The sequence below is a fragment of the Bacillus sp. 95MFCvi2.1 genome (genome assembly GCF_000374965.1).
Classification (GTDB): domain Bacteria; phylum Bacillota; class Bacilli; order Bacillales; family Bacillaceae_G; genus Bacillus_A; species Bacillus_A pseudomycoides.
The window spans coordinates 1-43,477 of the sequence record NZ_KB895719.1 but is presented as its reverse complement, the minus strand read 5'-3'; the positions used below and the strand labels follow the sequence as shown (position 1 = coordinate 43,477).

Below are 43,477 nucleotides of genomic sequence, written 5' to 3'. Positions count from 1 at the left end.
TCCTTAGAAGATGTAAAAGTAGGATAATCACCAAAATTCACGTCTCGAACTGCTTCTTGAAAAGTCATACCATAGTACATTCTAGCAAAGCTAATCGCTCCATATCCCTTCTCTCCCCGGCTATTCCATGCATACATATTGTCACGAATTAACAAGCTATCGTGCTCCGTATGTCGATAATAGTTTCCCTCTTTTTGAAATTTCTCCCCTTTAGCTTCTAAATATGACAACAAATCCACATCTTTTGCTTTCATGACTTCCTCCTCTGCCAGTCGATATGTCATGTTGGCACCTCCCCTTGTTGTGAATGGTTTCAGGAATAAAAAAAGAGAACTGTTTGTATCAGTTCTCAACATCTGTTATTTTCCAAATAAGAATTTTAATCGTTTTTCTTGCGTGCTATAAGATAACCGGGCATCAAATTTCTTCCCATTATTTTTAGATTCAAATCCTTTGATTTGATCGGTCATATTCTTTTCTAATATTTTGATCACATTGTTACTACTAATTTTCTTTCCAGACACGACCCCTGGAATAATGAATTCACAAGTCTTCTTATACTGCTCACATAAGTAATTTGATTTCCCTACAATCACTCGGCTCTTACAAAGCGGACATTTCCCTAATGTACGATCCTCAATTGTTGGAAAACGGAACTTTAGTCCTTCCTTATCCAAATAGAGTGCCGCCGTAAATTCACCCTTTTCTCCTTTAAATCCTTGAATGAAGTCTGAACATTGCCCCTTCAAAATCTTTTTTAATTGAGAAGGGGGAATCGCTTTTTCTTTGATTTTTGCTGGCAGCATGAACTTACAACCATTTTTATATTCAGTGCACCCAAAAAATGTTTTTCGATGAAGAATGTCCCCTTTCTTACAGTCTGGACACTTCCCAAGAGACAGCTCCTCTGTCGTTGGAAACTGGAACTGTACTTTGCCTTCTCGGAATACTAAATACGCTGAAAACTCTTTCTCACCGGATTTAAAGCCTTTTAACAGATCCGTTTTCTTACTTTCAAACAGCTTTTTTACTTGTGCTTCAGGAATCGCTTTCTCTTTAATTTTCTTCGGTATACGGATCTCACATTCTGGATAATTACTACATCCATAGAAGTTGCCCTTATGAAGGATTTTCCCCTTTTTACATGGGCAACGGCATACTTCAATTTGTTGATTCCAATTCAAAATCATTTCATCCGCTACTTTTTCTTCTGTTTCTCCAAGTTTTGCAACTGTTTCTCTTACAAATGTATTCGTATTTTCCACAAATTCACCGTATGGCATTTCCTTCTTTTCGATCATATGAATCATCCCTTCCATTTCAGCCGTATAAGCTGGATTTTTGATTTCATCTATCGGAAATTTTTCTACAAATGCACGACCAATTTTCGTAGTACGAATTTGTCCATTGGTAACTGTGATGTAATTTCTCGTTGTGAGTTTTGGAATAAAGGTCTCCTCTGTCGCAACCGTCCCAATACGTTTTCCTTTCATTAGCTCTTTTAAATGGTCATCATCTAATTTACGACCGGCGGTCTCCATAAACGTTAGAATGGAGCTTTCAGTATGAAATGCTGGTTTCTTTGTTTTCGACTGCATTAAGTCATGTTTTACGATTTGGAACGAGTCTCCCTCATATAAAAAAGGGATTTGAAAGCTTTCCACAGAACCTTCTTCCATATCCTCATGAAATACGCTTAAAAATCCCTTCTCTTGAAGAACTTTCTCTTTTGTACTGTATATGTTTTCCTCTCGATCTATAAACTGTGCCTCACGTACCAAATAAATAGCCGGTGGCATAAAGTTCCCAATAAATCGTTTCACAATGAGGTCATATAATTGAATTTCTAATGGTTTTCTATTGGTCCCGTCATATGGTTTTGTTGTCGGGATGATGGCAAAGTGACTATCTACAAGCTCATCGTTAAATGTGGCATGTTTTTCTGTGATAGTATGTGTATCTACATGCTGTACCAAATCCGCATAATTGGTAGACTGCAAGGCTTTGAATACTTCTTGTACTCTGCCTACCTTTTCCGTTGGCAAATGCCTGGACGATGACCGAGGATACGAAATCCAACCTTCTTCATATAAACTCTGAATATGTTTTTTTGCGGTCTCTGCGCTCACTTTCAATTTTGAATGTGCCTCTTTATACAAATCCGTCAGGTTATATAACAATTTTGGTTTCTTTTTTCTGGTACTCTCCTTAAACTCCGTTACCGTTAATTCTGTACCAACTAATTTAGCACCAAGCTTTTGCAAAGGAGCTGGATCTAATAACTGATCTTCTGTCTTCATAACAGCTTCTAATCCATTCTCTGTGATGAGTTTTAGATTATAGTAGATTTGTTCCTTATAATTCTCTATAGCTACCTCACGTTGCCAAATCTCATGTAACAGGCACATTTGCACACGCCCTGTTGCCAATAAGAATTGGTTTTTAGCAAGTTTCGTTGTACATCCTCTCGTCACATTGATTCCGAGAAGATAGTCTAGGTATTGCCTTGCTTTTGCGGAATTTGCAAGTCCGTCATAGTGTTCCCCTGGCTCTAATCGGTTCAGTCCTGCCTCTAATTCTGCTGGCTCATACGAAGCAAGCCAGAGGCGAGATTGTCGTTTATTTACACTCGCATATTCATACATTTCACGATAAATCAGCTCGCCCTCACGGTCTCCATCACAAGCGTTGACCACATGATCTACATCCTGACGTTGCAATAGATCTACTAAAATATTAATTTGTTCGATATAATCTTGCTTCACTTTGTATTCCGGCTCTAACAAAAGGGGCAAGTGTTCGAATTTAAATTCTTTGTATTTCTCATCTATTTCTTCTGGATGCTTCAGCTCTAATAAATGACCGGAACACCAACTAATAATGTACTGATGGTTCTCAAAGTATCCAAAATAAGGTTTACTCCCCATATGTTTCTCTGCATTTCTAAAACGTGGTGATTTCAATAATTCGTATGCAACTTTTGGCTTTTCCGCAATAAATAATGTTTTTCCCATTACCCATTCCTCCTCATGTATGTAACATCTTTAATTTTGACGCTTGATTCTCCGCATTTTGAAGCGTTTCATCACACATTGCCCCATCCATAAACAAATGTTCAATGCCACGACTACAAGCAACATACAGCCAGCAAATAGCCATGGATTCATGACATCTTTCTCCATTCCCAATCTTTCTGCAGAAAGACATACATTTGTTTTTTCTCTGACAGTATTTCACGTACAAATTTAATTTTTTCTTTTGGTAGTGCTATAAAAATTAATTCTTCTGCATTTTTTGTCTCTGCCCATACACCTGTGTAATCGATGTCTACAATTTCGACGATATTTACCATTCTTTTCTCTCCTTTCGCTTTTAAAAAGAAGAAGAGCACTGTTTAACAGTACTCTCCTCTACCTATATCTATCTAGAATGTTCCATTTCCGCTTCTTTTGGCTGTTCGTTCTTTTTCACACCTTTAAACCGATGAAAAAGCTGAGCGAATTTATTTTGGTTTTTCGGTTCTTTCTCCTGGCTAGATTCTTTTTTACTATTTTTATCATATTCTTGTTTTTCTTGATCTAAAGCTTTTTCAATGCTGGACAACTTTTCCCGCTGGGAATCTGTTAGATTCATTCCTTTTAACTCCTGAAGAGCTTCCTTTTTCAACCGGTATACTTCAGGATATGAATGTGTCTTCTCAAACTCTTTCATTTCTTTGACACGCTCTTCCCGACTTTTCGTATACGTTTCTTCTTGTTGCCCTGGACTATTATCCTGTTTTTCTTTTGATGTGGTTTGTTTATTTGGATCTGATCCCTTTTCATTATCAACTCCTAATAACATAAGCAATTCTGCCTGATATTGTTCCTTGTAACGTATCTCATCCTGAGAAGGGGCAAGTTCTTCTAAAATTTGTTCCTTATATGACTCTTTATAAGCCTCCTTAGGCAATCCTTTAGGTATTACCACTTGATCTTTTTTATCTAATGGTTCTAGAGATGGGAAAGACTGTTCTACTTGGTTTTCCATCTTTAGATTGGCTGTTTCGTCCATTCGTTGCCGCTCAAGCGCTCTTTGTTTTATCAAATTTTTCACCACATCAGACAACAACTTCTCTCCTGTAAGTCGAAGAGAAGAATTTGACCAATTTTCACCATCTATTTCTTGTTCATATACTTTTACTTTCCCCGTATCATGATGAACATCAATTGTGATATCTCCTTGCCCCCAGTCCATTGCGCTTGTCACAGATGGAATTGCAAAGCGAGTCACACCAGGCTCAACTCCTCGTTGTTTTTCATGCATATTCCCTTCAGGGAACCTTTCTATTTGTTTTCCAGCCGTTTTCAACGCATATTTGTACAACGCCTCTTTTACCTCTTCTTGTTTGACTTGTTCTTTTATATTCATTTTTCATTCCTCCTTAAAATAAAAAATCACTTCTCGTTCTCAACGATAAGTGATGACATTGTTTCTTTATTAAATTGTGTAAACAAGCCATTTATCGTCCTAATTCCACCTCTTGTTTCTTTTTCTTTGCAACATTTTGGAATTGCGTAAAGTTCGAGAATGGTTCATATTGTTTTTCCCGATCAACCAATTTCGATGCGGTCTGCTTAGTAGCCGTAATTCCCTCTTTATTCAACTTTTCTTGTACTTTACTTTCTAATTGATTGACAGATTCTTGGGTAATGAGTTCATTATCAATTGCTACATTTTTGGTTGCAAAATAACGTTCTTCCACTTGTACACGGCTTATAATACTATCAATATCGTTCACAGTTTCATTAGATTGAGCCCTTTTAAATGCTTCATATTTTTCACTTAATTCTTTCTCCATCGAAGCTGTAACATGTTTAGCTGTATGAGAAAGTGGCTGTAATTTTTGTTCTAATGACTCAATTGGTGCATAACCTTCCTGTTTCATTTCTTTATATAACTCTACTTCTTTTTCACTAAACGTTAACTCTTTTTGATCCTCAGCTTTATCTACAAAATCCACTTCTCTTTGTACCCATTTATCATATATGGCTATTTTGACTAGATCATTTAAATCAATCTGTGCATCCTTTTGATGTACAACAAACGAACTTTCTTTCCCCTCAAAAACAGAATTATGGACTGTCTCATATAAATCTGGTTGCAAAATTTTATTTAAGTGAACATCTTTTACACTACCGTTTTTTTCCGTTAAAGATACAGATAAACCTTCTTGATTTGGTTCTTCTTCCTTCCGTATTGGTATGTCAGTAATCTCTTTAGTAAAAGCATCCATCATGTGTATTTTTCCACCATACATATCTTGCACATCTTTATACAACACTTCGATTGTAACCAAATGGGCTTTCTCATGATATGGAGATGCATATAAACCATCTGACTCTGTTTTTGCCATACTATCTACCTCTTTCCCTTTTTTATTATTGATTTCTTTATCTAAAATACTTTCAATTGTTTCAATAAATTCCACAGACGTTTCATGTACTTCTTTTAGCAATTTGGATTTATCTTTTAACTCTTTCCCTTGCGTCCAGTTTGCTAAGTACCCTAACGAATACTCGCTTGTATCAATTCCAAAATAGGAAGAAACCGTATAAGCTGCCATTTCTGCCTGAAACTCTTTTTCTGGTGCCGTGTAATTCATATGTGTTTCTGCTGTATGAAGTTTGGCATGGGCAAGTTCATGAAGAAGCGTTTTTACATTTTGCAATTCACTATTCCTTGGATTTAAAGCAACCTCTTTTGTTAGGGTATAGCTCACCCCCTTTGCGACCCCAAGCTCATGTTTCGGTTCAATAATTTTCACACCGTTCTTTTCCGCAATAGCTTCCATTCCTTTGTACAAACTCTTATAATCTTTCACAGTTCCTTCTAGCCAACGATTTGGAAAAATACGAGGTAAATCTTCCGCTTTTGCGTTCGTTTGCGACACATCGAATACATAGCCGACAGAAAAATATAGACGACCTGGTTTCACTTCTATACTTTTAGATTCAATCTGTTTTTTCTCTTCTTCATTCGCTTTTGCAACAGGTTTCCAAGTTCCCCTTTTGTCTTTAAATTTTGCTGTTGTTCGGTTCGGAACAAGGATCTGTATTCCTTTCTCACCCTTATTAACCGAAAATCCTTTTTCTTTCCAAAAAGAAAAGGAACCCACGGCTCTGGATCCCTCAAATTGACTCTGTATTAATGCAATGTTAGATGGTGAATAGCGATAGAATTTTGCCATAAATGACAAATACTCTTTTAAATCTCCTGGTGAACGAAAATAACCTTCTATACTTTTTTCCATCTTTTTCGTGAGTGCTATTACTTTTTGTTTTTTCTCTTCAAATGAAACAGGGGAACGCTTTTTACTCATTGTTTTCCGCTCCCTTTGATGAAGCTTCTATTAATTCATCCATCGTTTCTTCATTCCAAGTTTCTAAGTCTGTTGGAACACATATTTTATGAGTTTTCATGTTGATGGGAATCAGTAAATCGTTTTCTGGAAGCTCAATATAATCAAATAACTCTTGCTCTTCCTCTTCTGTTAATGGGATTGTAACTTCTTGATTTGCGACGTGAAAAGTAACTTCTCTTTCGCCAATAGATTTTATAATTCCTAGTTCAATACCTTCATGAAACAATAGCATTGTATCTTCCCCTCTTTTGTTAATTATTTATTTTCAATCCACGATTGTATTCTTTCTCATAATTCGTTAATTGCTCAAACACTTTTTCTAACTTTCTCATTGCATACATCATCCTTTCTTTATCAATTCACCTCCTCCACTGGAACATACACTTCTTTTGTTTGCCCTTTCGAAGCTTGATAATCCATCTTCTTTTGTCTTTTATGTGCAATTTTCTCCTCTACTACTTCTCTTATATGTTTTGTTGCTTCAGTTTCTGCAATATCAGTTGTACAAACTCCTTGATACTGTTCATGCTCATAGATGCCGTTCATAAACTCAATTAACATTTGTGTATTTTTATCAGCACTATTCGTACCAAGTCGGATTTTTGTAAGTTCTTCTTTCAACACCTCATGAAGGTGCTTTGTCACGACTTGTGTAATATATCGAAGCGACCATTCTTGTTGTTTCGCTTCTTTATGCTCTTTAAAGATTTGTGCTAAAGCAACCCCGTTGTATCTAATTTTATGTTCTTCTTTAAATGCCATAAGATAATCATCAGTATCTTTTTCTAACTTTAATACACGCCTTACTTTACTCATCGTTCATATCCCCTCTCATTTTGTTGTTGGATTTCTCTCTCAAGACGTTCATAATAACGTTGGTTTTTCCAACTTTCATATTCACTTTTGAACGCACCCTCCATTTTCCTAAGAGCATACTGCATCGAGACATTTTGTTGAAAGTTCTTGCTCCCTCTAGGCTTTCGGTCTAACATTTTATCAATGCGCTGTCGTTCTTTATCGTATGATTTCATCTCTTGTAAAAACGCATTTCCCATTCGCTTGTGAAGCTCTTCTATTTTATTTTCTTTATAATTTTCATATCGTTTCTTATCACCAGAACCTTCTCCATATGCTCTCTTTAATACATCTACTTCTTGATCTAACTTTTGAAGAAACTGTTTATAGTCTTCCTTATGGTGCTTCTCAATATATTTTTGCGTTAATGCATCGAGATGAGGACGGAGTGGGCTTAATGTATTGTAACTGTATTGCCATTGCCTTTTATCTTCTGGTAAGCGTTTATAAATAAACTGGAATAATGGTTTTAGCTCTCGATTGCGCCATGTGAATGTGGAATCTTCTTTCTTTTTTGCAACCATATTCTTTCGAATCAAATCGTTAATCTGTTTTTGTTCCTGACCACGATCCATAATATTTTGAACAACTTTTCCCTTCATCGCATCCAACGTTTTTTGTTTTCGCTTCCCACGATCCCTCGTTGGAAATGGTTCAACAGTTGCGACATGAATATGAAGGTTATCCGTATTATAGTGAATCGCTCCTGACCAAACTGCTGTATGTTCTAGCTTCTCTCTTTTTAACATTTCTTTCATTGCTAACCGGGTCACATCCATTAATTTTGTTTCATCTACAGTACGTGTTCTAGGATCGTACACGCCATGTTCAGCGAGCCAGTCATTATCAAAAGTGATGACATCTTGCCACATAATACTTTTATTTTTTTGAGCGAGCTGAAACATCTTTTTTAGGTCTTTCTTTTCATTTTCCTTTAAACCGTTACTATGCTCTGTGAAGAGAGAAGATGTCTTCTCTGAATCTCCCATATAATCCTGATACAGAGAAAACATTTTCTGGTGCGCTTCACCTTCTCTTTTCGCATCTTCTCGGTCGACATACTCCACATAATCCTGAAATGTTTTTCCATCTGCCGTAACAAAACGAGACACTGTCACCACACCAGGCGTCACCGTTGCTTGTGAAGGACTTGTTGTTTGGCTCATACCTCATCATCCTGCGTCATCATTTGTAAAAAGGCATTCATTTCTTTTACAGCTTCGAAACAACTTTCCATCGCATAGATATTTTTTTCTAGCAACTGTTGAAGATACAATTCACGATTTTGTTGTTCCTGGTAAAACGCCAATGTTTCAATTTGTCCTTTTAAAAATTCCTGTCTTGAAATGTTTTTCTTCTTTGCAATTTCATCTAATCTTTTGATCGCAACTGGACTCAAATTTCGGATTTTAATGTCCATCTGTTATTTCGCCTCCATTTGTTCAGAACACCACACCCAAGAGTGAGAAGAGCATAAGGGATTTTTGCCCCCACCGAGGGTGTGGGACTAGGCAAAGCCTAGTAAAATCGTGGGGTCATGAAAGTCTTTCAAAAGTACACTCAAGGTACAGTCAATATCTTCCAAAGTTCAGTCGAGGTACACTAAAAATCTATTAAAAGTGCACTCAAGGTACACCTAAAAACCTTGAAAGTACATTCAAGGTACACTACACTTTTTTCATAAACGCTCTACATCTTTTGCCTTCTCATCTAATTTTTTTATCTTTTCTTTCACTTGTCCTTGCTCCCATTTATATAGTTCAACCTTCTCTTTTGACTGGCTAATATTCGTTTCTTTTGAGTTGATTTTTGCGTCGGTTTCCATTTTTTCTGTTTCAGTTTGGTACTTAGAATCATTTTTCCATTCTGTGATTTGCTTTTGCCACTCTGTTTGTTTAGATGTTTCTTGTTTCATGACTTCATCGTACTGTTTTACTTTTTCTTTTAAGATTTTTTGTTTCATACCGATAAACACTTTCGCATAATCACCTTTACTTTTTTGTGAAATACCCTCTTCTATTTCCGTTTTCTTTTGATCGGAGAAGAATGATTTTAAGAATGTTTGTTTTTCATCTTCTTTTGAAGTTTCGTTTTCTCCTTCAGCCTTTTGCTTTGTCTCTACTGTTACATCTCGATTATTTTTTTCCAATACATCGAGAGCAACTGCTTGCCATTTTGGAGATAGTTCTTTCACTTGTACAACCATATTTTCATCATCTTGGTACACCACTTTTACTGGTAACTGAAGATTCGGATTTGCTTTTTCTTGTGCCTGGAACTGATACTTTTCTCCATCTCCTCCCTCTACATGAAGAAACATTTCTATTGTATGGGAAGCTGGATCATATGCTCTTTTCTCTATCGTCATTGTTCGATTTCCAAATAACGTAACCGGCTTTTTCATCTCTGTATGATAGACCGGTTCTTCATAGGGTAAATATAATTTCGAAGTAAAAAAACCGAAAAAACCAACAAACATAAACCCAACAATCAAACCGTATATCCATGATTTTTTACGTCTTAAATTCACACTATTATTTACAACTTCCATTTACTAAACACCTCACTTTTTTTAAGATGCAATGATCTGAACCGCTAGTTCTTCTACATTGGTTACTTGCCAACTCTCTTGATTTTTTTGCACCGTTACTTTCATCACATTTTTCGTTTTATCTGTTGTTCCATTCGCTCCAATGGTCACGGTATTTTGAAATTCTATGATCACTTCTACCTGAGAAGCACCAATTTTATAGTCTTGTAAATATAACTTCATATCAGATGGCTTAGATACGTATGTGTCCCCCATTTCGAATGTATCCGTTGGATAAAAGAGCTGAAACACTTCATCTTTCATTAATTTTTTTGCTTGTTCTCTTCGTTCCTCATATCCTTGTTTTTCTCGATGAAAGGATAACTGAATAAACTTCTCGACTGCCGAAAGATACGATTGTCGCTCTTGTTCTTGTTCCGAAGGAAGTGTTTCTTTCACTTTCTTTTTCAGTTCTTCATTTTCAGTTTGTAACACCTGGTTACGAACTTTTAATTGCTTTACATCACCCGTTTCATCGTTACGAGAATACAAAACGATGTTCAAAAAAGTAACGCCTGCAATAACAATTGCAAGCGTTACAAACCAGACTTTTCTTTTATCTTTTTCATTCGTTTCACTCACTAATGCCGCCTCCTTAACTTGTAATCCCCTATCCAGTTTTGTTATCATTTTAGTAACGTCTCACATGTCCTTTAAATACTTTAGTCCAGTATGGAGTCGATAAATTTTCGATTGAGACACCTTTATTCGTTTGACAACCAATGAAAGTATTTTGATCAATGACAATGCCAACATGACCGTCATGTTTATACGTATCAAAGAAAATAACATCACCAGCTTTCATTTCCATTGGTGAAATTTGTGTACCAATCTTATTTAAAGTTTCTGTACTTACAGCTCCCATTGGACTCACATTCATCCCAACCTGTTCAAATGCCCAACGTACAAAACTACTACAATCAAAAATCCCTCTTGCAATGTCATTTGTGTTGCGTCCACCACCAAATACATACGTAGAACGTCCAATCCATTGACGCCCTACATCGGCAACTTGTGAGCCAGAAGAACCGCCTCCTGCGCTTCCTCCACCGCCATTTACTGGTACGCCAGGTATAAAATATTTCAAAACCGCATCAACATATAAGGCGTCGCCATAACATGCCCCATAGGGTATCATCTCTGGTCTTACACAACGATACATACCCGTATGTTTTACTTTTTGATATGTTTCTGCGGAGAACTGAATTGCTAATTCTTTTGTGTATTTCCCACCATTTTTTGCAATAAAATCAAAGAATCCTGTTCCAAATAGTGATAGGTAAGGATTTGAAGTTATCTTCACCTTTTCCCCCACTTCACACCGTACGTGAGAGTTTCCCCTCATACGGCGTTCCATCTGATTCAATTGACCTAACTTTTATATTAAAGAGAAGATAGGTGCTCGATTCGCAAGTATTCTTAGCTTATCGAACATTTGCTTTTTTTCTTCTTCTATTTCATAGTTGGCTAAGATGGATTTTGCCTTCTCTGAATCATCATGATGAATTGCGACATGTATATCTTCTAGCACAATTATCAGGTTTTCATAGTCGTCTTTCCCGCCAAATTCCAACGGAATTTTATGGTGGCAGTGCCAACCAATTAGACCCAATTCCTGTTTAGTAATTGCACATCTTCCATACTGTGCTACAAATTTTGAAATACGATTGTCGTTATATTCTACGGTTCGATGATTCATATAAAATCGTTGCACATGTCTAAGTGTTTCTTTATCAATAGCTTTCAAGGTATCGTGAATTTCCGCCCTACCTTCTTCGGTATAATTTGAAATAGATTGGGTAAAATTCCTTGCTGATTTATGCTTTTGTGCGTGAATCGGGATTAGTACAATATCTTGAATTTTATAGAGTTTCGGATTATAGTTCCGATACCTTTTTCTCAAAGTGGATGACATATCGTGCTTAGTGGCTCTTTTCCAATCTCGCCTCAGTCGGTTATAGAGTGTTCTTATGAGATGGCAACTCATTTGATCTAAATCTTTATTAATATGGGTTGCAGCCGCATAATAATTTTGTATGCCCATCACAACTGTGTTGTAATGCCATACTGCCTCTGGCGTCTGCTTTTTACTTATTTTCTTGATGGCTTCCTTCAATTTTCCGTAGGCATTTTCTCTGGCTTTTTGACACATCTTGCTATGAGCAACATGCCGATTTCTCTTTTTCCGTGCCTTAATAGTGAATCCCAAGAAGTCACTAGACTTCTTCTGTAAGTTGACAATTTGGGATTTCTCAGTGCTAATTTCAAGCTGTAGCCGCGTTTTGAGAAAATCTTTTGTCGCTTCAAACATCTTAAGAGCCGTTGAGTAGTTACGACATAATATTTTGAAATCATCTGCATATCTAATGAGAAAGCATTCCTTCAAATTACTTTTCTTTAATGCTCTATACTTATCTTGTCTCGCCACATATGGATGTTTAGTCTCTATGGTCTCCCATTGGTCACTAATCCACCAATCTAACTCGTTTAAAACCACGTTAGAAAGAAGAGGACTTAAAATGCCTCCTTGCGGAGTCCCCTTATTCGGGAAACCTTCATTAATGATCTCTGCTTTTAACAAACTTGAAATGATAGAAAGTAATTTTTTATCTCTTATACCCATGTTCCATAGCTGTTTCATGAGCTTTCCGTGATTTACATTGTCAAAGAATCCTTTGATATCTATGTCCACACAGTAGTGAAAACCTCTTCCTTGACTGTTCACCAAAGATTTCACTCTTGCTAATGCATGATGTGTACTTCGGTTTGGACGGAACCCATAACTATGAGCATGAAACTTTGCTTCACATATAGGTTCAAGGATTTGTAAGATACACTGTTGAAACAGTCTATCCCATATTGTTGGTATTCCAAGAGGTCTCTTTTTACCATTAGGTTTCGGTATAAAAACTCGCCTAACCGCTTGTGGTTTGTACCAAGAGAACATTGATTTAACCTGTTCTATCACTTCATCTGTTAAAAGCAATTTTATGTCGTTGATGGTCATCCCATCGACTCCAGCTGTTACACTCCCCATATTTCTTTTAATGTTTCGATATGCCAATTTGATATTTTCATCCATCGTCATAAGCTCTATTAGCTTATAAAAGTTGTCTCCATTTCGACTTTGCTGATATAAACCGTCCAGAACGGACTGCATATCATAGTATTCAGCGTGTCTAAGCTTCGCAGTTTTCTTTATAAGTCGGTGCTCCTTTCAGAGTTAACCTTTTTTAGTCTCACAAGAACCTTATAATTCGACTGATTTGCCTCATAAAATGGTTGGTCAATCTTCTTCAGACTAATGGCCATCCCTTCATGATGTTTCCATCATTTCATAGGTACTGTGCCATCACTCTCACCACCATAAATAAAGGTTATATGTGCGCTAATCTCACGAACATTTTCCCCTTAAACACTTCACTAAAGATAAGTTCTCCATGTTGGTGGCTTTCCACGTTCCACTACTTCTATCTGTTCATGACACTTTTAGGGCTCTCCTTTAAGCCTGTTGACTGGATGCCGCCTGTAACGACATATGGGTTTTCATAACAACTATTCTTACTTACCCACACCAACGCCACGCCCGTGGCACACACATTTCTATGTGTTAAGCGTTCTAGACCCGTACATTCGGAGATTCGTCAGATTCTGCCTACCGATGGTTTTTGTGAATCCATTCTACCCATGAGTGTTTTGTAGACTCCCGACCTATAGGCTACATCATCCACCTCTGGACAACTTTCGTAGTACTTCCGTACTTTACGGTAGCTCTCGGCCGACTTTACCGAGCTTCACACACTTACAGTTCTTATCCACTGCATCATGCATGTCGGAGTATCAGAGGAAGCCCTTCCAGGCGTTACCCTTTCATTTGACTTCTCGAAATAGTAGTTCTCCTGATTTCATATCAGTGCTTAACCTTTTCAGTTAAGAACGTGTCACACAGTTGTAAGCTTGTAAAGCTGTTTTGATATGATCCGTATCACCTGGTCCCGTCACACCCGCTCGTTCGATTGCGTGTTTAAATTCCTGTACCCCAGCCCAAATACTATAGTCTGGATCTGTAATACAGTTCGGACTTTTACAGTATTTCGTATTGTATGCTCCCTCAGATGATTGCATGGGATCACTGCCACGCCCACCACTTTCTTGCATCATTTGCGCTAACATTAAGGGTACAAAAGCTTCCACTCCAAACTCCTTTGCGTATTTTCGAATTGTAGGTTCCCATTTCATAATTTCAGGTGAAACATTCATGACCTGCCCTTGGCCTGTATACGTAATCTCACCGCTTTCTGTACCACTCTCACTCCCCATCGCCACTATAAAAACACTCATGACTCCCATTACAAGAAGTGCAAAAAGACCCATCACAAGTAACCCGAAAGTGATAAGCCATTTCTTTGGTATTAAGTTTAAAACGAGATTCATGGTATTAAGCGCCTCCACCAAATAACATCAATTCTTCGTCTGTTACTTCTACATGAAAATGAATATTTTTTACAGCTCCGATACTTAGAATGACATCACCAGTTGGTAAATGTGGAATCGCTCCAATTTCACTTTCACTTAGCTGTCCTGCAAACACTCTCCGTAACATATCTAAACTATTGTTATCTTGCTGCATAATAAATTTGTATTATGTAAGCTCAAATAATACTTTGATTTCATCTACCATTTCTTGTGACGATCCATCCGGTACAAAATCACGAATACTATGACTCGCATATAAAAGACCTGCGAAATATTTTCGGTCTTCCCGGCTAAACTTGATTAAAGACCGCAATGCATGTGCACTTTCTTTTTTTGTGTTGATGATACGATGGGATTCATCAATCAAGATTAGATATCGAACCACATCTTCAAAGGCAAGTTGCTTTTTATTAAATGCTTCTAATTGCGGTGCACCATTTGAAATCATTTCATCCCAAAGTAAATTCAAGATATTAAAGATTTGAGCACCAAACACTTCATTTTTAAACTCCGAAATATTACGTAAAGAAAAAGATACAACTTGTTCTTTTTTAAAGTCTTCAATCGTAGAGTGGCCATCAAATAATTCGGCATAGGTTTCTACTAAATTAACCAGATTCTTTTAATTTATGTATAATAAATTTCTCCCCATGAATAAATCCCAATATTCTGTCAATAACATAGATAGGCTGTATGCCAAAACCCATTTAAATTTCTTTCTCCGTCCCCCTTTTGGAGATGCCTTGGAGTTGAGCAGTTAGCTTTTGCTAGCTGCTCTTTTTAATTTCGGATTTCTCCTTGCACTTCTCGCAATACACCATATCTCCAATATCAATTGTATCTTCTTTGTATTGTGGGATTCCGCATCTGTATTCCCATCACCATCCGTTATCTAAGTATGCTTGTTTCAGGATTAAGTGTTCACTTTTGTATTGATCCGCCCATTTAGTTCTTCTCACTTCTACAAAGTACGCTGTTTCTACTGGCACTATAAAGTCTTGCGCGATGCGTGTTCCTCTCTCAATTACATCCACCTTAAGTATGTAAATTATAAGTTTAAATACTGAGTTTATTTATTGAAAATAAACCGTAATAATTATTATGTAAACAAGTTAATTTTTCTTTCAATCTCTAATACACAAAATTCTTCTACTAATCGATTATATTTACACATACGATTGGAGAAAATAAATATTAATAGCTTACAAATATCTATTTTCCAAGAAACTTTCACTTCAAAAAAACACAAAGGTGTTAAGTGAGAAATAATTCACTAAATATCAATGTCTTGTAAACAAACTCACTGATTACAGCACGATAATTAGCATTAACATATCAACAGACATTAACATGTTAACGAAAACAAAGATAAAAATGTTAATTTCATATCAACAGTAACTTAATTATTAAACTAATATTGATTTAAAGTTAATGAATATATTAATAGAAGGATATTTTTCTAAACTCTTAATAAATCATAGGCCATTAGCACTGATCGAAAAAAACTATAAAACGAATAGCCCCTTGTAAAGTATATATAGTTGTAAAAAAGAAAACACCTTCACAGATACTCTATAAATAATTCACTAAATAAAAAAGTGTTAACCATTCTCTACAAATAACCTCTGGTAGATTACTGCTATTCGTTTAAATAAACTATAAAACGTACAAATCATTATCAAATACTGTTTTGAATCACTTTAAATTTTAATGAAGACTCAAGAATCAACTATATATAATTTCCACAGAACGAAAAACATCGATATTTATACATTTATAATCGATATAACATTAACAACTAAAGAGGCTTTCATCACTATAGTTAATGTCTTGTTAATATCAGCTCTATTACATATCAATTTCATATTTCATGTTAATGTCACTATCTCTAATGAACCTAAATTATATACACAAAAGTAAAATTGAATCCACCGGCTGAATAATATTTAGTACTCAATTGCGTAAAAATGCTTACCCTACACGAATATACTATTTATGAAATTTTACATCTAACTTATCTATGAAAGATTATAGAAGCACTGGATCGATTCTTTTTACTGTGATAAGACATAATTAAAGATTAATATCACCAAGGAAGAAGACTATATTAGCAGCGTAGCAATTCGTATCCAGCTTAATGTTATTACAAAGTTTTAATATCATCCATATTTTATGTATAAATCTCTATTTTTCTTTTTATAAATACTGTACAGATTGTTTTGTTAATCTCATAGTAACCTTAAGTCGTTTTACTAATACATAATTAGCTCACTATCATCAATGTTATGTCGATGTGCATGTAGTTTTAGTTGATATAACATTAACAATGATAATATATTTTGATTTTATAGTAATGTCTTGTCGATATACTCTTCATTACATGTTAATTTCATATTTCATGTTAATGTCTGTTTTCAAGGTGTTTGAGATAATAGAGTGCCCAAGCATCTAACATATCAACCTCAATCTCTCTAATTTGCTTAAATCATCCTATAAACAACAGTTAAGTTCGCGCTATAATCTAAACATTATCCATATTCAATTACATATAAACACTTATCTGTGCATGAGCATAATATTTTGTGCGCTTTATATAAGCTTACTAGTGGTAAATTAGATATATTGAACCCACTAAATTCTATATCATGACAAAATACTCTTGCAGTTTTATATAAAATAAACAATGAAATCAATACTAATCATAACAGGGAGCATACTATTCATATCACTTCTATAAGAATAACAGGGCTAGAGAAACATTAACTCTATTTAAAAGATTAAAGGATCAATAACTTACTAGTATTATTTAGCTACTAGCATCATCACGTTAGTAGTATTGCCTTTTTGTATCTTTTTATACATTGAAATTGGAATTTAATAACCTACTTTTCTCATTTTCCACAGAACGCAGTCAATATATCCTCATAATTTGTTTACAAAACACTTATATTTCCTTATCATTAATAATAAGCAATTTAATATGTTAATCTCATGGCAACTATAAGCCGCATTTCTAGCGCAAAATATACTTATTATCATTAATATAACATTGATATTTATATGTTTTTAGTTAACAAAACATTAACGTTCTAAACAAATTGTAGATTTATAGTTAATGTTTTGTTAATACACTCTTGGTTATATGTTAATCTCACATTTCATGTGAATACCTACTAACTTGGGTATTTGCATTGATATCATCGAAATAACTATTAACATGTTGATTTCAGTCCACATGTTAATTTTAATTCAAGTGTGTATTTGATGATTTTTTCAAGGAGGTAGGACAATGATTGATCAAAAAAGCGATGATGATATATTAAACGATAATGTTTTTGAAAAGGCATGGAGGATAACAGAATTCTCTAAATTAGTCGGACGTCACCATAACACAGTGTATAATTGGTTCAATATTTTAGAAGAAAAAGGGCTACATGAAACTTTAAGAACCCATAACACAAACGAAAAGCTCTATAATACTTTAGATCTTGAAATCGCTCTTTTTATAAAACAAAAAAGAGATGAGAAGTGGTCTTTAGATGCTATTATTGAACTTTTACCACATCAATTTGATTTAAGACCAGTACCACTAGAGAATCAAGCAAATGAAGTATCTACCCAATTAAACCTTCAAGCAACTGCAGAAATCATTGAAAAAATGGTAAATAAGCAAATAGAAGAAAAAATAAAAAATATTGAATCTCAGTATGAAGAGAAGATAGAAAATATATTAAAACAGCTACCACAACCTGAAGATGCAGAAGCTTTAAAGATACGTCAACGTCAAGAAAGACTAGATAATTTCATTATTGAACATAGAGCACGCCAGGAATTAAGAAAGCAAGCAGAAGGCCTCTGGAATAGCAAACCTGATGAGGAACGTATTAAAAAGGTAGGATGGTTTAAAAAAGAAGAAGATTTAGCTAAAAAGCAACTCTTCATTGAGCAGTACATACATGATAATATCATTGATTATATGAAATCTCTCATGAATACGACGGTGGAATAAGAAAAAGTCTGGAGCTCGCTCCAGACTTTTTCTTATTTTGTAGTACCAAACATCTTATCTGGATCTAAAAAGTCCGCTAATTCAGCATCTTCATTGGCTCCAGCTTCTGTATTTTCTTCGTCACTACCCATATCGATAAAATCACCAAAGGCAAAACCTAAGTCCTCATCCTCATCTATACTTTCTATCGTACTAATTTGAGACTTTGTGTACTGAATTTGACTTTGCTTCTCTTTAAATTCATTAAACTCTTCAACTAATCCCTTAGATAATCTTGATGGTAATGCATCAGTTTTATAAAACGTATATACACTTCCCAAGAAATCATTCTTACTTACTAAATATCCATTAAAAACAGTACCGTTTATAGGTAAATTATTTGAGACTTCTACTTTAGCATCATCCATGAAGGAATCATCAATGTTTTTTTGTTCATCTAGGATAGCAAGCATACCAAAATGATGCACTTTTGATGCTTCAACAGAACCATCGTTATTCTTTTTCATTAAATCAATTGGATGATGGAAAGAGCTTCCTCTTAATGATTCTTTAAACATTTCTACAATTGCATGGCTATTTTCAATCTGGTTCATATTACGTGAAACCTTATTAATTACTAAACAACCTGTTTTCTCAAGTAAAATACGTTTAAAGTCTTGAGAATCAAGTATTACAGATGTTCCTGATCCATTTGCAGCTGTATTTAATTCATGAATAATTTCACTAATGCGTTGATTTGCATAATCACGTGAATTAGCAATACCTTTTTTCTCATTTTCATTTAGCTCTTTAAATTCATCATAAAAGTGTTGATTATCAGCAAATACTACAAATGCTACACCTTTTGATTTATCATTAGCTAATTTCCAAATCTCCTGAGAAAATTTATTAACTTGTCTTAGTACATCCGGTCCATCTGCTCTTACTGGAAGTGTTACAACAATCCCCATTTTAATAAAATCTTTACGCTCAATAGCATTTTCAAAGGCGATTCTCGCAAATTTTGCTTGATTTGCTTTTATCTCTGCCATAGGATATTGTTGTGTAACTTTTTGTAATTCTTGTCTAATGACAGGCTTGTTATGAAAAGCAGAAAACTCTTCAATCGCCTTAATGATTGTAGAAGTTCCTGTTCCTCCACCTAGCCCTGCGAAGAATAGCACAAGTTCATCAGATGGTCTTACACGTTCCGTGATAAATTCTTTTAATTTTTCTTTTGCCTCATCATTTGAATCAAGTACCTTTACTGCACGCTCAGGATTTTTACCTAAACCACCTAATTTAAGTGACACTTGGTTGCTTTTTGGTACATTTTTTAGTTCTGCTAGATCTCCATCATTACTGTTTAATGCTAAGCAGTTATATACTGATGTTCCATCTGTATGTTTATATTCAGCAAATTTATCTACCATTCTAGTACCAGCCTGGCCAAAACCAACCATCGTCATCTTAACTGCTACTTCATTCTTCAAGAAATTTTTCGCCATTATTTTATCTCTCCTTATTTACTTATTTACTTTTTTTCTTTTCCCTAACTCAATAAGTACTTGTTGTCCTCTATAAGTTGAGATTAAAAATTTATACGGGTGCATAGCCTTTTCATAGATTAAAGACATTGATGATAGTGTACTAACACTTATTTCGGCTGAACGTCTTGATATATTGGTGCGTTCAACTTCTAATGAATAAGATTTTCCTTTTGTTTTCTTTACTCTCCTATCAATGACTACATTTTCAACAATTTCATTAATGGATATGCCCCTCATGTATTTGGTTTCTTGAAATTGTTTATTAACGATGTTTCCTATGTATAGAAATACACTATATAGTATCTCGTCTTGTTCAAGAATATCTGCGAACATGTTCACTACTTCATCTGTAAATTTTATTGTTTGATACTTTTCGCTTAAAACCTCGTTCAAGTTGTCCCCCCCTTAAACCATTGGTTAATTATTCCTAGAAACATAGTACATCATTATAAGGCGTATATCAAGTCATTATATATAAAACTTATATATAAAACTTATAGATCCCATTATTAAAAAACCCTTTATTTTATAAGCTTTCATTTATACGGCGTATATATACGATGTATATACACTATATTAATCTTACATTTCATGTAATTCACATTCTAAACTATAAATAGAATGGATTTCACTATCATTACTATATTAGGTAAACATATCCGCCAAAAAACAGCACTATACGTTAACATAAAACTCACATATTAAATAACAAATTTTATACACGCTGTCTATATACATTTTATTTGTACAGTGTGTAGTAAAATCTTTTTATAAAAGGAGTTTAACCTTTAACATATCAATTTTATATCAATATTAATGTAACACGGAGTTTATATAAGACTTACATATAAAGCTTATATATAAAACTTATATAAACCCCTTATTATTGATAACAAAAAATACAATGCTGTAATAGCATTACATTAATAATACTTATACTGCTAAATTACTTTCATTTAATACCTGAAACAGCTTATCCTGAGTATCTTTCTTGTTCATTTGTTTGGTTCTATATGATTCATTTCTTGTTAGGGGAGAAGTTGTCAATGTCATGTTATATTGATGCATCTCTTCATTTAACTCTGTTGTTGGTTCCCAAAGTTGCACATACAGCAAGAAAAAATGTGTTTCTTTTGAATCTAATTCATTATCTGTTTCAGTCATTTCTAGAAATTTAGTTGTGAATGTTGTTAATTTCATATCTACAAAATCATTCTTGCTTACCAATAACTTATTCAATAACTTCTGTGAACTACCCGCTACTTAACGTCCTTACGGACTGTTTGAAGTGGGGGCTTCTTGGGAACTAGATACTCTTATTAGCTATCTATCTTTACCAAGCTAGGTCTTTTTTTTATTTATCTTTTTCCGACAGAAGACTCCTTCCTCAAAAATGGGAAGTTGTGAAACACCAATTTTAGGTGGGAGATGAATGTCGGTAGGCGTAAGCCTACATTTTTTAGTATACTGTAGGCATCATACAAAAAAGTGAGGTGCAACCCATGTTAGTAAATAAAGCATATAAATTTCGTATCTATCCAAATAAGAGACAAGAAATATTAATTGCTAAAACGATTGGTTGCAGCCGCTTTGTATTTAACCATTTTCTTACTCTTTGGAATGATACCTATAAAGAAACAGGATACGATTTGGTTAAAAGAAGTCGATAGTATTGCCCTTCAATCCACATTAAAAAACCTCGCAGATGCTTTTTCACGTTTTTTCAAGAAACAGAATGATATTCCACGATTCAAGTCTAAAAAGAATAAAGTTCAGTCATACACAACCAAGCAAACGAATGGCAATATTGCAATTGTAGGCAACAAAATGAAATTACCTAAACTTGGCCTTGTTCGTTTTGCCAAAAGTCGTGAAGTAGAAGGTCGTATTTTAAATGCAACGATTCGACGCAACCCAAGTGGTAGATATTTTGTATCTGTTCTTGTCGAAACAAACGTACAAGAAATGCCTAAAACTGAATCCAATTGTGGAATTGATGTTGGATTAAAAGATTTTGCTATTCTTTCTGATGGCGCAACATACAAGAACCCTAAATTCTTCCGTATATTAGAAGAAAAGTTAGCGAGAGTACAGCGTATCCTTTCCAGAAGAACGAAAGGTTCTTCGAACTGGAATAAACAACGTGTGAAAGTTGTACGAATCCATGAACATATTGCAAATGCAAGAGCTGATTACTTACATAAACTCTCTACTGAAATCATCAAAAACCACGATGTCATCGGTATGGAGGACTTACAAGTCAGTAACATGCTCAAAAATGGAAAGCTTGCAAAAGCGATTAGTGAAGTATCTTGGTCACAATTTCGAGCTATGTTGGAATATAAAGCGAAATGGTATGGTAAACAAGTTGTCGTGGTATCTAAAATATTTGCTTCTAGTCAACTATGTTCCAATTGTGGATTCAAAAACAAAGACGTTAAAAATCTAACAATTCGTGTGTGGGATTGTCCTTCTTGCGGCACACATCACGATCCAGATCGAAATGCAGCACTCAATCTGAGAAATGAGGCAATTCGTCTCTTAACCGTAGGAACTACGGGGATAGCCTAATCCATTAGAGTTCAATAGAACTCTGTACTTAGGAATCTTCCACTTCAAACAGTCCGCAAGGACGTTAAGTGGTGAGTAGTTCAATATTGGTGCCTGGCATTCTGTTTACAGTGGCGGGCGGTGTTATATGTGTGATTTTTAGACGGTTAGAAAAAGAGAGAAGAAGATTAAGGAAGAATGGTTAGAAGATACATATTGTATAGTTTGTACTTACATAATTAGGCGGAAGCATCAAGTCTAAAACATCTCTTATATTTTATAAATTATAAAAAAGAACCCTAAACTTCTCTTCTTAGGGTTCTTTTTATGAAAGAATCGTTATTCTATATGACTAGTTAACAAATAGACAATATATCTATTCATTGCACTATTTAAAGCTAATATTTCCCTGTTAAGTCATTAATTCTAATATTTTTTTAAGTTATGCATATATTTATATGAGGTATAACTTATCCCAAGTAACAAACTAATTCTGTAATAAAATCTAATATAAATATATATCTTATATATATTTAAAATATAAAGATAAAACTTTTATAGGACAAGTAAATAGGAGGTTTCTCTTACTGTCACAAGGATTCTGAAGATGCTATAGCGTAAAAAATCAAAAATAGTAGTATTTAACAACGGAAAAGTAGGCATAATATTGATATAGAAACTACAAATAATCATAAACAAAAACATATATTTCTACATAAAAAATGAAACAAATAAATACATTGTTAAACATATTTATTCACTCGCTTAATTCTGTATTAATCCACTGCATTTCCACAATTTTATTTTATTTACCCACAAACCATTCACATTAGGTGCTAAATAATTAACATAATCCGAATTTATCACATTATTCACACACATATTGATGATTTTTGATAGATAAGTTACTAGAATACCTTTATATCAGTAATTATTGTATTATGTTATTCACATTCGACTATATTTATCTACTTATACACAAAATTTTAATTTTTTCTTGCGATTATTTGTAGGTATTTGAATGCATTAAGGCAGCTCATAACGTGTTTATATGAAAGTATGTGTGGAAATTTAGTCAGTTACAGTGCAGTTATTGTATAGGAGTGCATAAAAAAAGACTCTATTATTAATAGAATCGACGAAAGTTGATTGTTATTAGGAATCAGTGCAAGGCTTTCAAATAACGGAACAAACACGAATAGCCCTCTACTTTTAATTTTTTCAAAAATAGAGAGCGGAGTATTTTTAATTGGTTTCTATTACTTCAAGTACTTGTTCAGCTGTTGTTACTTGAATACCAGTGCGTATTAACTTTTCAAAGGCACGCATAAATGTAATCAAATTGAAGTCATCTGGTACTTCAATAACACGAAGCGTTTCTTTAGGTAATCTATCTATTTTTTCAATGAACAATTCGCGAACATCACTAGGAATAAAGCGCTCTTTATGTCCTCTTGCTTTTAAAAGCTCACGTATTTCAATTTCTAAAGCCATATAAGCATTTAGATTTGTACCTTGTTCATAGGCGTACTTTCTAAACAACGTTTCTTCTTGATACTTTAGATAGTTGCGGTGATACGAGTCCTCTGTAACAGGTACAGCAAATTTGTATTTTAGTAATTCATACGTTTTACGGAACAACTTTTTGATGTTTCGAAGTGAGTACATAGAGAAATGCAATCCGAAATCAAATACAGCTTGTTCTTTTTGCTCTTTAGGTACATGTTGTGTAATAAGAGGATAGATACCTTCCTTAGCCGCCGTATCAAGAATTTGATATTGTGACGTTTGGTTTAATAGTTTCTTCAGTGTATATACTAACTTACTTGGATATTCCTCATTACGATCTATCATGTCACGCAAGCTATAAATTACACTACGAATTTGTCGGTGGCATGTATATTTAAGTACATGAATAAATTTATTCATGTCTTTTTTAAATTCACCAATATTCATATCTTGTAGCACAGATTCAATAAAACGAGCTTTACGAGCATAAGTAACCTTTGGCGTGAATGGATCACGATACTGTACTTCTCCTGCTTCTTTTGTACATAAGAAATCCGTATGTAAGGAGAGATATAAAGTCGTATATCTTTTTTTATTATTAACCCCTTTTTGTAATTTACAAATTTTGAATAGGGGAGTTCCTGTACATGGTAGTGCAGTTGTTAATTCTGTCATAACGGCACGGATTTGATGCGGGTATTTCTTATGTAAAAAGCGGTACATTCCACCAAAATGAGTTTTATTTCCTCTTTCATCCTGTTTGTCCAAGGAACGTTTTAGTGTAGTTTCTCTGTGCTGTTGCATAGCAATGTCCAAGAATAATTTCTTAGCTGCAACTGACAGCCCAAAGAAAGCCTTTGTAAATACCACTGGGCTAATATAAACATAAGGGTTTGCCTTTTCAGTTTCTTCATTCATAAAATGAGTTAGCTTAATGGTATAGCGGCCATCTAATTCCTTTTCAATCGTGACAATGTTATGTAGACTTAGTTTTTTTAATGCAATGTAGAATTGAGAATGCTGTATGTAAGCAAACTCTTCTTTATATTGCTTGTAATCTTCCCACATCATATGTACTGTTACATTTGGAATAACCCCATTTGTGTAACATTTCTTGTGTAGGTATAAGAAGACTTCTAAATCTGCGTTTGTAATACCATATAATTTATGTTTCCTTCCCATAGTTTCAGAAACAGCAGACAGGGTACGACGTGAAAAAGATGGTTTCGCCTGTTCTACAAAGCCATCTACATCTGCAACACGTTCTTCATATGTCATTTGATCCAGTAGATCTTCAAGGTATGTATCTTTATAGCTGTAGTATTTCTCCTCGAAAGTTTCAACAAGTTTTTGCCAAGACTTCAGTGTTACTAATACTGCATTTGTAGATTGTCCATTTAGACCACGTTGGTTATGAATAATAAATGATTTTCCCATCTTTTTCACCTCCTACCTGTAAACTCAGAAATATATGCCAGGATACTATAAAATATACCAATTTTGATTATAACAAATCGAAAATTGCTGAAAGGTGCTCCTTTAAGGGGAATTTTGAGAATATGAAACACGGCATAAAACCAGTTGTGACAAGGGATACAGGATTTTCTTCATTTTTTTTTGTGTCAAGGATATGGCAAAAAACGTTTCATGTTTTAGATGTGTCAAATTATTAGTGAAACAGTAGAAAAACGTTGATATATAAGGGGTAAATGGAGATGTTTCATGTTTTTACGTCGAGGATATGGCAAAAGTGTTTCATGTTCATATATGAGTCATTTATTATGAGGATATCCATTGAATTTAGTGGTATGAAGGGTTGTAAGAGAATTGAAAAAGATATTAGGTAAACGATATGGCAAAAAACGTTTCATGTTTTAAAATTTAAAAGGTCAAGGATATGGCAAAAGTGTTTCATGTTTTATATGTAGGGAAAAAAGAAAGAAACACCTATAAAACCTTGATACATAAGGGTTTATAAGTGTTTCTTATATTTGATAAGGTCAAGGATATGGCAAAAATGTTTCAGGGTGATCTAGGATCCGCTTTGTACATAGAAGGTAAAACGCTTGATATATATGAGTTTACGGGATGTTAAAAAAAAATTGAAAATATATAATCAAAATAAGAAAAATTAACTAATGTTTCATCTTTTGAATTTTAGGTCAAGGATATGACAAAGATGTTTCAATTGTTTGTTTCAAATAGATATGAATGAATCTAGCTCATTATATACGTGTTATGCATGTAAAAGCTTATATAAGAGTATGGTAGAGAAGTGATAAGGGAAAAAGTGTGTTTCATATTTATAAAAAAGGTTAACAATATGTCCAAAAGTGTTTCAGTTATTAATTCGTTAGATTAATTGATGGTATATTGGTTGGTAATGTATAATAAATGTTATTTCACTTGTACAAACAAGACAAAAGTGTTTCATTATTTTTTTGAACATAACAGAATCGGAAAATAATAATGATTTATATATAATTCGCTAAATATTGGTTTGTTTGAAAGGAATGTACGAAAGAAAGGAGTGACAGCGTGGAGAAATTAGCACAATTGTTTACTGATGCTTTGTTAATATCTGAACCTTTATATGGAAATAACAAAGCTATTTGGGAGAAATGGACTTCTTTTAGCGCAGACGTAGAAAAAGATAGTAGTAAGGTTGTAACATCACAATATGTTTCACCATCTTTTTCAGCATTAGTATCGTGGCTTAGTAAAAAGAATGAAAGTGGAATAACCTCACTACAAATTGCTATTAAGTTGAACCAGTATAAGAACGAAATCCATTCAGAAATTGAACATCTTTTAACAGAAGAGTTTAAAAATGATAACAAGCCAAAATTAAGTGATGAAACAGTAATTCAGGTAGAAGAAAACAAAGATGAAACAGATGATAAAGATTATTTTGAGGTCAATAATTCTGCGGTTTACTTTAAATTACGTGACGGGATCTCCAAGAATCATTTTGAAGAGGATTCAAATATAGGTGTTAAATCTTATCCGATTGAAACGAAAGAAAGTAATGCGATAGCTCAGCTTTCTTCTCATAGGGATGAGGATTTGAAGCTGATTAAAGATGATGAAGCGTCCCGGTGGAACACTTTAGTTAATGATGTAATGAGTAATATGGATGATCTTACAGCGGATGTATTAGATTCAATTACTATACAATGGCTAGCTCAAGCTCAGTCACCGGACGAGTTCATCGAATTTTCATATGAGCAAGTGTTGGATATGTGTAATGTACCTAAAAAGAAAGTAAGTAAGGGAGAATATTATAGACCTGAAGATAAAATTAAGGTTGCTAAGAGGATTGCTGCTTTAGCGAGCATTTTTATATATTTAAATGATGATAACGAAGTAGTTGTTTTAAATGATGAAAATGAAAATGATGAGGAATATAAAGTAAAAAGGGAAGTAATTAAAAGGTTATTTGTTTTAGATTCAGTTGTATTATGGAGACATAATACAACAAATGAATATATGGGTATTGAATCCTGCCGAATTAAACCTGGAAGCTTTTTATCAAGTTATTTATATGGTTCAAATAATACTACAGCTTTATTATCTAAAAAGGCACTTGAATATAATAGTTATCGACATAAATATCATAAACGCTTAATTCGTTATTTAACATGGCAATGGAGAATTAGGCAAATATATTCTACTTTAAAGCGCCCATACTCCATTGGAGGCGATAAAGGATTATTAGCTGTCATGGCAATTCCACTTACATGGAAACCAAGTCGTATTCGAGAACACTTAGAGAATGTTCTTACTGATTTAGAGAGAGAGAATGTGATCTCTAAGTGGGAGTATTCAAGTACATTAGATGAAGAACGTTTAAATAAGAAAAATTGGTTCAAAGATTATTGGATCGATTTAAATATTACTATTCTTCCGCCAGAAGAATTAATTAAGTCTATGTACAATTTACCAAAGAAAAAAACATTAGAAATAGAGAATAATAATGAAACAACAATAGAATATAGTGAAAAGACTAAAGATATTATTGATATGCCACAAAGCACAGTTAGTAAAGAACCTGACATTTTTGATGAAGAAGTTGTTCGAGAAAAAATACTAGATCGACACAATGTTGATAATATAAGTATACGAGAGCTTGCAAAAGAAATAAAAATATCGGCACCTACGTTATCTAGATTTTGCAATAGACAAACCAAGCGTTTATCAGCTAATGCAGTTGAAAAAATGTCAAAGTGGTATGAGAGACAAATGATATTAGAAAAGATGTAATCGTCAAATATATATTTATAGAAATGTGAGAGAGCCTATTTTATTTTGAATATAAAATAGGCTCTTTACTTTTGTTTGTGTTTCAATTATCAATCAACAGATCTATTGTAGCTTTATAATTAAGATTGATACAAAAGAAACAGTTAATCCATTATTAGTAGCGAACAAAAAAACTCCATTTTGAAAAAAGATTGATCAAAAGGGAGTTAATTCTCTAAATGAAGTATATAATTTTTATAATAAAGTTTGATCATTTCTAGGAGCCTTATTGTACTAAAGCACCCATTAGTGCAATAACAGTTTATTATTGAATATGAACAGTTAAAAAAAGATTTGGAAAAAAACGCAAAAGATCGAACGAATTATAGTTTAGGTAAAACTAATTTTGTAACTGAAATATTGGAAAAAGCTATGAAGTCTTATAAAAATTATTGTCGAACGTCATTCTAAAATGGGAATGGCGTATTTTTGTACTTTTTTGTGGTACAAATTCGAAAAAGGAAGCCATTATCATATGTATTAAATGCATCTAGAATTTTATGTGGATGGTGAGGATATGAGCCAATATCAAATGCTGTATAGTACACCTTATTTGTATTCTTCAAAAATGCTTAGACAAATGTACAAAGAAACAAAGAAAGAGGGAAATCTTTGTGCTATACGAGACCACATGTTAAGACATGAAGTGTATCTGGATCGACAATATCGGGCGTACTATTATTTAAGTCAAGACATTGAAGAGGATCTGTATGGGGATGAACATGCTTTGTCTTGGAATGAGTTATTAGATGACTACCAACTCTACAGGGATCGTAAAGGGAATTTGTCCATTAAACCAAAAGGATGGGATTAACATGACAATCATTGGAGAGTTAGGAGTTGTGTATGGTGTGACAGGAGTCTCTATTTTAGGGATTAAATTGCTGAAAAGGAAAGGTCTTTACCTTCCAGATTGGTTGCTACGTGCGGGTCTCAAATGCTTATTGATTGGGAGCGTTTGGTATATGCTAATGGATATACTAGATGTGTTTCTACGTTAGTATTTTATCTGGTAGTCGAAAATAATTATAATAGCGCATCTTAAGTATTTTTTCTAAGCATCCATACAGGCTCAACTACCTTAAGGAGGTATGGAGGAAATGTTATCACTCTTATTAATTCCAGCAACCTTTTTAACAGTAGCTTATTTTTGCCAAGGTAAAGGAATGAGTGATAAGAAAAAAATTGCAACCTTTTTTGAAATTACAAAGATCTGTGTTCAGCATAAAGGGGAATTACAATATCCGATTTTCATAAAGGAAATGGAAGATGACATAAGTAAGAATTATGTTTACAAGTTACCACTTGGTGTCCCAAGTCAGCTAATCAAAAAGTTAGCTGAAGTATTGGAAGAAGGACTCTACAAGCCTGTTAAAATATCGTTTCATCAAAGAGAGCTTCATATTCGGGTATTTAAGCAAAAAATACCTGAAAGGTGGAATTGGTCTAAGGATTTGTTAAAGGAGCAAACATGGCGTGTTATGATGGGGAAATCGTTAGATAAGTACATCTATCATGACTTTGAGAGCACACCGCATATGTGCGTGTCGGGTATGACGCGTTTTGGAAAAACAGTATTTCTAAAAAATGTGATGACAAGTTTAATTTTACAACAGCCTCAACATGTGAGTTTTTTTATTATCGATCTGAAGGAAGGTCTAGAATTTAGTCCTTATAAGGATCTGTCCCAAGTAGTAGAAGTAGCTGAAAACCCACAACAAGCGTTAGAAATGTTGGCTAAATTACGTAAAAATATGCTAAGACAGATTGAGATAATGAAGAATTCTTATTTGACCAATATCATAGATACATCAATTAGAGAACGCTGTTTCATCATAGTAGATGAAGGAGCAAACCTTTGTCCTACACAAGGCTTACCTAAAAAACAACGTGACTTATTATTTATGTGCCAGGAGATGTTATCTGAAATTGCACGAGTTGGAGGAGGTTTAGGGTTCCGGCTCATATTTTGCACTCAATATCCTACTTCGGATACATTACCAAGGCAAATTAAACAAAATGCTGATGCAAAATTAGGGTTTCGGTTACCTACAGCAATTGCCTCTCAAGTTGCTTTGGATGAACCAGGGCTTGAGGATTTACCTTCCCTTCCAGGAAGAGCATTGTTTAAGACAGATCGTACAGAAGAAATTCAGGTACCTTATTTGAAGGATAAAGAAATGTGGGATTTACTGAAGCAATACAAGGTGGTGAAACAACATGAAGCATCAAACACTCAAACAGAAAACGAGACAAATCGAGATTTTATCCACTTTGAGTAAATTAGACTTTGCAACCAGAAGACAATTACAAGCCATCCACTGTTTAGGAAGTATTCGGAATGCAAATCGTGTATTAAAGGATCTGACTCCATATTGCCACATCACAAAAATAGCTCGTGAACATGTATATTATTTAAATAAAAAAGGACGTGATTTATTAGGAATTACAAGGACAGTAAAGAAAAATAGTCAATTACACCATATGTTAATGAGAAACGAATCCTGGATGTGGCTAGGGTTTCCAGAATGGAAAACAGAAAGACCTATTGAATTTTCAATAAATGGTCAGCGACATCAAATTATTCCAGATGCAACTTATTTTGATGATAAAGTTCCTCATTTCGTTGAAATAGATCGGATGCAACACATGAAAGCAAACGAACATAAAATACAGTTATATGGCCATATAACAGATATCTATAAAAGACAGAATGCTATTGTTCCAGTGATTATCTTTTTTACACTGTCAGACTATCGGCAATCTAAATTAGAGCAATATGCTGTAAAGCAAAATGTATTTATGAGAACGTTCGTGATGGACGATATATTTTAGTTGTATTAAACATTTATGTCCCAAAAGTCATGATAATCAACACGCTTATCAAATTTTCTTAGTGTTTTAATAATTTTGGTTGCGGATGTTAAAGTGGGAACACGATCTTTTTTATTTGCTAAATCACTTATTAATGATTTACTTAATCCAGTTCGTTGTACTAACCATTGTTGTTTAATTCCTCTACGATCTAAATAATCACCAAATGGAGTTCTTTTTTTTCCTAGCCCAAACATAGGGAATCCCTCCTAATAGAGAATATCGTACTAATAGCTTGTACAATATTCCATAAAACTAAACCTTTGTTCATAAATATGGAATTATGTTTTAAAACGAAGCATAGAATAATATAAAGAAAATCGAAAAATATGGAATAATTTTGAGGAATCTAGCATTCATAGTAATAGCTACAAGTTGCTGATACACTATCCTAATGGCAACTTGTTGCAAAGGGTATTCCTATAAAATAAAAAGCTTAAATCCATTGATACACATGGATTTAAGCTTTTCTTAATTTATGAAGCAATGAAAATGAGTTTAATAAGTTAAGAGATACTAAATTGATCAGTGGTCGAATTTTGAAGAATTGCATATAATTTCACGTACCATATTCGTATTAAAAATTATTTATAAAAGGATTATATAATACAAAAAAATGGGTTTATAATAAGAACAAACGTTCTGTTTCAAGGGTAAAATGATGTTCGATTACTCAAAATGTATGAATCGAATGATATTCTGTATCGACCTTTGTTCATTTTTTGCTAGTTGTGCTTGTGTTATGCGAGGACTAGATCCATTAAAAGTGAAATTAGCTGTTGTTGGAGATGTAAGTCGAAATGGATCTATTGTACTGGCTGCCACTCCTGAACTGAAAAAATTAGGGATTTCTACAGCAACAAGGTTTTATATTGCTGTTTTTTTTGAGTTAAATTTAAATTAACAATTCTATCAAAGGTTATCATAATTTTTCTCAAAAATAGAAAAATGTTTAGAGCGAAATTAATTAAAAAGCGTCATCTTTTCGGGGATTTTTAGTTTTTAGAAGAGAGAAATGTAAATATGGGGTTCAGCCTAGATACATTTGAAAATGGTTCCTTTTACACACTTAATGATAGTTTGACTGTTAAAACGAAGGATATACAACGTTTTTATTAGATTATTTCCATTCCCATTCCCCATCCAACTGTGGAAAGATGTAATCAAATTTGAATTTTGTTAAGAAATAGATATTTAATATAGGGAGAGGAGAAGAATTAACATCTAAATCCAAAGAAATTGTAGGCTTTTTAACTAAAAATGAACAATTAACTTTAGTCCTTTATCTTAAGTTCTTATGGTTTGGCAATTATCTTAAGAATATTTTGTTTCCTAATAAAGAGGAAAATTCTAATGCAGTTCTTAAAAAGAACTGCGCTTTTTTAGTAATAAAGATCTACGATGATATCATCATTTTATAAATAAATTCACTGCATACTTGCTCCTACAGTTGGAGATTATTTCAGATGTACAGATTTGAGTAATGAAAGAAGGGGATTAATTTTGAATAAAAATCTGAAATTAGCATTTTCTGGCGGTGGGTTTCGGGCTTCATTCTATGCGCTAGGGGGATAGAAACGGCTAGTTGAATGTAAACTAGATCAGTATGTGACGAGTATCAGCTCTGTTTCTGGAGGTAGTATCACCGCTGCAGCTATTATGCTTGCCCTATATAAAGGTGGTGAGTTTCGAAATATAATTGATTTTGAAGAGCGCGTTATTACTCCCTTAGTTAAATTAGGACAAATCGACCTTCGTACAAAATTGATTACAAATTCTTTTACAAAACAAATCTTGTCTTTTAAATCTATTCGGGAGAAATGTAGCGATGCACTACCAACATTACTTGATGAATATCTTTGTGAAGGGATTCACATGAAAGAATTACAAAACCTTTCGACCACCTGGTATTGTAATACAACCTGTTTAGATACTATGAGGATGTTTTATTTCTCAAATGATCATATGTACGGAACTTATATTGGACAAACAACCAATATAGATGACATTTCTGTTTCTTATGCTGTGGCTACTTCTGCCGCTTTTCCATTATTATTTGCCCCTATCTCTTTATCGGTAGCAGATAGAATCTTTTGCGATCCGGAAAATCGAATGCAAGGGAACCCATTGTTAAAATATGACACCTTGTGGTTTTCCGATGGAGGAGTATTCGATAATATCGGAACTGAACCATTGATATTACCGGATGAGGCAGAATCAGTAAATAATCAACGTAGATACCCCCCTTTAGCAAAGCATAGAAAAGAACCTATGAAATTTATTCCCAAAAATTCTGATGAGATATACTTTGTGTTAGATGCCTCTGCGGCTGAAAGAGAGTGGAAAGAAAATGAAAAACCTACTCATTTTGAATTAAACAAACGCATTCTAGATACATCTAATAGCCAAATTGTAGTATTAAGAAGAAAAATGTTACGTAATTTAGATCCAGATATTTACCCAGGATTACAGCTCATTCTTAGTACTCCTATTCAAACTTTATTAGATTCAAATAGGAACCCTTTTTATACTGACCATGTTTCTTTACCGGACTATCAATTATATTCGCCTCCTTCAGACGAAGAAAATATAGAAAATTTATTAGCAGGACTTCGTACGGATTTGGATGGTTTTCATGATAGTGAAATTCAAACATTGATGCGTGCAGGTGAAATTCGAATGGACATGGCTTTACGGATGTTGCTGCCAGATTATATGAAGAGTTTAAAAAACATATCTATTCCTACATTTTCACCAGAAAATATAGAGCAACTTTCAGAAATATTACGGTCAGGTGGTAAGCATCGCCTAACTGGCAGTCTTTTTCAAAAACTTCATGATATTAAGGAACCTTGAGAGAAGAAATGTCTCAATTCATTGGCTTGTATCATTGGAGAAATGTAGCATTTCTATATAAAATATGATGGCTTCGGTATCTACGTAAAAGAGTTTATATAATTATTTTTTTATAATAATAAATTTTGTGTATCTGTAAACAATATAGGACGTAAACATTTATATAGACTATGGAGGGAACAACTATGAGCGAACATTTACAACACCATCCCCATTTCGGGAATACGTTAGCAGATCATTTTATGGAACATCATCGAAATCCACTTTCATTCCATGCTCCCATCGTACATGTTAAAGCAACAATAAAATTAGTTGAAGAAGACGATTCTAATTCAGAAGGTGGAACACATCAGCATTTTTTAATTAATAATATTCAAGTTATTGATATAAAAGGTGCACCAAAATCTCTAGTAGAAGATGAAGCTTTTTGTGCAATTCGCTATGGGGATAAATTAGGATTAAAAAATCCTATCCCAGACTTAAAAGAAGGGGAAGAAATCGAACTACAAGGGGAGTATGTTGATAAAACACATGCAAAGGTAGGAATTGGTAACCCAGGGGATCCAGTAATACACTTCACGCATCACCCGGTAGGATTTGTAAATTATAATGGTAAACATTACGAATAGATATTTAGTTGACCCTTTCATAAACGGTGGGATTTTATTTTTAGCAAATAACAAAGGTGAGATTCATAAATGGTGGAACCTTCCATATGTAGGAAGAACTCAGGGTTCTGGTGTAAAAACCATTTGATAGAGATATAGAACCTACATGGCCTATTCAATGACAGATTATGATGCAATTCCAAATAACTTATGTATGAACCCAACTTCATTTTGAGCAGACTTCACCTGTAGGTTAAGTTGTCCTTTTTTCATCATATGCATGGCTTCAACGCCGCTCAATATAGAAGTGGCTGTTTCATACGATTTGAATCCTAACATAGAACGTACACGTTTCTTAATGAAACGGTGATCCTGTTCCACTATATTATTGAGATATTTAACTTGCCTTATTTGTATGCCTTCAGGCATATGTTTCTCTTCTTTTAACTCTTGAATCGCTACGGAATAGGCTGGGTTCTTGTCTACTGTTATAACACGAGGTTTACAAATATGAGAAGCAGCCAAGGCTTTCTTGAAAAAGCGCTTGGCTGCTTGTTTATCTCTTGATTCACTTAGATAAAAATTAATGGTGTTTCCTTCAGAATCTACTGTGCGATATAAATACATCCATTGACTTTTTATTTTCACATACGTTTCATCGACTCTCCAGGAATCATTTGTCGTCTTAAGATGACGTCGTACTCTTTCGTCTAATTCAAGTCCATATTGATGCACCCAACGCATAATGGTGGTGTGAGCAATAGACAAACCTCGTTCTTCCATCATTTCTACCAAATCACGAAAACTGAGGTTGTACCGTAGGTACCATCTCACAGTTAATAAAATCATATCAGGTTGATAATGCTTCCATTTGAACAAATTTTCCTTTTTCATACCGATCACACACCTTTTTCTAGAGTAATACTATCAGTATGTCCAAGTTTAGAAGATTACTTGCAAAAGTTTTAGAGTTTTTGCACCAGAACCTTTATTTGTAAAAGAAAATAAAAAAAGAGAGCAAATTGTTCCCTTACCACTGTTCAATGGAAAAGATTTCTTTTATTTTGAAATCAAATCACAATATATCTTTGTTGTTTTGCAACATTTTCACGTACAATGAAACTTGCTTTGCAAAACGACCTTGCTGACGTCCATCGAGTTCCTCATAAGCCCTTTGGACATCATTAAATAGTAATTCTAGTAACGCATCTTCTTTCTCGTTTTCGAAGCTAAGAAGACGGTCTATGGAGGTGTTAAAAAACGACGCAAGTACTTTCAAACTTTCAAGATCAGGTTCATGGCGATCCACTTCCCAATTTTTGATTTGTCCACGTGACAACCCTGTTCTATCAGATAATTGTTCTTGCGTTAAACCGAAAGACTTTCTGAAATTTTTAATGTTTTGACCGACTGTAGTTTTCATAGTTTGAGTATAATAATCACTCTATTACTATACCATAATTGGTAGTTATTCTGACTTTTTTGTTGTATTTAGGTCGTATTTCTGTTTATAAGAAATAAAAGGAACAAAAGTTCGCTTTTTTATGGTAAAATATTCATATAGAGGTCTTTAAATTAAAAAATGAAAAAATGCATACTTCTTTCTATGAAATTCAAGAAAAACTGTTATATAAGGATTTTTAAAATCCCTCAAAAATGATAGATTAAGTAATTTTTAACTATATTACATGGAGATAGCAAAAGATGGAGAAGGGGGAAGAGAATATATAGAACAATCAATCGAGAGATTTCCACAGTATTCTACCGAAAAAAGCCTTAAAACGTTATAGATAAATTATACATAAAAGTTGGTGAAGCACTTGAAAGGTAAGGTTATTAAAGCCATTTTGACAATTGCTACTGTAGTTTGTTTTTCTATCACCGCTTTCCAATTAATTGACACTATCAAATCGATAGTGTCATTTCTGCTCTAAAGGAAATGGAGAGTTCTTGACCCAAAGCGACAAAAGCTCATCATTTTAAGAAAGTCTACATATATTAAAGAGGATATAGGGGGAAGTAGATATGAAAAAAGAGCAACTGGTTAGGGAAGCGGTAAAATTGGGTTTGAAACATGGAACTCCGATTAAAGCAGAAGATATTTTAAAAATTTGTCTAGACGAATCTTATAAGGAAAACCAAATACATAAAAAAGAAGACTGTCACATTAAGTAGTCTTCTTTGATTAGCCATTCTTTTTATTTTGCATATAAGTAACATACATCTCTAACTGTTCCCAAGCTTTCTTTCTCTCATCTTCTGGAAGACTTTCAATTAAAGCTAGTATGTTTTTTCCTTCTTCAGTAACAATCTTGTTTTCTTCTTCGCTCAATTCTGGATCTTCTGATCTACCTAATAAATAATCAGTAGTTACACCGAAATAATCAGCAATCTTTTCTAATGATTCTCGCCCAGGTGACTTTTTTCCCTTTTCAAAATAAGAAATAGCCATTTTAGATACACCAATAGCATTACCAAGTTGCTCTTGCGTTATCTTATTATTCTTCCTAAGTTCTTTAATCTTTTCCCCGATCAATATTAACGCCCCCTTTTATAAAGTGTTTGCGATAAATAAAGTATAAAGTAAACATAGTGTTTACCACAAGTTGAAAATCATTATATTTTTTGGGAAAAGCACTTGAAATAAACCTTAGGTTTACTTATAATGAAATTACAGGCAACGAAGGGAGGAAATAACTTGCATCAGTTAAAACAAAAACGACTAGAAAAAGGAATGTCTTGCCAAGATGTTGCCAATAAAGTCGGAATTACTAAAATGCACTACTGGTATATCGAAAACAACAAAAGAACATTAAAAATAGACTTAGCGCTAAAAATTGCAATAGCTCTTGAGGAAAATCCTAAAGAACTTTTTTTTAACAATTAAAGTAAACCTAAGATTTATAAAATGAAAAAGGAGTAAACCAAATGAATGAACTCAAAAAATTTTCACACAGTATGTTCGGGAACTTAGGAATTCTTATTAAAGATGGAAAAGAATACTTTCCGGCAACAGATGTTGCTAAAGCATTAGGGTATTCAAATCCACACAAAGCAATTAAAGATCATTGTAAATCTGAAGGGGTGAACGAAACGTTAGTCCCTACTAATAGTGGACGACAAAGAAAAAAATTCATCAATGAATCCAATTTATACCGCTTAATCGTAAAATCAAAACTTCCACAAGCGGATCAATTTGAAAAATGGGTACTTGAAGAAGTTCTTCCAACAATCCGTAAACACGGAGTATATATGACAGATCAAGTACTAGAACAAGTGGTAACTAATCCAGACTTCATGATCGGTCTTCTCACTAATTTAAAAGAAGAAAAAGAGAGACGCTTTGAAGCTGAACGAAAAGTATTACAGCAACAACCTTTAGTAACATTTGCTCAAGCAGTCCAAGTTTCAACGAATCTAATCAGCATAAAGCAGTTAGCGATTCTAATGAAACAAAAAGGAATAGAAACAGGTCAAAACAGACTTTTCGAATGGTTGAGAGAAAACGGCTACCTTTGCAAGAAAAGAGGAAGCATGTACAACACACCTACTCAGTATGCAATGGATTTAGGATTATTCGAGTCACAAGAATTTGTAAGAACAAATAGTGAAGGTGAATTCGTAACATCATTCACACCAAAAGTTACAGGAAAAGGCCAGTTTTACTTTATTAATAAGTTTCTTAATCAGGGGGCGATCTAAGTAGTGGAAGAAAGTACATTCTCACTATTCATGGTAGTTGTGGTTATAGCTTGTTTTGCTGGACTAGGGTATGTGATGGAGCGGATAGACAAATTGTTCATGAAGGATGAGGAGTAATGACCAAAGAGCAGCGTGACAAATACGAAGAAAATCATTGAAATTATAAACGCATTAAAGGCTAGAGGGTTACATAACAGTGTGGCAATTATCGAGAAGATTATATAACTCTAGCTAAAAAAGATACATAAAAAGCCCTGTCAAGGGTTACAGGGCATCACTAAGGTTTTGGGTTAAGGGAACACATGACTTTGTACCAATATAATATCACGAACTTTTTATGAAACATCAAAGTGATTTTGACGATTTTAAGAACATATAAAAAAAACCTGTACGGGGAGGCACAGGCTTGAAGAAAGTGATATTTCGATATGCACTTCATATTTTATCAGAGACTTATCAAGATTAATACAACAATAATACGGAATATTCAGTCTATATGTTGAGAAATAAAAAATCGTCCTACCCCTAAGACGGTTTTGGAGAAGCAAGATAAAAATATTAGTACTTATATTTTTATCTTGTTTCTCTTCTTAAATAAGGAGGAATGTGGAAATGATTGAAAATCCGATGTTAATTGGAAATCCTCATGATTCATCAGTGAATGATTCTATTGGGAATTGCGAAGGTTGCTCTCAAGAGATTTATTTTGGTGAAGAGTACTTGGATTTTGAAGGCGATTTTATACACAATTCAACAGAATGCGTTGAGGAATATGTTGTAGGCCATTCCTTGAAGAAAGTCGCAGGTGAATAAGATGAATTTACAAAACAAAATCGAAGCTGAAATTCAAATTCTTAAGAGTTTAGTTGAAAGATATAAGCAAAGTGATGAAGATGACGCTGCATCGATGGTTGTGGCTTATGAATACGGATTACAGGCACTGATAGAAGTGTATGAAGTTAGCAAACAAACGGAATTGACACTCCCACCCCTAAAGGGGCAAGCTGGCTAAATCCAGTGGGATTCTTGCTACCAAGGGCGAAGTCCATTTCTGGTATCGCTGACGTGCAAGATTGCGGTGTGCCATCACCACTCTCACGACAGACCCAATAGGTTCGTGAGCTACGGTACTATGACCATACCGTACAGCTAGTTGCGTGTTCAAACGTTTTAGCGTCTTGTTCTTGACGACACATATCATTTTACCGATAGCGTGAGTTAGTCTATCGAACTTCATATGATATCTTGTTTTCAAGGAACACATAGGCGTTTTAAAGACTTGTTCTTGTCTATGGTTGAAGTATACCCAAAAAACAGGTGTTTTTCTATGAAAAAGCGATACTTTCATCCCATGCCTAAAGGCGGACTAAAGTCCTGTATGGGCTTTCCCGTATCGCGATCTGTAATCAGTGTTAAAGGCAGCAGTATGCGAAAGGGAGAATGCGTGATGAGGAAGATGGTGAACTAAATGAGTAGCAACATATTTCAACTAGAAACATTTGCAAGAAACGGTTATATGGTGCGACTCGCTTATGTTGATATCACTGGGGATTTAATTGCAGGGATTTTATTAGGTCAAATTGTTTACTGGTATATGCCTAATGAACAAGGAAAGAGCAAATTAAGGGTTAAGAAGAACGGAGAGTTTTGGCTTGCTAAAGGTCGTGAAGATTGGCGTAACGAGATAAGGATTACTCCTAAACAATATGATCGAGCAATTAAAATCTTAATCGATAAAGGATTTGTAGAAGTTCAAAAGTTCAAATTTAATGGTGCTCCTACAAATCACATTAAATTAAATATTTCCGAAGTTACCGAAAGGGTGAAATGGATTTTAACCTTTGGGGAAATTCCAAATTCCCCTTTGGGTGAAATGGAACTTACTGAAACAGTAAATTCTTTAACAGAGATTACTACAGAGACTACAACAAAGAGTACTACATTAGAAGATAATATGTCTTCTGACCAAAAAGGACGGTCAAAAGATTGCATCTCTTATGAAGATATTGTTTCTTATCTTAATGAAAAAGCAGGTAAATCTTATAAATACAAAACAGCCAAAACAAAAGACCTAATTAAAGCGAGATTTAATCAAGGTTTTACTATAGAAGATTTCAAGAAAGTAATTGATATAAAAGCTTCTCATTGGTTAACAGATGAAGAGTATAACCAATATTTAAGACCATCAACATTATTCGGAACGAAATTTGAAGAATACTTAAACCAACAACCTAAAAAAGGAGCGAGTTCGAATGCAAGTAGTGGCAAAGATAGTAGCTTCATCAGCAAATATGACTTTACCAAAGGTCGCAAATGAAAGATGTGATTTATGTAGAAGGAAAAAGTTTCTTGATGAAAATAACAAAACTTATTGCTGGCATTGCAAAGAAATTGCTCCTCAGGACGTCCAGTTAGCTCAGGAAACGCTTGTAATACAAAAGAGGAACCAAGTCATTAGTTTATACGATTCGTTCGCAGATAATAGCCTAATCAATGACAAATTAAAGAAGGCTACTTTTGATAACTATGCACCACCTACAAAGGAATTAGCAGATGCTAAAGAGACAATCATGAATTTCGTTTTTACATATAGCAAAGAAGATCCAACGAGCATGATTATAACTGGAGATTACGGAGTGGGTAAAAGTCATTTGTGTGTAGCAGCTACAAAGGAATTAATGAAGCGTGGATATAGTGCAATGTTCATCCAAATGAATAAGCTGTTTACCAAAATCAAATCTACATGGAATAAAAATAGTGAATTAACAGAGGACAAGCTTATGTCTCTCCTTGCTAAAGTAGACGTACTTATTATCGATGATTTTGGAGCAGAGTTTACAGAAAAAGATAAAGAGGGCGTTACCTGGAAGCAAACGAAGACAAATGAAATTGTAGATAGTCGTATAGGAAAAAGTACTTTATTTACAACAAATTTCAACGTAGGCCAATTAGCAGAAATGTACGGAGAACGAGATTTTAGCAGAATGATGGAAAACGCAGAAATGTTAGAAATGTTTGGCGATAATTATAGATTGCGAAACTTCAAAAAGGGGGAATAACAATGTGTGCATGTAAAGAAACGGGAGTTATTAGGAACGACATGGGGAATGGCTGTTATCAATTTGCGCCATGTATTTGCACAGCAGGTAATCAGAGTCCTGAAGAAGTGGATGGAAGACGTCATGACGTCTTGGCGCGTTTGGAAATAGCTTATCAAATGCAAATGGAGGGGAAATGGAATATGGATTTGGCGGCTACATTACAAGCGAATAAGAGGAAAAGAAAGAGAAAGCAAATTAGCTAGGAGGATAAGCCATGACAGCAAAGGAACGGGCAAGACTACACGGTTTTTGGACGCATAAGAAGACAGGGCAGCGTATCGCTATATCGCGTGTGACGCTGTATGGCGAGGCACATGCGAGGAAGGTGAATTCGCTAGGGCATGAAGTGGGACCAAAGGAAATTATGTTGGTGCGAGATCTGAAGGAAGACTATGTGAAAAGTATGATTTAGGTAATGGGCAGGAAATAAATTTATATCGTTGTGTTATTACATAAAGAGGTTTATACGGAAGAAGATACAGGACGGCAGCTTTATGAAATGAGCGAGCAAGAACTTTGGGATCTATTAAAAGGAGATGGGGAAAATGAGTAAGGAATTAGCAGATGAATTGTATGAGAAAAACATCTATAAATTATTGAAGTTGTTTTTCTTTCTGAATGCCATTGGTCTTCAGCGTGGTAAAACGTCTTAGAACGAAAAAAATAAACATGTTTTATGAGATTTGTTGTTTTTTACATAGAAAGTAGGTGAATCATCATTTGTTTGAATGGATGAAAGACTATCAGAAATTAGAAGAAGATATTGCTTATTTGGACTACAATTTAGATAAAACAAAAGCTGAATTAAAACGCTGGATTAGTGGTGATTTACGGGATGTTCGTTTAACTGCTGAATCGGACGGTGCGAAAGTAGAAGGACATATTGAAGCAATTGAATATGAATTAGCTCATAAGATGAATGCTATGTACGATTTAAAGTATTTGATTAGTAAGTTTACAGGATTAGAAAATCGAATACTAAAAATGAAATATGTGGACGGAATGACTTTAGAACAAATAGCTTTTGATTTGCATTATAGTACAGGCTATATCCGACGTAAGCATGCTGAAATAAAAAAGATTGTCAAGTTTCTAGATGAATTTTAATGTTACCTTTATGTAGATTACATGAGGTGTACAGAAACCATTGAAAAAATGATTTATAGTAGTAATATAAGGTTTTCACGAAAGGGCAACTATTTTATGGTTGCTCTTTTTCTTATGAACCAAGATGAGTACTAGGAACTAGTTTTACAGAACAAGGAGCATTTAGCAGTTAGATGTACTCAGTAAAGAAGTAGGTTTTTAGACGGAAAATAATAAGAAGGATAAGGAGATGTTTAGTAATGAATAAATTAGTTGCTTCAGCTAAAACCGTTAATCTGCCGCAACAGGTTCTACGATGGCAGACAATGGTAGAAAATGAATGTAATGCACAAGGTGTACCTGAGTTAGTGCCTTATGTGCTTGGAATTATTATGGTGGAAAGTGGTGGGAATTCCGAACAGACCCCCGATATTATGCAGTCAAGCGAATCCCAAGGAAGGCCTATGAATTCAATTGACAACCCTAAGGAGTCCATTCATTACGGAGTAATGCACTTAAAAGGATCTTTTGCAGATGCAAAGAAGTACGGTATTACTGATTTAAGTGCTATTGTTCAAACATATAATTTTGGACGTGCGTATATCCGTTGGTTAGCTTCTAACAATAAACAGCATTCACTAAATGTGGCAGATCAGTATTCTAAAACTGTTGTTGCACCATCTCTTGGAAATAACACTGGGGCTATGGTTCGATATAGTCACCCTATCGCTGTGGCATACAATGGTGGCTATCGATATAAAAATGGTGGGAATTTTTTCTATGCTGAAATTGTTAAACAATATGTGAATTTTGATGAAGGAACTGGTGGCGGTACGCTGCAACCAGAGGGTATCGGCATTGCAGTTTCTAAGTATCCTGTCGGATATGGAGTTAACCTTTTCACAAAACCAGTTAATGGATTAGTAAGAGGTAGCATCAAAGATAAAACTCCATATTTAATTCTTGCTGGTTATTGGTTGGGTGGAGATGAAAATATGCTTTGCCTTGGCAATGAGCAATGGGTTCC

40 protein-coding genes and 7 pseudogenes are annotated in these 43,477 nt (G+C 34.2%); 22 read left to right on the top strand and 25 right to left on the bottom strand.

Annotated elements, in window-relative coordinates; translation table 11 throughout:
* The 17 genes and pseudogenes from C568_RS0125805 to C568_RS35760 all read right to left on the bottom strand — a co-directional run.
* Window positions 1-284: pseudogene (locus tag C568_RS0125805) on the bottom strand (hypothetical protein); the annotation flags it as partial.
* 75 nt (window positions 285-359) lie between these two features.
* The gene (locus tag C568_RS0125800; protein ID WP_018783115.1) at window positions 360-3,014 is read right to left on the bottom strand and encodes a type IA DNA topoisomerase; all 2,655 of its coding nucleotides are present in this window, start codon (window positions 3,012-3,014) and stop codon (window positions 360-362) included.
* Between the two features lie 30 nt (window positions 3,015-3,044).
* Complete coding sequence (locus C568_RS35770) at window positions 3,045-3,182, bottom strand: hypothetical protein (protein WP_179863330.1); 138 nt, start codon at window positions 3,180-3,182, stop codon at window positions 3,045-3,047.
* Window positions 3,164-3,352, bottom strand: coding sequence for a hypothetical protein (locus C568_RS0125790; RefSeq protein ID WP_018768248.1), 189 nt, complete (start codon window positions 3,350-3,352; stop codon window positions 3,164-3,166). Before C568_RS0125790 ends, C568_RS35770 begins: the two co-directional genes overlap by 19 nt.
* Before the next feature lie 68 nt (window positions 3,353-3,420).
* A complete protein-coding gene (locus tag C568_RS0125785) occupies window positions 3,421-4,410 on the bottom strand; it encodes a hypothetical protein (RefSeq protein ID WP_018783114.1) in 990 nt (329 codons plus the stop codon).
* Between the two features lie 91 nt (window positions 4,411-4,501).
* Window positions 4,502-6,361 (bottom strand): ArdC-like ssDNA-binding domain-containing protein, encoded by a 1,860-nt coding sequence (locus C568_RS0125780; protein WP_018783113.1) that lies wholly within the window; start codon window positions 6,359-6,361, stop codon window positions 4,502-4,504.
* Window positions 6,354-6,635, bottom strand: a complete 282-nt coding sequence (locus C568_RS0125775) for a hypothetical protein (RefSeq protein WP_018783112.1) — start codon at window positions 6,633-6,635, stop codon at window positions 6,354-6,356. The genes C568_RS0125780 and C568_RS0125775 overlap by 8 nt, the downstream gene beginning before the upstream one ends.
* A 122-nt stretch (window positions 6,636-6,757) precedes the next feature.
* Window positions 6,758-7,219: a hypothetical protein gene (locus tag C568_RS0125765; RefSeq protein WP_018783110.1), complete on the bottom strand. Its 462-nt coding sequence runs from the start codon at window positions 7,217-7,219 to the stop codon at window positions 6,758-6,760.
* Window positions 7,216-8,424, bottom strand: a complete 1,209-nt coding sequence (mobP2, locus tag C568_RS0125760) for a MobP2 family relaxase (RefSeq protein WP_018783109.1) — start codon at window positions 8,422-8,424, stop codon at window positions 7,216-7,218. Before mobP2 ends, C568_RS0125765 begins: the two co-directional genes overlap by 4 nt.
* Window positions 8,421-8,678 (bottom strand): hypothetical protein, encoded by a 258-nt coding sequence (locus C568_RS0125755; protein WP_006097113.1) that lies wholly within the window; start codon window positions 8,676-8,678, stop codon window positions 8,421-8,423. The genes mobP2 and C568_RS0125755 overlap by 4 nt, the downstream gene beginning before the upstream one ends.
* Window positions 8,679-8,936: 258 nt before the next feature.
* Window positions 8,937-9,809: a hypothetical protein gene (locus C568_RS0125750; RefSeq protein ID WP_018783108.1), complete on the bottom strand. Its 873-nt coding sequence runs from the start codon at window positions 9,807-9,809 to the stop codon at window positions 8,937-8,939.
* Between the two features lie 21 nt (window positions 9,810-9,830).
* Complete coding sequence (locus C568_RS0125745; RefSeq protein WP_018783107.1) at window positions 9,831-10,430, bottom strand: hypothetical protein; 600 nt, start codon at window positions 10,428-10,430, stop codon at window positions 9,831-9,833.
* 49 nt (window positions 10,431-10,479) lie between these two features.
* Window positions 10,480-11,118 (bottom strand): annotated as a pseudogene (locus C568_RS0125740) (C40 family peptidase); the annotation flags it as partial.
* 108 nt (window positions 11,119-11,226) lie between these two features.
* On the bottom strand, window positions 11,227-13,008 hold the full coding sequence (gene ltrA, locus C568_RS0125735; protein ID WP_029427763.1) for a group II intron reverse transcriptase/maturase: 1,782 nt from the start codon (window positions 13,006-13,008) through the stop codon (window positions 11,227-11,229).
* 788 nt (window positions 13,009-13,796) lie between these two features.
* A pseudogene (locus tag C568_RS31240) lies at window positions 13,797-14,282 on the bottom strand (lysozyme family protein); the annotation flags it as partial.
* A 4-nt stretch (window positions 14,283-14,286) separates the two neighbouring features.
* Window positions 14,287-14,943 (bottom strand): annotated as a pseudogene (locus C568_RS35765) (VirB4 family type IV secretion system protein); the annotation flags it as partial.
* A gap of 259 nt (window positions 14,944-15,202) precedes the next feature.
* On the bottom strand, window positions 15,203-15,313 hold the full coding sequence (locus C568_RS35760) for a deoxyuridine 5'-triphosphate nucleotidohydrolase (RefSeq protein ID WP_231399012.1): 111 nt from the start codon (window positions 15,311-15,313) through the stop codon (window positions 15,203-15,205).
* A gap of 2,300 nt (window positions 15,314-17,613) precedes the next feature.
* Here C568_RS35760 and C568_RS0125715 point away from each other — a divergent pair.
* Window positions 17,614-18,333: a MerR family transcriptional regulator gene (locus C568_RS0125715; protein WP_018783100.1), complete on the top strand. Its 720-nt coding sequence runs from the start codon at window positions 17,614-17,616 to the stop codon at window positions 18,331-18,333.
* Window positions 18,334-18,365: 32 nt separating this feature from the next.
* On the opposite strand, the gene C568_RS0125710 is transcribed toward C568_RS0125715, so the two are convergent.
* From C568_RS0125710 to C568_RS0125700, 3 genes are all read right to left on the bottom strand, one after another.
* Complete coding sequence (locus C568_RS0125710) at window positions 18,366-19,820, bottom strand: cell division protein FtsZ (RefSeq protein WP_018783099.1); 1,455 nt, start codon at window positions 19,818-19,820, stop codon at window positions 18,366-18,368.
* An 18-nt stretch (window positions 19,821-19,838) separates the two neighbouring features.
* The gene (locus tag C568_RS0125705; RefSeq protein ID WP_017150243.1) at window positions 19,839-20,255 is read right to left on the bottom strand and encodes a hypothetical protein; all 417 of its coding nucleotides are present in this window, start codon (window positions 20,253-20,255) and stop codon (window positions 19,839-19,841) included.
* A 540-nt stretch (window positions 20,256-20,795) separates the two neighbouring features.
* Window positions 20,796-21,062: a hypothetical protein gene (locus tag C568_RS0125700; protein ID WP_029427761.1), complete on the bottom strand. Its 267-nt coding sequence runs from the start codon at window positions 21,060-21,062 to the stop codon at window positions 20,796-20,798.
* 302 nt (window positions 21,063-21,364) lie between these two features.
* Here C568_RS0125700 and tnpB point away from each other — a divergent pair.
* Window positions 21,365-22,433: pseudogene (gene tnpB, locus C568_RS32110) on the top strand (IS200/IS605 family element RNA-guided endonuclease TnpB).
* A gap of 1,224 nt (window positions 22,434-23,657) precedes the next feature.
* Here tnpB and C568_RS0125690 read toward each other — a convergent pair.
* On the bottom strand, window positions 23,658-25,358 hold the full coding sequence (locus tag C568_RS0125690; protein WP_018783097.1) for a hypothetical protein: 1,701 nt from the start codon (window positions 25,356-25,358) through the stop codon (window positions 23,658-23,660).
* A gap of 1,101 nt (window positions 25,359-26,459) precedes the next feature.
* Between C568_RS0125690 and C568_RS0125675 the strand changes: the two genes are divergently transcribed.
* From C568_RS0125675 to C568_RS0125655, 5 genes are all read left to right on the top strand, one after another.
* A complete protein-coding gene (locus C568_RS0125675) occupies window positions 26,460-28,184 on the top strand; it encodes a helix-turn-helix domain-containing protein (protein ID WP_018783095.1) in 1,725 nt (574 codons plus the stop codon).
* Between the two features lie 556 nt (window positions 28,185-28,740).
* Window positions 28,741-29,037 (top strand): hypothetical protein, encoded by a 297-nt coding sequence (locus tag C568_RS0125670; protein ID WP_029427758.1) that lies wholly within the window; start codon window positions 28,741-28,743, stop codon window positions 29,035-29,037.
* Between the two features lies 1 nt (window position 29,038).
* Window positions 29,039-29,224: a hypothetical protein gene (locus tag C568_RS0125665; protein ID WP_018783094.1), complete on the top strand. Its 186-nt coding sequence runs from the start codon at window positions 29,039-29,041 to the stop codon at window positions 29,222-29,224.
* Window positions 29,225-29,323: 99 nt separating this feature from the next.
* The gene (locus C568_RS0125660; RefSeq protein WP_018783093.1) at window positions 29,324-30,505 is read left to right on the top strand and encodes an FtsK/SpoIIIE domain-containing protein; all 1,182 of its coding nucleotides are present in this window, start codon (window positions 29,324-29,326) and stop codon (window positions 30,503-30,505) included.
* Entirely contained in the window at window positions 30,444-31,058 is a 615-nt protein-coding gene (locus C568_RS0125655; protein ID WP_018783092.1) for a replication-relaxation family protein, read from the top strand. Before C568_RS0125660 ends, C568_RS0125655 begins: the two co-directional genes overlap by 62 nt.
* A 5-nt stretch (window positions 31,059-31,063) precedes the next feature.
* Here the strand turns inward: C568_RS0125655 and C568_RS0125650 are convergent, their stop codons facing one another.
* Window positions 31,064-31,294 (bottom strand): helix-turn-helix domain-containing protein, encoded by a 231-nt coding sequence (locus tag C568_RS0125650; protein ID WP_003209566.1) that lies wholly within the window; start codon window positions 31,292-31,294, stop codon window positions 31,064-31,066.
* Window positions 31,295-31,758: 464 nt separating this feature from the next.
* Here C568_RS0125650 and C568_RS0125645 point away from each other — a divergent pair.
* From C568_RS0125645 to C568_RS0125635, 3 genes and pseudogenes are all read left to right on the top strand, one after another.
* Window positions 31,759-31,968: pseudogene (locus C568_RS0125645) on the top strand (Y-family DNA polymerase); the annotation flags it as partial.
* Window positions 31,969-32,696: 728 nt separating this feature from the next.
* Window positions 32,697-33,953 (top strand): annotated as a pseudogene (locus tag C568_RS32105) (patatin-like phospholipase family protein); the annotation flags it as partial.
* A 185-nt stretch (window positions 33,954-34,138) separates the two neighbouring features.
* A complete protein-coding gene (locus C568_RS0125635; RefSeq protein ID WP_018767625.1) occupies window positions 34,139-34,582 on the top strand; it encodes a hypothetical protein in 444 nt (147 codons plus the stop codon).
* A 165-nt stretch (window positions 34,583-34,747) separates the two neighbouring features.
* On the opposite strand, the gene C568_RS0125625 is transcribed toward C568_RS0125635, so the two are convergent.
* Entirely contained in the window at window positions 34,748-35,455 is a 708-nt protein-coding gene (locus tag C568_RS0125625) for an IS6 family transposase (protein WP_018783088.1), read from the bottom strand.
* Window positions 35,456-35,636: 181 nt separating this feature from the next.
* The gene (locus tag C568_RS0125620; RefSeq protein ID WP_018767554.1) at window positions 35,637-35,984 is read right to left on the bottom strand and encodes a helix-turn-helix domain-containing protein; all 348 of its coding nucleotides are present in this window, start codon (window positions 35,982-35,984) and stop codon (window positions 35,637-35,639) included.
* 602 nt (window positions 35,985-36,586) lie between these two features.
* Here C568_RS0125620 and C568_RS34905 point away from each other — a divergent pair.
* Window positions 36,587-36,736: a hypothetical protein gene (locus C568_RS34905; RefSeq protein WP_018783087.1), complete on the top strand. Its 150-nt coding sequence runs from the start codon at window positions 36,587-36,589 to the stop codon at window positions 36,734-36,736.
* A 10-nt stretch (window positions 36,737-36,746) separates the two neighbouring features.
* On the opposite strand, the gene C568_RS0125610 is transcribed toward C568_RS34905, so the two are convergent.
* Window positions 36,747-37,097, bottom strand: coding sequence for a helix-turn-helix domain-containing protein (locus C568_RS0125610; RefSeq protein WP_018767556.1), 351 nt, complete (start codon window positions 37,095-37,097; stop codon window positions 36,747-36,749).
* Window positions 37,098-37,226: 129 nt separating this feature from the next.
* Between C568_RS0125610 and C568_RS0125605 the strand changes: the two genes are divergently transcribed.
* The 11 genes from C568_RS0125605 to C568_RS0125545 all read left to right on the top strand — a co-directional run.
* Complete coding sequence (locus C568_RS0125605; RefSeq protein WP_006097390.1) at window positions 37,227-37,448, top strand: helix-turn-helix transcriptional regulator; 222 nt, start codon at window positions 37,227-37,229, stop codon at window positions 37,446-37,448.
* 41 nt (window positions 37,449-37,489) lie between these two features.
* Entirely contained in the window at window positions 37,490-38,263 is a 774-nt protein-coding gene (locus C568_RS0125600) for a phage repressor protein/antirepressor Ant (protein WP_018783085.1), read from the top strand.
* A 612-nt stretch (window positions 38,264-38,875) separates the two neighbouring features.
* Window positions 38,876-39,076 carry a hypothetical protein gene (locus C568_RS0125590; RefSeq protein ID WP_018783084.1) on the top strand — a complete coding sequence of 67 codons (201 nt, stop codon included), beginning with the start codon at window positions 38,876-38,878 and terminating at the stop codon, window positions 39,074-39,076.
* Between the two features lies 1 nt (window position 39,077).
* Window positions 39,078-39,275 carry a hypothetical protein gene (locus C568_RS0125585; protein ID WP_018783083.1) on the top strand — a complete coding sequence of 66 codons (198 nt, stop codon included), beginning with the start codon at window positions 39,078-39,080 and terminating at the stop codon, window positions 39,273-39,275.
* Window positions 39,276-39,731: 456 nt separating this feature from the next.
* The gene (locus C568_RS0125580) at window positions 39,732-40,580 is read left to right on the top strand and encodes a conserved phage C-terminal domain-containing protein (RefSeq protein WP_018783082.1); all 849 of its coding nucleotides are present in this window, start codon (window positions 39,732-39,734) and stop codon (window positions 40,578-40,580) included.
* Window positions 40,516-41,322 carry an ATP-binding protein gene (locus C568_RS0125575; RefSeq protein ID WP_018783081.1) on the top strand — a complete coding sequence of 269 codons (807 nt, stop codon included), beginning with the start codon at window positions 40,516-40,518 and terminating at the stop codon, window positions 41,320-41,322. Before C568_RS0125580 ends, C568_RS0125575 begins: the two co-directional genes overlap by 65 nt.
* A gap of 2 nt (window positions 41,323-41,324) precedes the next feature.
* Window positions 41,325-41,567 carry a hypothetical protein gene (locus C568_RS0125570; RefSeq protein WP_018783080.1) on the top strand — a complete coding sequence of 81 codons (243 nt, stop codon included), beginning with the start codon at window positions 41,325-41,327 and terminating at the stop codon, window positions 41,565-41,567.
* An 11-nt stretch (window positions 41,568-41,578) separates the two neighbouring features.
* The gene (locus tag C568_RS0125565; protein WP_018783079.1) at window positions 41,579-41,776 is read left to right on the top strand and encodes a hypothetical protein; all 198 of its coding nucleotides are present in this window, start codon (window positions 41,579-41,581) and stop codon (window positions 41,774-41,776) included.
* Window positions 41,777-41,806: 30 nt separating this feature from the next.
* Window positions 41,807-41,917 (top strand): hypothetical protein, encoded by a 111-nt coding sequence (locus C568_RS35755; protein ID WP_018783078.1) that lies wholly within the window; start codon window positions 41,807-41,809, stop codon window positions 41,915-41,917.
* 167 nt (window positions 41,918-42,084) lie between these two features.
* Complete coding sequence (locus tag C568_RS0125550) at window positions 42,085-42,471, top strand: hypothetical protein (RefSeq protein ID WP_018767569.1); 387 nt, start codon at window positions 42,085-42,087, stop codon at window positions 42,469-42,471.
* Between the two features lie 239 nt (window positions 42,472-42,710).
* Window positions 42,711-43,477 (top strand): lysozyme family protein (locus C568_RS0125545; protein WP_018783077.1); only part of this gene is annotated, 767 nt, incomplete at its 3' end.

Coding starts and splice junctions, on each gene's coding strand:
- C568_RS0125575 (WP_018783081.1), top strand. CDS start 40,516: ATGCAAGTAGTGGCAAAGATAGTAGCTTCATCAGCAAATATGACTTTA.
- C568_RS0125660 (WP_018783093.1), top strand. CDS start 29,324: ATGTTATCACTCTTATTAATTCCAGCAACCTTTTTAACAGTAGCTTAT.
- C568_RS35770 (WP_179863330.1), bottom strand. CDS start 3,182: ATGGAGAAAGATGTCATGAATCCATGGCTATTTGCTGGCTGTATGTTG.
- C568_RS0125625 (WP_018783088.1), bottom strand. CDS start 35,455: ATGAAAAAGGAAAATTTGTTCAAATGGAAGCATTATCAACCTGATATG.
- ltrA (WP_029427763.1), bottom strand. CDS start 13,008: ATGCAGTCCGTTCTGGACGGTTTATATCAGCAAAGTCGAAATGGAGAC.
- C568_RS0125570 (WP_018783080.1), top strand. CDS start 41,325: ATGTGTGCATGTAAAGAAACGGGAGTTATTAGGAACGACATGGGGAAT.
- C568_RS0125785 (WP_018783114.1), bottom strand. CDS start 4,410: ATGAATATAAAAGAACAAGTCAAACAAGAAGAGGTAAAAGAGGCGTTG.
- C568_RS0125580 (WP_018783082.1), top strand. CDS start 39,732: ATGAGTAGCAACATATTTCAACTAGAAACATTTGCAAGAAACGGTTAT.
- C568_RS0125605 (WP_006097390.1), top strand. CDS start 37,227: ATGAAATTACAGGCAACGAAGGGAGGAAATAACTTGCATCAGTTAAAA.
- C568_RS0125620 (WP_018767554.1), bottom strand. CDS start 35,984: ATGAAAACTACAGTCGGTCAAAACATTAAAAATTTCAGAAAGTCTTTC.
- C568_RS0125710 (WP_018783099.1), bottom strand. CDS start 19,820: ATGGCGAAAAATTTCTTGAAGAATGAAGTAGCAGTTAAGATGACGATG.
- C568_RS0125750 (WP_018783108.1), bottom strand. CDS start 9,809: ATGGAAGTTGTAAATAATAGTGTGAATTTAAGACGTAAAAAATCATGG.
- C568_RS0125600 (WP_018783085.1), top strand. CDS start 37,490: ATGAATGAACTCAAAAAATTTTCACACAGTATGTTCGGGAACTTAGGA.
- C568_RS0125665 (WP_018783094.1), top strand. CDS start 29,039: ATGACAATCATTGGAGAGTTAGGAGTTGTGTATGGTGTGACAGGAGTC.
- C568_RS0125655 (WP_018783092.1), top strand. CDS start 30,444: ATGAAGCATCAAACACTCAAACAGAAAACGAGACAAATCGAGATTTTA.
- C568_RS0125635 (WP_018767625.1), top strand. CDS start 34,139: ATGAGCGAACATTTACAACACCATCCCCATTTCGGGAATACGTTAGCA.
- C568_RS0125800 (WP_018783115.1), bottom strand. CDS start 3,014: ATGGGAAAAACATTATTTATTGCGGAAAAGCCAAAAGTTGCATACGAA.
- C568_RS0125690 (WP_018783097.1), bottom strand. CDS start 25,358: ATGGGAAAATCATTTATTATTCATAACCAACGTGGTCTAAATGGACAA.
- C568_RS34905 (WP_018783087.1), top strand. CDS start 36,587: ATGAAAAAAGAGCAACTGGTTAGGGAAGCGGTAAAATTGGGTTTGAAA.
- C568_RS0125755 (WP_006097113.1), bottom strand. CDS start 8,678: ATGGACATTAAAATCCGAAATTTGAGTCCAGTTGCGATCAAAAGATTA.
- mobP2 (WP_018783109.1), bottom strand. CDS start 8,424: ATGAGCCAAACAACAAGTCCTTCACAAGCAACGGTGACGCCTGGTGTG.
- C568_RS0125700 (WP_029427761.1), bottom strand. CDS start 21,062: ATGAAATTAACAACATTCACAACTAAATTTCTAGAAATGACTGAAACA.
- C568_RS0125585 (WP_018783083.1), top strand. CDS start 39,078: ATGAATTTACAAAACAAAATCGAAGCTGAAATTCAAATTCTTAAGAGT.
- C568_RS0125650 (WP_003209566.1), bottom strand. CDS start 31,294: ATGTTTGGGCTAGGAAAAAAAAGAACTCCATTTGGTGATTATTTAGAT.
- C568_RS0125775 (WP_018783112.1), bottom strand. CDS start 6,635: ATGCTATTGTTTCATGAAGGTATTGAACTAGGAATTATAAAATCTATT.
- C568_RS0125565 (WP_018783079.1), top strand. CDS start 41,579: ATGACAGCAAAGGAACGGGCAAGACTACACGGTTTTTGGACGCATAAG.
- C568_RS0125715 (WP_018783100.1), top strand. CDS start 17,614: ATGATTGATCAAAAAAGCGATGATGATATATTAAACGATAATGTTTTT.
- C568_RS0125590 (WP_018783084.1), top strand. CDS start 38,876: ATGATTGAAAATCCGATGTTAATTGGAAATCCTCATGATTCATCAGTG.
- C568_RS0125780 (WP_018783113.1), bottom strand. CDS start 6,361: ATGAGTAAAAAGCGTTCCCCTGTTTCATTTGAAGAGAAAAAACAAAAA.
- C568_RS0125765 (WP_018783110.1), bottom strand. CDS start 7,219: ATGAGTAAAGTAAGGCGTGTATTAAAGTTAGAAAAAGATACTGATGAT.
- C568_RS0125790 (WP_018768248.1), bottom strand. CDS start 3,352: ATGGTAAATATCGTCGAAATTGTAGACATCGATTACACAGGTGTATGG.
- C568_RS0125670 (WP_029427758.1), top strand. CDS start 28,741: ATGAGCCAATATCAAATGCTGTATAGTACACCTTATTTGTATTCTTCA.